The organism is Streptomyces sp. NPDC058525 (assembly GCF_042719495.1).
Lineage (GTDB): Bacteria > Actinomycetota > Actinomycetes > Streptomycetales > Streptomycetaceae > Streptomyces.
Genome location: NZ_JBHXNP010000006.1, coordinates 110838 through 165117 on the forward strand (window position 1 = coordinate 110838; position 54280 = coordinate 165117).

Annotated in this window: 56 protein-coding genes and 2 pseudogenes (2 of these 58 only partly in view); 24 read left to right on the plus strand and 34 right to left on the minus strand. The window is 72.0% G+C overall.

Annotated elements, in window-relative coordinates:
• From ACFWP3_RS05260 to ACFWP3_RS05275, 4 genes are all read left to right on the plus strand, one after another.
• Window positions 1–9: the final stretch of an ABC transporter permease gene (locus ACFWP3_RS05260; RefSeq protein ID WP_384216363.1), read on the plus strand. Its footprint begins 801 nt before the window's first position; 9 of the gene's 810 nt are visible here — the last part of the coding sequence; its start codon lies beyond the left edge, outside the window; the stop codon is at window positions 7–9.
• A 133-nt stretch (window positions 10–142) separates the two neighbouring features.
• Window positions 143–1900, plus strand: a complete 1758-nt coding sequence (locus ACFWP3_RS05265; protein WP_384216365.1) for a sensor histidine kinase — start codon at window positions 143–145, stop codon at window positions 1898–1900.
• Window positions 1901–2024: 124 nt separating this feature from the next.
• On the plus strand, window positions 2025–2984 hold the full coding sequence (gene ppk2, locus ACFWP3_RS05270; protein WP_384216367.1) for a polyphosphate kinase 2: 960 nt from the start codon (window positions 2025–2027) through the stop codon (window positions 2982–2984).
• A 93-nt stretch (window positions 2985–3077) separates the two neighbouring features.
• Window positions 3078–3503, plus strand: coding sequence for a pyridoxamine 5'-phosphate oxidase family protein (locus ACFWP3_RS05275; protein ID WP_384216369.1), 426 nt, complete (start codon window positions 3078–3080; stop codon window positions 3501–3503).
• 64 nt (window positions 3504–3567) lie between these two features.
• Here the strand turns inward: ACFWP3_RS05275 and ACFWP3_RS05280 are convergent, their stop codons facing one another.
• The 6 genes and pseudogenes from ACFWP3_RS05280 to ACFWP3_RS05305 all read right to left on the minus strand — a co-directional run bounded on the left by ACFWP3_RS05280 (window position 3568) and on the right by ACFWP3_RS05305 (window position 7176).
• The gene (locus ACFWP3_RS05280) at window positions 3568–4392 is read right to left on the minus strand and encodes a phosphatase PAP2 family protein (RefSeq protein WP_384216466.1); all 825 of its coding nucleotides are present in this window, start codon (window positions 4390–4392) and stop codon (window positions 3568–3570) included.
• A 96-nt stretch (window positions 4393–4488) separates the two neighbouring features.
• Window positions 4489–5115 (minus strand): annotated as a pseudogene (locus ACFWP3_RS05285) (phosphatase PAP2 family protein); the annotation flags it as partial.
• 129 nt (window positions 5116–5244) lie between these two features.
• Window positions 5245–5400: a hypothetical protein gene (locus tag ACFWP3_RS05290; protein WP_384216371.1), complete on the minus strand. Its 156-nt coding sequence runs from the start codon at window positions 5398–5400 to the stop codon at window positions 5245–5247.
• Between the two features lie 84 nt (window positions 5401–5484).
• Window positions 5485–5853, minus strand: a complete 369-nt coding sequence (locus tag ACFWP3_RS05295) for a PRC-barrel domain containing protein (RefSeq protein ID WP_384216373.1) — start codon at window positions 5851–5853, stop codon at window positions 5485–5487.
• Window positions 5854–5991: 138 nt separating this feature from the next.
• On the minus strand, window positions 5992–6153 hold the full coding sequence (locus ACFWP3_RS05300; protein WP_283450316.1) for a hydrophobic protein: 162 nt from the start codon (window positions 6151–6153) through the stop codon (window positions 5992–5994).
• A 72-nt stretch (window positions 6154–6225) separates the two neighbouring features.
• Entirely contained in the window at window positions 6226–7176 is a 951-nt protein-coding gene (locus ACFWP3_RS05305) for an alpha/beta hydrolase family protein (RefSeq protein WP_384216375.1), read from the minus strand.
• 231 nt (window positions 7177–7407) lie between these two features.
• On the opposite strand from ACFWP3_RS05305, the gene ACFWP3_RS05310 reads away from it, so the two are divergent.
• Window positions 7408–8028, plus strand: a complete 621-nt coding sequence (locus tag ACFWP3_RS05310) for a TetR/AcrR family transcriptional regulator (RefSeq protein ID WP_384216468.1) — start codon at window positions 7408–7410, stop codon at window positions 8026–8028.
• A 43-nt stretch (window positions 8029–8071) separates the two neighbouring features.
• Here ACFWP3_RS05310 and ACFWP3_RS05315 read toward each other — a convergent pair whose 3' ends face one another.
• Window positions 8072–9508: a DUF4157 domain-containing protein gene (locus ACFWP3_RS05315; RefSeq protein ID WP_384216377.1), complete on the minus strand. Its 1437-nt coding sequence runs from the start codon at window positions 9506–9508 to the stop codon at window positions 8072–8074.
• Here ACFWP3_RS05315 and ACFWP3_RS05320 point away from each other — a divergent pair.
• Window positions 9488–9781: a hypothetical protein gene (locus tag ACFWP3_RS05320; protein WP_384216379.1), complete on the plus strand. Its 294-nt coding sequence runs from the start codon at window positions 9488–9490 to the stop codon at window positions 9779–9781. The two genes, ACFWP3_RS05315 and ACFWP3_RS05320, sit on opposite strands and share 21 nt — an antisense overlap.
• Window positions 9782–9836: 55 nt before the next feature.
• Here ACFWP3_RS05320 and ACFWP3_RS05325 read toward each other — a convergent pair whose 3' ends face one another.
• The 3 genes and pseudogenes from ACFWP3_RS05325 to ACFWP3_RS05335 form a co-directional block, all read right to left on the minus strand.
• The gene (locus ACFWP3_RS05325) at window positions 9837–10217 is read right to left on the minus strand and encodes a nuclear transport factor 2 family protein (RefSeq protein WP_384216381.1); all 381 of its coding nucleotides are present in this window, start codon (window positions 10215–10217) and stop codon (window positions 9837–9839) included.
• 90 nt (window positions 10218–10307) lie between these two features.
• A complete protein-coding gene (locus ACFWP3_RS05330; RefSeq protein WP_384216383.1) occupies window positions 10308–10562 on the minus strand; it encodes a hypothetical protein in 255 nt (84 codons plus the stop codon).
• Between the two features lie 167 nt (window positions 10563–10729).
• A pseudogene (locus tag ACFWP3_RS05335) lies at window positions 10730–10969 on the minus strand (response regulator transcription factor); the annotation flags it as partial.
• Between the two features lie 385 nt (window positions 10970–11354).
• Here ACFWP3_RS05335 and ACFWP3_RS05340 point away from each other — a divergent pair.
• Window positions 11355–12056 (plus strand): TetR/AcrR family transcriptional regulator C-terminal domain-containing protein, encoded by a 702-nt coding sequence (locus tag ACFWP3_RS05340; protein WP_384216385.1) that lies wholly within the window; start codon window positions 11355–11357, stop codon window positions 12054–12056.
• 32 nt (window positions 12057–12088) lie between these two features.
• Here the strand turns inward: ACFWP3_RS05340 and ACFWP3_RS05345 are convergent, their stop codons facing one another.
• Both ACFWP3_RS05345 and ACFWP3_RS05350 read right to left on the minus strand, forming a co-directional pair.
• Window positions 12089–13471 (minus strand): S1 RNA-binding domain-containing protein, encoded by a 1383-nt coding sequence (locus ACFWP3_RS05345; protein ID WP_384216387.1) that lies wholly within the window; start codon window positions 13469–13471, stop codon window positions 12089–12091.
• Between the two features lie 52 nt (window positions 13472–13523).
• Window positions 13524–13997 (minus strand): NUDIX hydrolase, encoded by a 474-nt coding sequence (locus ACFWP3_RS05350; RefSeq protein WP_384216389.1) that lies wholly within the window; start codon window positions 13995–13997, stop codon window positions 13524–13526.
• A 292-nt stretch (window positions 13998–14289) separates the two neighbouring features.
• Here ACFWP3_RS05350 and ACFWP3_RS05355 point away from each other — a divergent pair, with 292 nt between their 5' ends.
• Window positions 14290–15948 carry an Imm49 family immunity protein gene (locus ACFWP3_RS05355; RefSeq protein ID WP_384216392.1) on the plus strand — a complete coding sequence of 553 codons (1659 nt, stop codon included), beginning with the start codon at window positions 14290–14292 and terminating at the stop codon, window positions 15946–15948.
• 57 nt (window positions 15949–16005) lie between these two features.
• Here ACFWP3_RS05355 and ACFWP3_RS05360 read toward each other — a convergent pair whose 3' ends face one another.
• A complete protein-coding gene (locus ACFWP3_RS05360) occupies window positions 16006–16578 on the minus strand; it encodes a hypothetical protein (protein WP_384216394.1) in 573 nt (190 codons plus the stop codon).
• Between the two features lie 180 nt (window positions 16579–16758).
• Here ACFWP3_RS05360 and ACFWP3_RS05365 point away from each other — a divergent pair, with 180 nt between their 5' ends.
• Window positions 16759–17448: a GNAT family N-acetyltransferase gene (locus tag ACFWP3_RS05365; protein ID WP_384216396.1), complete on the plus strand. Its 690-nt coding sequence runs from the start codon at window positions 16759–16761 to the stop codon at window positions 17446–17448.
• A gap of 12 nt (window positions 17449–17460) precedes the next feature.
• Here ACFWP3_RS05365 and ACFWP3_RS05370 read toward each other — a convergent pair whose 3' ends face one another.
• Window positions 17461–17787, minus strand: coding sequence for a hypothetical protein (locus tag ACFWP3_RS05370; RefSeq protein WP_384216470.1), 327 nt, complete (start codon window positions 17785–17787; stop codon window positions 17461–17463).
• A gap of 259 nt (window positions 17788–18046) precedes the next feature.
• Here ACFWP3_RS05370 and ACFWP3_RS05375 point away from each other — a divergent pair, with 259 nt between their 5' ends.
• Window positions 18047–18508, plus strand: coding sequence for a pyridoxamine 5'-phosphate oxidase family protein (locus ACFWP3_RS05375; protein WP_384216398.1), 462 nt, complete (start codon window positions 18047–18049; stop codon window positions 18506–18508).
• 39 nt (window positions 18509–18547) lie between these two features.
• On the opposite strand, the gene sigJ is transcribed toward ACFWP3_RS05375, so the two are convergent.
• On the minus strand, window positions 18548–19504 hold the full coding sequence (gene sigJ / locus ACFWP3_RS05380; RefSeq protein WP_384216472.1) for an RNA polymerase sigma factor SigJ: 957 nt from the start codon (window positions 19502–19504) through the stop codon (window positions 18548–18550).
• A gap of 194 nt (window positions 19505–19698) precedes the next feature.
• On the opposite strand from sigJ, the gene ACFWP3_RS05385 reads away from it, so the two are divergent.
• Window positions 19699–20145 (plus strand): hypothetical protein, encoded by a 447-nt coding sequence (locus tag ACFWP3_RS05385; RefSeq protein ID WP_384216400.1) that lies wholly within the window; start codon window positions 19699–19701, stop codon window positions 20143–20145.
• Here the strand turns inward: ACFWP3_RS05385 and ACFWP3_RS05390 are convergent.
• Window positions 20133–21245 carry an ABC transporter substrate-binding protein gene (locus tag ACFWP3_RS05390; protein ID WP_384216402.1) on the minus strand — a complete coding sequence of 371 codons (1113 nt, stop codon included), beginning with the start codon at window positions 21243–21245 and terminating at the stop codon, window positions 20133–20135. The two genes, ACFWP3_RS05385 and ACFWP3_RS05390, sit on opposite strands and share 13 nt — an antisense overlap.
• A 261-nt stretch (window positions 21246–21506) precedes the next feature.
• On the opposite strand from ACFWP3_RS05390, the gene ACFWP3_RS05395 reads away from it, so the two are divergent.
• Window positions 21507–21977, plus strand: coding sequence for a hypothetical protein (locus ACFWP3_RS05395; RefSeq protein ID WP_384216404.1), 471 nt, complete (start codon window positions 21507–21509; stop codon window positions 21975–21977).
• 8 nt (window positions 21978–21985) lie between these two features.
• Here ACFWP3_RS05395 and ACFWP3_RS05400 read toward each other — a convergent pair whose 3' ends face one another.
• Complete coding sequence (locus ACFWP3_RS05400) at window positions 21986–22642, minus strand: TetR/AcrR family transcriptional regulator (RefSeq protein WP_384216406.1); 657 nt, start codon at window positions 22640–22642, stop codon at window positions 21986–21988.
• 366 nt (window positions 22643–23008) lie between these two features.
• Between ACFWP3_RS05400 and ACFWP3_RS05405 the strand changes: the two genes are divergently transcribed.
• A complete protein-coding gene (locus tag ACFWP3_RS05405) occupies window positions 23009–24181 on the plus strand; it encodes an agmatine deiminase family protein (RefSeq protein WP_384216408.1) in 1173 nt (390 codons plus the stop codon).
• Window positions 24182–24204: 23 nt separating this feature from the next.
• On the opposite strand, the gene ACFWP3_RS05410 is transcribed toward ACFWP3_RS05405, so the two are convergent.
• Complete coding sequence (locus ACFWP3_RS05410; protein WP_384216410.1) at window positions 24205–24966, minus strand: TetR/AcrR family transcriptional regulator; 762 nt, start codon at window positions 24964–24966, stop codon at window positions 24205–24207.
• Between the two features lie 167 nt (window positions 24967–25133).
• Here ACFWP3_RS05410 and ACFWP3_RS05415 point away from each other — a divergent pair, with 167 nt between their 5' ends.
• The gene (locus ACFWP3_RS05415; RefSeq protein ID WP_384216412.1) at window positions 25134–26573 is read left to right on the plus strand and encodes a M6 family metalloprotease domain-containing protein; all 1440 of its coding nucleotides are present in this window, start codon (window positions 25134–25136) and stop codon (window positions 26571–26573) included.
• Window positions 26574–26654: 81 nt separating this feature from the next.
• Window positions 26655–27365 carry a hypothetical protein gene (locus ACFWP3_RS05420; RefSeq protein ID WP_384216414.1) on the plus strand — a complete coding sequence of 237 codons (711 nt, stop codon included), beginning with the start codon at window positions 26655–26657 and terminating at the stop codon, window positions 27363–27365.
• A 21-nt stretch (window positions 27366–27386) separates the two neighbouring features.
• Here the strand turns inward: ACFWP3_RS05420 and ACFWP3_RS05425 are convergent, their stop codons facing one another.
• The 5 genes from ACFWP3_RS05425 to ACFWP3_RS05445 all read right to left on the minus strand — a co-directional run bounded on the left by ACFWP3_RS05425 (window position 27387) and on the right by ACFWP3_RS05445 (window position 31365).
• Entirely contained in the window at window positions 27387–28802 is a 1416-nt protein-coding gene (locus ACFWP3_RS05425) for an SMI1/KNR4 family protein (protein ID WP_384216416.1), read from the minus strand.
• A gap of 42 nt (window positions 28803–28844) precedes the next feature.
• A complete protein-coding gene (locus tag ACFWP3_RS05430) occupies window positions 28845–29447 on the minus strand; it encodes an HD domain-containing protein (protein ID WP_384216418.1) in 603 nt (200 codons plus the stop codon).
• A gap of 85 nt (window positions 29448–29532) precedes the next feature.
• On the minus strand, window positions 29533–29727 hold the full coding sequence (locus ACFWP3_RS05435; RefSeq protein ID WP_384216474.1) for a DUF4253 domain-containing protein: 195 nt from the start codon (window positions 29725–29727) through the stop codon (window positions 29533–29535).
• A gap of 13 nt (window positions 29728–29740) precedes the next feature.
• Window positions 29741–30406, minus strand: coding sequence for a response regulator (locus ACFWP3_RS05440; RefSeq protein WP_384216420.1), 666 nt, complete (start codon window positions 30404–30406; stop codon window positions 29741–29743).
• Entirely contained in the window at window positions 30403–31365 is a 963-nt protein-coding gene (locus ACFWP3_RS05445; protein ID WP_384216476.1) for a HAMP domain-containing sensor histidine kinase, read from the minus strand. The genes ACFWP3_RS05440 and ACFWP3_RS05445 overlap by 4 nt, the downstream gene beginning before the upstream one ends.
• Before the next feature lie 280 nt (window positions 31366–31645).
• Between ACFWP3_RS05445 and ACFWP3_RS05450 the strand changes: the two genes are divergently transcribed.
• The 3 genes from ACFWP3_RS05450 (at window position 31646) to ACFWP3_RS05460 (ending at window position 34167) form a co-directional block, all read left to right on the plus strand.
• On the plus strand, window positions 31646–32116 hold the full coding sequence (locus ACFWP3_RS05450) for a cation:proton antiporter regulatory subunit (protein WP_384216422.1): 471 nt from the start codon (window positions 31646–31648) through the stop codon (window positions 32114–32116).
• 7 nt (window positions 32117–32123) lie between these two features.
• Window positions 32124–33368, plus strand: coding sequence for a cation:proton antiporter (locus ACFWP3_RS05455; RefSeq protein ID WP_384216424.1), 1245 nt, complete (start codon window positions 32124–32126; stop codon window positions 33366–33368).
• Between the two features lie 70 nt (window positions 33369–33438).
• Window positions 33439–34167, plus strand: coding sequence for a carbonic anhydrase (locus ACFWP3_RS05460; RefSeq protein WP_384216426.1), 729 nt, complete (start codon window positions 33439–33441; stop codon window positions 34165–34167).
• Between the two features lie 77 nt (window positions 34168–34244).
• Here ACFWP3_RS05460 and ACFWP3_RS05465 read toward each other — a convergent pair whose 3' ends face one another.
• Together ACFWP3_RS05465 and ACFWP3_RS05470 are read right to left on the minus strand one after the other, a co-directional pair.
• Complete coding sequence (locus tag ACFWP3_RS05465) at window positions 34245–35108, minus strand: hypothetical protein (protein WP_384216428.1); 864 nt, start codon at window positions 35106–35108, stop codon at window positions 34245–34247.
• Window positions 35109–35275: 167 nt separating this feature from the next.
• Entirely contained in the window at window positions 35276–36559 is a 1284-nt protein-coding gene (locus ACFWP3_RS05470) for an extracellular solute-binding protein (protein WP_384216430.1), read from the minus strand.
• A gap of 301 nt (window positions 36560–36860) precedes the next feature.
• On the opposite strand from ACFWP3_RS05470, the gene ACFWP3_RS05475 reads away from it, so the two are divergent.
• On the plus strand, window positions 36861–38096 hold the full coding sequence (locus tag ACFWP3_RS05475) for a M20 family metallopeptidase (RefSeq protein WP_384216432.1): 1236 nt from the start codon (window positions 36861–36863) through the stop codon (window positions 38094–38096).
• Window positions 38097–38123: 27 nt separating this feature from the next.
• On the opposite strand, the gene ACFWP3_RS05480 is transcribed toward ACFWP3_RS05475, so the two are convergent.
• From ACFWP3_RS05480 to ACFWP3_RS05500, 5 genes are all read right to left on the minus strand, one after another.
• Entirely contained in the window at window positions 38124–39056 is a 933-nt protein-coding gene (locus tag ACFWP3_RS05480; RefSeq protein WP_384216434.1) for a carbohydrate ABC transporter permease, read from the minus strand.
• Entirely contained in the window at window positions 39053–40384 is a 1332-nt protein-coding gene (locus ACFWP3_RS05485) for an ABC transporter permease subunit (RefSeq protein WP_384216436.1), read from the minus strand. The genes ACFWP3_RS05480 and ACFWP3_RS05485 overlap by 4 nt, the downstream gene beginning before the upstream one ends.
• Window positions 40385–40394: 10 nt before the next feature.
• Window positions 40395–41726: an ABC transporter substrate-binding protein gene (locus tag ACFWP3_RS05490; RefSeq protein ID WP_384216438.1), complete on the minus strand. Its 1332-nt coding sequence runs from the start codon at window positions 41724–41726 to the stop codon at window positions 40395–40397.
• An 81-nt stretch (window positions 41727–41807) separates the two neighbouring features.
• Window positions 41808–43490: a glycoside hydrolase family 13 protein gene (locus ACFWP3_RS05495; RefSeq protein WP_384216440.1), complete on the minus strand. Its 1683-nt coding sequence runs from the start codon at window positions 43488–43490 to the stop codon at window positions 41808–41810.
• A gap of 215 nt (window positions 43491–43705) precedes the next feature.
• The gene (locus ACFWP3_RS05500) at window positions 43706–44980 is read right to left on the minus strand and encodes an ABC transporter substrate-binding protein (RefSeq protein WP_384216442.1); all 1275 of its coding nucleotides are present in this window, start codon (window positions 44978–44980) and stop codon (window positions 43706–43708) included.
• A 168-nt stretch (window positions 44981–45148) separates the two neighbouring features.
• Here ACFWP3_RS05500 and ACFWP3_RS05505 point away from each other — a divergent pair, with 168 nt between their 5' ends.
• The 5 genes from ACFWP3_RS05505 (at window position 45149) to ACFWP3_RS05525 (ending at window position 50428) form a co-directional block, all read left to right on the plus strand.
• Window positions 45149–45655 (plus strand): PadR family transcriptional regulator, encoded by a 507-nt coding sequence (locus ACFWP3_RS05505; protein ID WP_266939536.1) that lies wholly within the window; start codon window positions 45149–45151, stop codon window positions 45653–45655.
• Window positions 45652–46419 carry an ABC transporter ATP-binding protein gene (locus ACFWP3_RS05510; protein ID WP_384216444.1) on the plus strand — a complete coding sequence of 256 codons (768 nt, stop codon included), beginning with the start codon at window positions 45652–45654 and terminating at the stop codon, window positions 46417–46419. The genes ACFWP3_RS05505 and ACFWP3_RS05510 overlap by 4 nt, the downstream gene beginning before the upstream one ends.
• Before the next feature lie 2 nt (window positions 46420–46421).
• Window positions 46422–48749, plus strand: a complete 2328-nt coding sequence (locus ACFWP3_RS05515) for an FtsX-like permease family protein (RefSeq protein WP_384216446.1) — start codon at window positions 46422–46424, stop codon at window positions 48747–48749.
• Window positions 48750–48836: 87 nt separating this feature from the next.
• The gene (locus tag ACFWP3_RS05520; RefSeq protein WP_384216448.1) at window positions 48837–49220 is read left to right on the plus strand and encodes a VOC family protein; all 384 of its coding nucleotides are present in this window, start codon (window positions 48837–48839) and stop codon (window positions 49218–49220) included.
• A gap of 167 nt (window positions 49221–49387) precedes the next feature.
• Window positions 49388–50428, plus strand: a complete 1041-nt coding sequence (locus ACFWP3_RS05525; protein ID WP_384216450.1) for a vWA domain-containing protein — start codon at window positions 49388–49390, stop codon at window positions 50426–50428.
• A 122-nt stretch (window positions 50429–50550) separates the two neighbouring features.
• Here the strand turns inward: ACFWP3_RS05525 and ACFWP3_RS05530 are convergent, their stop codons facing one another.
• From ACFWP3_RS05530 to ACFWP3_RS05545, 4 genes are all read right to left on the minus strand, one after another.
• Window positions 50551–51912 carry a carotenoid oxygenase family protein gene (locus ACFWP3_RS05530; RefSeq protein ID WP_384216452.1) on the minus strand — a complete coding sequence of 454 codons (1362 nt, stop codon included), beginning with the start codon at window positions 51910–51912 and terminating at the stop codon, window positions 50551–50553.
• 73 nt (window positions 51913–51985) lie between these two features.
• Window positions 51986–52426 carry an SRPBCC family protein gene (locus ACFWP3_RS05535; protein WP_384216454.1) on the minus strand — a complete coding sequence of 147 codons (441 nt, stop codon included), beginning with the start codon at window positions 52424–52426 and terminating at the stop codon, window positions 51986–51988.
• A 45-nt stretch (window positions 52427–52471) separates the two neighbouring features.
• A complete protein-coding gene (locus tag ACFWP3_RS05540) occupies window positions 52472–53935 on the minus strand; it encodes a DHA2 family efflux MFS transporter permease subunit (protein ID WP_384216456.1) in 1464 nt (487 codons plus the stop codon).
• An 89-nt stretch (window positions 53936–54024) separates the two neighbouring features.
• On the minus strand, window positions 54025–54280 hold the 3' portion of the coding sequence (locus ACFWP3_RS05545) for a TetR/AcrR family transcriptional regulator (protein ID WP_384216457.1). It continues 311 nt past the right edge of the window; the window shows 256 of its 567 coding nt (coding positions 312–567); its start codon lies beyond the right edge, outside the window; its stop codon occupies window positions 54025–54027.

Genomic DNA, 54280 nt, shown 5'->3' on the forward strand with positions numbered 1-54280 from the left:
GACGCCTGACGCCGCGTCGGCCGCGAGCCGGGCGCCGGGCGCCGGGCGCCGGGCGCCGTCGCGGACAATCGACGGAGTGAGCGGGGTCGGCAGAGGCGACCTGAGCACGTCACGGCATCGATCGGAAGGGCAGCAACGCACCATGCGGCACCCGCGCATCCCCCAGGCCGGATCGCTCCTCGGCGACGGGGCGCTGTGGGCCGTGCTCGCCGCCGCCACCTGGTACGGGTTCCGGGACGCGGGCGGGGCCTCGCCGGTCACGGACCTGCTGCTCCCGCTGGCCGTGCTGGCGGTGGCCGTGCCGCTGTCCCGAACCCGGCCGGGGGCCGCGGTGCTGCTGGTCAACGGGCTGTGTGCGCTGGGCCTGGCCGACACCGCGACCCCCGCCAACGCCCATGTCCTGTCGCTGGCCGTGCTGAGCTGTCTGCTCGGTGTCCGGGTCGCCCGTGCCGGGGGCCCGCTGGTGGTGCTCGCCGTGTGCTTCGCGGTCGACATCGCGGCCTGCGCCGTACTGCGGGTGCCTGCCGTGTGGTGGTTCTACACCCTTGCCGCGGTGCCCACCGCCCTCCTGCTGCCGTGGCTGGCGGGACGGCACTGGCGCGGCCGGCGGGAACTCGTACGGGAGGGATGGCGGCTGGCCCGGAGCCTGGAGGAGCGGCAGCACCTCGTCGCGGAGCGGGCCCGGCTGACCGAACGCGCGGACATCGCGGCCGATATGCACGACTCGCTCGGGCATGTCCTGAGCCTGGTCGCGCTGCGCGCCGGCGCCCTGGAGCTCTCCCCCGACCTCACCGACCGCGACCGCGCCGACCTCGCCGAGCTGCGCGGGACGATCGCGGACGCCGTCGAGCAACTCCGCGAGACCGTCGCCGTGCTGCACGAACCGCGCGGTGCGGGGACGGATGCGGGGGCGGGCCACGGCGGGCTGCCCGTGCGGGACACGGTCGAGGACCTCCTCGCCCAGGCGGTGGCCTCCGGGGTGCCGGTGCGCTGGGAGCGGCGTGGGGCCGTGCCCGTGCTGCCGCCGCTGGTGGAGCGCGGGATGTACCGGGTGGTGCAGGAGGCCCTCACAAACGCCGTGAAGCACGCCCCGGGCGGCAAGGTCAGGGTGGGGATCGACCACGAGGCCGACCGCACCCGCGTGAGCGTCGTGAACACCGCCGCCCCGCGCGGCAGCGGGCGGCCCGGGACTGCCGGACGCGGGGCGGCCGGACACAAGGCGGCCGGACACGAGGCGGCCGGACGCGGGGCGGCCGACGCCGGGGGGCGGGGGCTGACAGGGCTGCGCGAGCGGGTGGCGGTGCTCGGCGGGACCCTGCGCACCGGACCGCACCAGGGCGGCTTCCGTGTCACCGCCGTCCTCCCCCACCAGGCCCCGGCCCGCGCCACGGCGCGAGCAGCGAGCCCCGGCTCCGGCCCCGGCTTCGGCCCCGGCCCCGGCTTCGGCCCCGGCCCCGGCTTCGGCAGCGGCAGCGGCAGCGGCAGCGGCAGCGGTACGGGGCTCGGGAACGCCCCCGAGTCTTCCGGGCGGCTCGCGGAGGTGCGGCGTGCCGCGCGCCGGCGCTCCTTCGCCGCCTACGCGGCACCCGTCGCCGCAGCGGCGTTCTTCGTCCCGGCCGCCGTCTACCTGGCCTGGCAGCTGACGACGGGCGTGCTGCCACCGTCCCGGTACGACGCCCTGGAGCCGGGGCGGTCCCGTACCGAACTCGCGGGGCTGCTCCCGGTCCGCGCCTTTCCGTATCCGTCCGACCACGCCGTCTCCGCACCCCGGCCGCCGGGCAGCACCTGCGCGTTCTACCGCTCCGGCCGCGACCTGTTCGATGAAGTCGACCTCTACCGCCTCTGCTGGGCCGACGGCCGTCTCGTGGCCAAGGACACCCTGGCGGCGAACCAGCCCTGACCAGGCCGGCGGCCACGCGCGCGACGACGCCGTGCGACCATCCCGGCACGTTCCGCCGGGTCGACGGGTCGACGGGTCGCCTCGGCCGGTGGTGCTTCGGGTGGGTGAGGGGTATGTATCAAAAATGGAAGAAAACCGGCCGAAGAGCGATGCCGAGGACCTGCTCGCAGGGCTGAGCGTGGACGTGAGCCGTCCGGAGCAGCCCGTCCTGCTCGACGCGGACGGCGCTCCGATCCGCACCTGGCGCGAGAACTACCCTTACGACCGCAAGATCCGGCGGGGGGAGTACGAGCGGGCCAAGCGCATCCTGCAGATCGAGCTGCTGAAGATGCAGAGCTGGGTGCGCACGACCGGTGCCCGCGTCGTGGTGATCTGCGAGGGCCGGGACGCCGCGGGCAAGGGCGGCACGATCCAGCGGTTCACGGAGCGGCTCAACCCCCGCGGCGCGCGCATCGTGGCCCTGGACAAGCCCAGCGACCGCGAGGCGGGCCAGTGGTACTTCCAGCGCTACATCGCCCATCTCCCGTCCGCCGGTGAGATCGTCTTCTTCGACCGGTCCTGGTACAACCGGGCCGGCGTCGAGAAGGTGATGGGCTTCTGCTCCGATGGCGAATACAAGCTCTTCCTCCGCCAGTGCCCGGCCTTCGAGGCGATGCTCGTCGAGGACGGCATCCTCCTGATCAAGTTCTGGTTCTCCGTCTCGCGTTCCGAGCAGCGCACGCGCTTCGCGATCCGGCAGGTCGACCCCGTGCGCCAGTGGAAGCTCTCGCCGACCGACCTGGCGTCCGTGGACCTCTGGGACGCCTACACCCGCGCGAAGGTCGCCATGTTCCGGGCGACCGACACCGCGCACGCCCCGTGGACGGTGGTGAAGAGCAACGACAAGAGGCGCGGTCGGCTGGAAGCCATGCGCAGCCTGCTCTGGCAGACCCCGTACGACCGCAAGGACGAGGGCGCGGTCGGGAAACCCGATCCCCTGATCGTGGGCAGCGCCGCCACCCTCCTGGAGCCCGGAGAGGAGCCTGCGGACCTGTCCCCCACCCCCTTCGCCGGACCGCCGTCCGGACCCGGACGCCACCCCTGAAACGCGCGGGGCGCGGCGGGTGACGCTCCGGGAATGGTCATGGGCGGGACGGTGTTGCCGAAACGAATGCTTTCCGCCCTCAAGGAGGATGCCATGGCACTGTCCCGGACCGAGCGTGAGCAGTTCCTCGCCGAACCCCACATCGCAGCCCTCGCCGTGAGCGCGGGCGATGACCGCGCGCCGCTGACGGTACCGATCTGGTACGACTACTCCCCCGGCGGCGATATCTGGATCATGACCGGCCGCGACTCCCGCAAGGCCGAACTGATCGCGTCCGCGGGCCGGTTCAGCCTGCTGGTGGACCAGGTGGAGCCGACGATCCGGTACGTGTCGGTCGAGGGCCCGGTGGTGTCGACCGAACCGGCCGTGCGCGAGCAACTGGTGTCGATCTCCTCGCGGTACCTGCCGGCCGAGAAGGTGGAGGGCTACGTCGACTTCGCGTGGAAGAACCACGGCGAGCAGATCGTGATCCACATGCGTCCGTCGCGGTGGGTGAGTTCGGACCTCGGCCAGGTGTAGCCGGGCCGCCGGCTGACGCGCGGCCCCCGACTGCCCCTTCTTGCGGCCCGCCTCGCCCTGCACATCACCGGCCTTCGGCCGAGGAGGCCCGTACGTCGCGTACGTCACGCCCATCGGGTACATCGCGTACGTCCAGGGGCGGTTCGGGGGCGGCCGTCGAGAGCTCCGGCTCCAGGCCCTCGCGCGTCACGGTCGTCCGGCGCCGCCCCGTGTCCGCCCGCCAGGCCTCGAAGACCAGCGTCGTCGCGGTGACCACGGCGAGGCCGAGCAGCCAGCCGCCGACCACGTCGCTCACCCAGTGCACGCCCAGCGCGACGCGCGTGTAGCCGACGCCCACCGCGGAGACCACCGCGAACGCCCACGCGAGCGGCCGCCAGGCGCGGGGTACGAGCGGCAGCAGGACCAGGAGGAGGACGGCGCACGAGGTGACGGCCGTCATCGCGTGGCCGGACGGGAACGAGTACCCGGGCGCGTGGGCGACCGGATCGGGCAGTCGGGGCCGTGCGCGCTCCACCAGCACCTTGACGAGCACCCCGGTCAGGGCGCCGGCCACCGCGGTCACGGACGCCCAGGCCGCGAGCCGCCAGGCGCGGCGGGTCAGCAGCCAGAGCGCGAGCAGGGCCACCAGCAGACGGAGCGTCACGGGGTCCCACACGAAGTCGGTGAGGACGCCGAGGACGCGCACCCAGCCGGGATGGCCGAGGGCCGCTTCGTGCAGCCACTCGGCCGCGGCCCGGTCGAGGCGGTGCAGCGGTGGCCACCGGGACTCCACCAGGACCAGGGCGAGGGCGAAGGGCACGGATGCCACGGCCGTCACGGCGGCGGTGAGGACCAGTCGCGCCGCGAAGGTGGCATCGGGCCCGGAGAAACGTACCGGCAGGTCCCGCAGGGTCGTTCGCGTTCGCCGGGGCGGGACCGAACGCGCCGTGGCGGGTGGCGGTGCTTCGCGTCGGCCGGACAGCACGACGGACCCGACGATCAGCAGCGTCGCCGCGCCGTTGAGCAGGCCGCCCGCCACGTCGGTGGGGTGGTGCATGCCGCGGTACACGCGGGACAGCGCGACGGCGGCCGGTACGAACAGCGCGGCCGCCATCGCCGCGTACCGCCATCGGCCGCGGCCGCGTGTCCTCAGCAGCACGATGACGGCCAGTCCCGCGTACAGGGCGACGGAGGCGCCGACGTGCCCGGAGGGGAAGCTCGATGTCGGTGGTGCGCCGTCCAGCTGTGGGACGTCGGGACGCGGCCGTCGTACGAGTGCGGTGACCAGCAGGAACACACCCGACTGCACGGCGACCGACGCGGCGAGGAACAAGGCCTCGGCGCGCCACGGGACGCGCGGCAGCACGAGCAGCGCCACGACGCAGACCAGGGTCACGCCGATGACGCTGTGCGTGTCGGCCAGTACGGAGAACCAGCGCGTGACGGCGGTGAGCGGTGCGGTGCGTTCCGCGGCGAGGTACCGACTGGCCCGGTCCTCCCACGGCAGCAGCCCCTGGTCCGCGGCCGGTGCGGTGAGCAGCATCCCCAAGCCCGTCATCAGGGCTGCCTGGACCGGCAGGAGCAGCAGCGGCCAGGTCCGGTGGCGGGCGGCGGGACCGTGTTCTCGCGTCATGAGGATCTTGTTGCCGGGGCGGGCCCGATGATGCGCCGGTCCGGCCCCTCCGGATCCGGATTTCTATCGGACGTGTGTCCTGACCTCGTCGTAGACGGTCCGGTCGGTCCTCAGCTGACTGTGGTCGAGTCAGGCTGTCGTGCTGTTGAGGGCACCGGAGAGGGCAACGCTGCTGCTCGGGTTGATGACGAGGTCGCAGGGTGAGCCCCACGTGGCGTAGCGCGGGGTGCCGGGGGTTTCGTCACCGGCGTTGAGGGCGTTCAGGAACCGGGATCCCGGTCGCATCGTCTCACCCGACCGGAGGCACGGACGGCTCGGGCCTCGGCGCCCATGGAGGGTGCCGAGGCCCGAGCCGGATCGAGAAGGGGGTCAGGCGGGGCGGCCGCCGAAGGGGGCACCGGTGCTGTAGTAGGTGCCCAGCTCATCGCGGTAGCCGGCGTCGCCGAGGTGCTTGTCGCGGTGGAACTCGGGGGCGTCCTTGATCTGCCCCCTGGTCCGGTCGACGAAGACCTTCCTCTCCTCCGGGTCGATGCTGACGACGGTGCTCGCCGGCATCAGGACCTCCTTGCCGAAGATCCACGCACCCGTGTCCACGACCAGATAGGCGTCACCGACCTCGTCGGAGTGCTTGTCGACCTTGCCGACGCTCCCGTCTGTCGCCTCGACCTTGAAGCCAGTCAGGTCGGTGCCCTGCAGGTAGCCCGAGGTCGCCTTGTAACTCCACACATGCTCAGTCACGCGAAAACAACTCCTCCGGTAAATCGGGGACTGCGCGGATGCCAATCCCGCGTCATTCCCCGCTTGTTCCGTGCGTCGTGCGTCGTGCGTCGTACGTCGTGCGTCACGGCGGGTTGTGCGTTTGCTCTTGCCGCTCCACTACCACCGGTACCACCGACCGCTACCGCCCTTCGGCCGGGCGACGAAACCGATCAGCCACAGCACCAGAACCGCGATCGCGACCCACCAGAGAATCTTCAGCGCGAAACCGGCACCGAAGAGAATCAGGACGAGCAGAAGAACGAGAAGCAGGGGAACCATGGTTATCAACCTCCAGAGAGGCGAATTCCCCCGCATCCCCCGACCATGCGCGGAAATCCGAACTGCTCCCCGCTACTTGCTCTGGAGTTCCCCCAGCGGGCTGGGCGCTTCCTCCAGCGCCGCGACCGCCGCCTTCCAGCCGGTGTCCTCGGGGTAGAGGGCGCTGCGCAGGTAGGCGGAGGTGAGGTGTTGGATCAGGGCGACGCGCGCCGGGCTCTCGTCGGTCGTCTCGGCGACCTCGTAGCCGGGGATCCCTCCGAGCGAGTGCTCGGCCCCGAAGAGGGTGAGCAGGCTCTTGCTCCCCGGGCTGTAGGTGTACGGGTCGGTGAACCAGTCTGGTCCGCGAGTGGACAGGTGGGAGCGGTCGTTGTCCCCGGCCACGATGAGGGCCGGTGTGGCCATCGTGTCGAAGGACGGCTTGAGGAAGGGGAAGTTCTCGGCGGCGAACGGGGTCAGGGCGTCGCCCAGGCCGGTCAGGGCGAGCAGTACACCCGCCTTGACGCGCGGGTCGGACAGGTCCTCGCCGGGTACGCCGTCGGCGTCGAGGACGCGTGCGCCCAGCAGCGTGCTCGCCGTCTGGGCTCCCCAGGAGTGGCCGGCCACGGCGATGCGGTCGCGGTCGATGCGCCCGGCGAGCCCCGGTACTGCGGTTTCCAGAACGTCGAGTCCGTCCAGTACGCGCGTGAGGTCCTCGACGCGCAAGCGCCAGATGAGCGGCGTACGGGGGTCCTCGGCGGGGAGGGCGAGCGTCCTGGAGTCGAGGTGGGTGGGCTGGGCGACCACGAAACCGTGGGCGGCCCAGAAGTCCGCCAGCGGGGCGTAGCCGTTCATCGACCAGCCGAAGCCGTGCGAGAAGACGATGACGGGCAGTTCGCCGCCGGTCGCGGGGGCGGAGACGCGGACCTGGAGGTCCTCGCCGCGGCCCGGGGCGGGCAGGACGACCGGCTTGGCGGATACGACCGTGGCCGGCGCACCCCCCGCGGGCTTCTGTGCGTTGGTGATGGTGGCGTTCGAGTCGGACATGGCGATGCCTTCCGTTCGATTCTTCGCAGTCTTGGTGCGGCACTTCCGCCCGGCCTGGCCGACCGCCCTCCGGTCTGCCATCATGAACGAAACGGAACCTTGTTCCACTTACGATACGGAACACTGTTCCGTTTTGCAAGATCACGGAAGGAAGTCGCGGTGAACGGGAACGGCAAGACCGGCGAGACGGGCGAGACGGGCGAAACCGGCGAGAAGGACACGACGGGCGAGATGGGAGAGAGGGGAGAGAGGGGCGAGGCCGGGGTCAGCGGCGGGAGCGCGGGAAGCTCGGCCAGGTCAAAGCGCAAGGACGCCCGCCGCAACCAGCAGACCCTGCTGGACGCCGCCGCCGCGGTGTTCGTCACCTCGGGCGTGGACGCGCCGGTGCGCGACATCGCGGCCGAGGCGGGCGTCGGGACGGGCACGATCTACCGCCACTTCCCCACGCGGGCGGACCTCGTCATCGCCGTCTACCGCCACCAGGTCGACGCCTGCGCCGAGGCCGGCCCGGCCCTGCTGGCGACCAGCCCGACACCGCACGCCGCCCTCGGGCTGTGGGTCGACCTCTTCGTGGACTTCCTGATCACCAAGCACGGCCTGGCCGCCGCGATGCAGGGGGACAGCGCGGGCTTCGAGACGCTGCACGCCTATTTCCTCGAGCGCCTCCTGCCGGTGTGCACCCGGCTCCTCGACGCGGCGGCCGCCTCCGGCGAGATCCGCTCCGACCTCGAGGCCTACCAACTCATGCGCGGCATCGGGAACCTCTGCATCGGCGCCGAGAGCGACCCCCGCTACGACGCGCGCCGACTCGTCGCGCTCCTCGTCGCCGGGCTGCGCCAACCGCTCCCCTGACCGGCCGCGAACCGACCCGCCCGGTCGTCCGCGGCCGGGTCCATCACAGACTGGAGATCTTCAGGATGTGCGTGGCGATCACCTTGAACTGCTGCAACTGGCTCTGGATCTCGGAACCGTAGTCCGGGGCCTCGACGGTGACGGGCCAGTCATTGCCCTTGGCCCGGTAGTGGGCGGTGATCTGCTTGGTTCCGGCGAACCGCAGGGCGACCCCGTCCGGCCACTTCTGGGTCATCAGCAGCGGACCGTACGGTTCGAACCACGCGGGCAGCACCAGCGAGGTGAACCCGCCGTCGCCCGGCTGGATCTTGTCGGAGGGCACGTCGGACTCGTACGACTTCACGCCGGGCGAGAGGGCCGCGACATCGTCACCGGGCCTGTTGATGATCGCCATGGCCGTGTTCTGAGTCCGCTCCTGAAGCAGCGACACGTACCGGGCCACTGTTGTGCCCTGGGCGTCGGAGAGCCGCTCGCGCTTCATGGCCGACGCCAGCACCCGGGTCAGGGTCTCGTCGCCCTGTGCCGCCTCGCGAATGTTGGCGAGGTCCTTCTCGGGCAGGGTGATGGCGTCGAGATCCCCGGGCATGTCGTCCAGGATCATGTCGTCGTCCTGGGGGCGTTCCATGGCGACGCTGAAGCTGCCGTTGTTGGGCTCCGTCAGCGACTTCGTCACGACCTCCTGGATCCGGGCGAGGTCGGGGTTCTCCGTCCCTCTCGTGTCGAGGACGTTCACGGCCAAGGCGGTGGCATCGCCCCGGTCGTTCGAGCCGGTGTGGGCGATGCCCTGCTCGACGAGAGTCCTGCGGCCCAGGATTCCGCTGGTGTTGATGGAGTGGACCAAGTCGATCATCGCGGCGATCCGGCCGACCTCGATGACGAGCTGCTCGGGGTCCTTCGCCCCCAGCACGGCGCCGAAGCTCGGGCGCTTGAGGTACTCCAGCACGGTCCGGCCCGTGGGTACGAGGAGGTAGTCCAGGTCGTTCTCCTGGATCAGGCGGGCGGGGTCGGCCACCTGCGCGCCGCCGACCGTCACCGCTCGCTGCACCGCCTCCGACGGGGAGGCTGGCATCGCATGCCCCTCGGCCGGAGCGGGGGCTGCGGTCTGGAGGGGGGCCGGTCCGGCCGTCACCCGCCTCGCGGTGGCCTCCGCTTCGCGTTCGAAGCGGTCGGAGGGGTCCGATACGCGCAGCCCGTCGCCGTTGTCGGTACCGGCGACCGGGCCGCGACGCTGCTGGATGACGTGGGTCAGCTCGTGCGCGAGGGTGTGCCGGTCCGCCCCGCCGTCGCCGATGACGACATGGCTGCCGGAGGTGTAGGCGCGGGCGCCCACCGAGGCGGCGGACGCCCGCGCGGCAGCGTTGTCGTGGACGCGCACGTCCGAGAAGTCAGCGCCGAACCGGGCTTCCATGTCCGTGCGGGTGGTGTCGTCCAGGGGGCGACCGCCGCTGCGGAGCACGTCGTGGACCGCCGAGCGCTGCACCGTGGCCTGTTCTTGCTGCTCGTGACCGCAGCCGAGACGGTGCTGGTGTTCCTGCTGGGCGCCGGGATGACCGGACCGGCGCAAGAGCTGCACGACGCCGGCGTTCCCCAACCCGCCCTGCATGGCCAGCAGGCGCTGCTGCGGCAGCCCTCCTCCGGCGGGCTCACGTTTCGCCCTGTGAGCCGACTTGGCCTCGGCGGTTTCGTTGTTCTCGCGCTCGCGCATCCGGTTCCGTCTCTTCTGCGATCATGCACCGGTTCCCTGACTACCTGATAACAGCAGGGAAGCGGAAGGTACTTCCCGGTCGGACGCGAGCACGCCCGCGCGCTCAGTTCTGATCGAAGTAGGCCTTGGCGACGGCGTAGGTGTCCTCGTACAGGTGATAGCGGGTGATCCGCCCGTCGCGGACCGTGGTGTGCAGGGCGAACGCGGTGTCGATCTCCCGGCCCGTCTTCTTGACGTCGGAGACCATGCGCCCGATGAGCACCACGTCCTCGCCCTCGGCGATGACCTGCCGGAGGTCGAAGGCCTTGGCTTGGACATGGGTCCGCAGCAGCTCGAAGAACGTCCGCATGCCCTCGGCCGAGTCGACCTCCGGTACCCACGGAATGCCCGGCGGGTGCGGGATCGAGAACGACACCGAGTCGGCGAACAGCGCGGCCGCCTCCGCGCTCTTCCCCTCGGCGAGCAGCGGGAACAGACGTTGCACCGTCTGCGCCGGTGATTCGGGTGGCTCCGGTGGCTGTGGTGGCTGTGGTGACTCCGGTGACTGCGGCGACCCTGCTGTCATGGGTGACCGCTAGATCACGTTGTGCGAGAAGAAGCCGTGCGGGCAATTGGCGCAGGTGCCGTCATCGCCTTCGGACCATCCGTCGCACCCGATGCAAGCCAGGCAGTTGAGCGTGTCTATGCCCATCGGCAGACCCGCGTCCTCCAGGCGGGACCGGGCCGTTCTGCGCACCTCATCCAGTTGATTCTGCAACCTCTCCAGGTCGTCCGAGTTCTCCTTGAGCGCACGCTTCTGCGCATCGGTCAGGTCAGTGTTGAGGCCCACTGTCTTCCCTCATTTCGCAGTCGAGGCTCCGCTTCTACCCCCATTGTCATCCGGGCGAGGTGGGCGAGCATCTCGTATCGAACCGCTCCTCCCGGCCGAGAGCGGCTCGGGGAACCCGGGGCTGCACGAGCAGACGACCCGCCGCGACAAGTCCGTTGTGCTCGCTCTCAGATGTAGCCCTCCCGCAGGGCGTAGGCCACGGCGTGGGCCCGGTTGCGCAGGTACAGGCGGGTGGTCAGCGCGTGCATGACGTTCTTGACGGTGCGTTCGGAGTAGGAGAGCTTCCCAGCGATCTCCCCGGTGTCCAGCCCCTCCGCGACCAGCCTCAGGACGTCCACCTCGCGCGCCGTCAGCCCCGCCACGGGCGCACCGGCGCCGCCGGCGGCGGATCGCTGGAGCGTGCCGACCGGGCGAGGCGCGCGCAGGGAGAACAGCCAGGGGATGGCCACCATCGCACTCGACGCCTCGGCGGCACTCTGATGCGTACGCTGTTCTCAGGTTGGAGTACAGTGTTCGCATGCCTCCGGGCAGGCGCTCCGTCGCGATGAAACGGCGGGTGCGTGGAGCAACCCGGCCCGCCACGGGGGTCGGGCCGGGTCGCTCTGTGCATCCGCGCCAAGGGCCGAGCTCTGAGGAGCTCTGCGGGTCTCTCGGCTCGGCAACTCATCTTCGTGGGCTGCCGAGTTGGCCTCGCCTGAGGTGGGCACGGTGCTGGTGGGCGTACAGGGTGCGCGAGGGGGCAGCCTGTACCCTTGACGCGAACACCGTACGCATTACAGGGGGATCCGCATCATGGCAGCAAAGGCGAACACCAAGTCCATCCCGTCCGTGTGGGCCCGCCCCCAGGCGGCGCCGAGTCAGCCCGCGCTCAGTCGTGCGGTGATCGTCCGCGAGGCGATCGCGATGCTCGACGAGGAGGGCATCGAGGCGCTGAGCATGCGCAAGCTCGGCGCCCGGCTGAACGCCGGCGCGACCTCCCTCTACCGTCATGTCGCCCTCAAGGACGAGCTGATGGAACTCGCGGTGGACGAGGTGCTCGCGGAGATCGTCCGCTCTCCGGCCGACGGCCCGGACTGGCGCGCGGCCGTCACCCAGCTCGCCGTGACCTTCCGCGCGACGGCCCTGCGCCACCCGTGGATGTGCGCGGTACTGGGCCAGGCGGGCCTCGCGTACATGGGACCCAATCTGACGGCGATCTCCGAGCGGCTGGGTGCCCTGTTCGCCGCCGCCGGATTCCCGGAGCCGCACGGCGCGATCGACGTCGTGTACTCGTACGTCATCGGCGTGGCCACGACCGAGTCGGCGTGGCTGACCACCGTCGTCCGCTCCGGGCAGACCGAGGCCGAGTTCATCGCCCACCTCGCCCGTGCCTCGCAGCCGGCGGGCGAGCCCGAGGGCGCGGAAGCAGTGAATCCCGGCTCGTTCCGCGACGAGAAGTTCGCGTACGGCCTTGAGGTGGTCCTCGACGGCCTGGCCCTGCGGCTGACCCGCTGACGGACCGGGCGGGCGCCCTCGGGTAGGCGGCGTCAGCGCTGTCGCGGTGTCAGGGCCTTCAGGTGGGAGAGCCCGATCCGGCGCCGCGACGGGTCGACGTCCATGATCTTCACGGCGAGGGTGGCGCCGACCCGGGTCACGTCCTCGGGCCGGTGCGTGTCGCCTTCGGCCAGCTCCGTCAGGTGCACGAACCCCTCGAGGCCGTCCGCCCTGTCTTCGATGCGGACGCAGGCGCCGAACGGGACGAGTCTGGTCACGACCCCGGTCGTGATCTGCCCGATCTGCTGCACGAACGCCGGCATGGGGTCGTGTTGCAAGGCCTTGAGGGACAGCGGCACTCTCTCGCTCTTCATGTCGACGTCGAGGATTTCGGCCGAGATCCTCTGGCCGACGGTGACGATGTCGGAGGGGTGATCGAACGGCCGCCAGGACAGCTCGGGAAGGTTGATCATCGCGGTGAAGCCTCCGATGTCCACGAAGGTCACACCGAAGTCCGCGATCTCCGTGACCGTGCCCGTGCAGATCTCTCCCGGGCGGATGGTCCTCAGAAAGGCCCAGTCCCGGTCGCTCTGCGTCGGCTCGGTCCTCCACCGCGCGCGCAGGACGCCGTCGCTGTCGGGCAGGACCGCGGTGAACAGGGGATGAGGTTCGTCGGTGGACGGGTCCGGCCAGACGGTCAGCCGGGCACGGGGGGTGATTCGGGCTCGTACCTCGTCGAGGGTGTCTTCGGTGAGGCGGTGCCGGCGGGAGGCGCCGTCGACGTACTCCTCCTCCAACACCGCTGCCTCCCGCATGGCGACGGACCAGCGCAGACGGTCCCAGAAGTCCCCGTCGGCGGGCCGCTGTACGCCCTGGTCCTCGGCGTCCGCGTCGTCCGGGTCGTTCGCGCCGTCCGCGTCGTTCGCGTCGTAGGGCGAACGCTCCAGCCGCTCCGGGAACAGCCCGAGCGCCCGGGTGCGGGCGAGGGCGCCGAGGCAGGGCTCCTCGCTGATGACGTAGACGTACTGGTCCCACCCGACGCGCACCGTGAACCCGCCCGCTGCCTCCAGGCAGCACCGGGCACCGTCGTCGCGGAGCATGACCCGGACCAACTCCAGCCCGACGGACAGGGGTACTTCGGCACCGTCGTGGAATCCGCTCAGGTCCGGCGGGAAGGGCCCGGCGAGGCCGTGGCCGTCGTCGATGGCCGGCTCCAGGCCGGAGTGGGCGTGGCGGCCGACGCCCGGCTCGCGTACGGCCAGGCGGTCGACGCCCGTGTCCTCGGCGAACGCGGCGATCGCCTGCAAGTAGGCCGCCTCGACCGGGCCGTGGTCGCTGGTCGTGTCCTCAGCGCCGGTGTGGCTGCCGTGCCGGTCGCGGTCGCGGTCGCGGTCTTCAGGGTCGCATTCGGTGATCCGGTAGACGAAAGGCGGCACATTGCTCCCGTGGCGGTCCAGGTGGGTGGTTGTCTCGACGGCCTTCGTGGCCTCAGTGCTGGATCAGGCCGCCGACCGGGACCGTGGCGACGTGGCCCGTCGCCGGGAGGGTCTGCGCGAGGGCGAGGCCGATGTCGACCAGCGATGAGCGGCGCAAGCCGGCGACATCGGGGATCGGGGTCCACACGCACTCGGTGATCTCGTCGTCCGGCTCGGGCCGGAGGGGGCCGCCGGTGATGCGGAGCCGGTAGAAGATGCCGACGTTCTGGTGGTCCGGCCCGCCGGGGACGGTGCGTTCGGCTGCGGGGATCACCCGCGAGTCCACGCCCAGCAGCGCTTCGACCACCGCGTCGCAGCCGGTCTCCTCGGCAACCTCCCGGATCACCGCATCGAACGGGTCCTCGCCCTGCTCGACCCTGCCGCCCGGAAGAGTCCAGGTGGCCTCGCCCTTCGGCGAGACGTGACTGGCGAGCAGCACCCGCCCGTCCTCGATGCACACGGCGTACGCCGCCAGCCGAAGACTCACTCCCGTACCCCCCTTCCCCCGCTGGATGTTAGCCGAACGGCAAGATCCGCACGGGTCACGAGGACTCCAGGGGCACGTCGAGGTCGAGCCGTTGAGCGCGCCCCCGCCTCCGGTGACGTACCGAGCCGTGCTGTCAGTTGTCGCGCCTAGGCTGGTCGTACCAGCGACAACGAGGAGCAGCGCAGTGCGGATAGAGCGTCATCAGGTGGGCGAGGCAGTCGTTTCGGCGGCGCGGGCGGACTTCGCGCATCGCATCGGGGGGCAAGTGCGGTCCATGTCGAGGGCCGGGCGGATGGCGACGTACGAATGGCAGGCGGTCGCCGACGAGTTCCTCGACTACCTGGGCGCCCTCTCCGTCGAAACGCCCGGCCTCCACACCCCGGAGGCCAAGGCCGTGCTCAAGGACGCCACCGAGGCCGCGGTCGGGGCCGTCTCGTATGCGGCGTACTACCCGTACGCCGACTTCCGGGTCTTCCTCGACTATGTGAACTTCGGCATCGGCTACGACGCGGGCGAGGAGGACGCCGGCCCCCCGGAGACGGTGACCCCCGGCGACTGGATCGACGCGTTCTGCCTCGCGCTCCTCAGGGACAAGGCGACGTGGCACGGCGAGGCGTTCCACTTCGCGCGCAAGCACTTCGCCGGGGCCGCGGAGCAGGGGATCCCCCTGCGGGAGCTAGCCACGGGCTTCATGGCCCAGGTCCTCGACGACACCGGGAACGAGCAGGAGTATCCGCCGAGCGCACGGGCGAAGGTCGCCGCGCTCGACGCCGCTCTGGCCCGTGTCCGCGACCGGGCCGAGGAGACCGGCGAAGCGCTCCTCGACCATCCGGCGAGCGTGGCGCTGAGGACGCTGCGCGCGCTGGCCGCCGAGGACCGGGAGGGCTTCGACTCCGGACTGAGCGCCTTGCTGCTCGCGCACAGCACCCTGCACGGCCGCACGGCGTCGCCGAGCAGTCTCCTTCCGCTCCTGCCGCTCGGCCTGGCCGCTCTCGGGTACCGGACGCTGGGCTGGGCGCCGGCCGTGCACACCGACTACCTCCCGCACGCCCTGGTCACCGGCTTCGAGACCCGCGCGCCCCGGGTCGCGGCGTTCGGCCGGGACCGGCGTCCCGACGCGGTCGCCGCGCTGGCCGCGGGGCCGCTGGTGGTCGAACGGCCGGCGTGTGACCGGGAGGTGCTTGCGGAGAGCGAGGCCCTGTTCGACCGGTACACCCGGGAGGCGTTCACCCCGGCGGACGGAGAACCCCTCGCCGTATGGCGGCTCGGGAGCGCCATGCGCTACCAGGAGCTGCTCTTCAAGTGGCGGGCCGGGAACTCCGCCGATGTCACGGACGCCCAGCTCGCGAACCTGCGGCTGGCCTCCCAGGTGGGTGCGGCCCTGTTCCGCACCGCCCTGGCGGAGCCGGGCACCGAGGCCGAGGTGACGGTCGACGGCCGCAAGCTGCGCTATCCGGCCTCGCGGGGCGAGGACGCGGGCGCCGGCAACTGGCAGAACGCCACCGCCTTCGCGCTGATCACCGGCGTACGCGAGGACCTCGCTCCGCTGGTCCTGGCGGGCCCTGCGATCGCCGGCAAGGACGGCTCGGCCTTCGCCGCGTACCGGGAGGCCCTCCACGCCTACCTGAAGGGCGGGGATCCCGGGCCGGTGGCCGAGCGGGCGCTGCGGGAGGTCGAGCAGGCCAGGGAGTGGGGCTTCTTCCCGCCGCCGGCCGTACTGCTGTCGCAGCTCGTGGAGGGAGACGAGGAGAGCTTCAACCTGGCTCTGGCCGATGCCCTCGAAGCCCACCGCGACCACCACCAGGTCGCCGACCGCGCCGACGACGCGAACGCCACGATCGACCTCGACGTCCTCGCCCTAGCCTGCCACGCCCGCCGCCGCGGCTGGAACATCCGGGTCGCGTCCCCTTATCTGCCCCTGCGGCTCGTCGAAGCAGCCGAACCCTTCTGAGTCCGGCTGGGTCGTGCGCAGTTCGGTTCGCGATGCAGGGGGCCGACCTGTGCCCGTTCACAACGCCTGGTCTGCCGCCTTGTCCATGAACTCCTGCAACGAGGCCAGTTGGCGCTTGGTCGCCTCGTCGAACTCCGCCTCCACCTTCCGCAAGTCGACGCCCTCGGGGCCCTTGCCGTACCAGTTGGACGCGAGCTCGCCCACGCGGGCGGACCGGGCTTCGAGTTCCTCGAGGTCCCTCCTGGCGTCCTTCGGCGCGACGAGGCGCACGGTCGTGATGGCCCGCGAGAGGTCCGTGTTGGCCGGTGCGTACTTGTCCTCGAACTGGCGCCGCTCTTCCTCCGCGGTCCTGGCCGGGTCGAGGCTGACGTTCAACAGCTGGGTGGCCTGCTGCTCGTACTTGCTGATGCTCGCCGCGAGCTCGACGTACGCGGTGCGCCGGATGTCCGCCCGTCGTGCGTCGGCCTCGCTGCGGTGGGTGTCCTTGGCCTCGAGGTAGCCGAGCAGGCTTCCGGTGAGACCGGCGACGGCGCCGATCAGGGTGCCCGCGAGCGCGGCGAAGACGGTCCCCCGCCCGCCTGTCCGCTCCCGCGCCGCCCCGTCACCCGCGTCGTCCCGCCTCTGCGCCATGCAGTACCCGTACCGCGGCAGGACGGTCCCGGCACACCGAACCACCTGTTCGAACGAACGCGGCGACGCGGACGGCCTGCGGCCGGGTGGCCCGTACCCCGTACGGCGGCCGGTGGCCCGTACGGCGTGTCCACCGCCGGACGGCAGGGGCGGGCCGGTCCCGCTGCCTACCGTGGGCTCATGAGCACACGTCCACCCATGCCACTGCCGTCGGACGGGTACGGGATCCGGTGCGCCCGACCCGCCGAGTCCGGGGCGATCGCCGCGCTCCTGGCCCGCGCCTTCGCCGACGACCCGGTCATGGCGTGGATGATCCCCGGCGCCGCCGGCCGGGAGCTCCGGATCGCCCGCTACTTCAAGCTGGCCCAGCGGCAGCAGCGGCCGCGCGCGGGAGCCGTACGGGTCGCCGCGACCGGCGAAGGGCGGCTGCTGGCGGCCGCGCTGTGGTCGGGGCCCGGCCGCTGGGACACCTCCCCGATGCGGGAGCTGGCGGCGCTCCCCCACTACGCCCGAGTCTTCGGCGTCGGCGGGCTGCAACGGGCCGCGCAGGTCCAGAACGCCCTGCACGAGGCCCATCCGGACACACCCCACTGGTACCTGCCGACCGTCGGAACGGACCCGGGGCTCCAGGGGACGGGAGTCGGCTCGGCGCTGCTGCGCCAGCAGCTGACCGACTGCGACCGGCTCGGACAGCCCGCCTACCTGGAGTCCAGCAAGGCCGCCAACATCCCCTTCTACGAAAAGCTGGGCTTCCGCGTCACCGGTGAGCTCCCGCTCCCGGAGGGCGGTCCGGCCATCTGGCCCATGTGGCGCGAGCCCGCGCCCGCGGCCGGACCCGCGCCCCACCAGGAGCCGGCAGCGGGCCGCTGAGGCCGGCCGGCCTCAGCGGAACTCGTGGACCACCTCGATCCGGCCGACGATGTGCGCGTTGAAGTCCTCCAGCTCCTCGGCCGGAACCCACAGCTCGAGGATCGTCCGCCCGCCGGCCTGCTGGACGGGATAGCGGCCGAGGAAGTCCGAGTCGACCTCGAACCGGGTGACGAAGCCGACGCCGCTGTGCTTCACGTTCCAGTCCCTCGCGATCCTGATCGCGTAGTCCTCGTTGAGGACCGGGTAGAAGATCGGCTGCTCGGGCAGCCGAGGGGGCCAAGCGCGCCAGTCCAGCTCGCGGACCAGGTCGAGCTCCTCGGGGCCGGTGGGGCGCCACAGGGTCGTCGTCGCTCGCTACCTGGTCATGTGAATCGCTTTCCGAAGGGGTTCGGCCGCTGGTGGGGCCGGTCTGATGACGGAGCGTACGGCGCCGCGAACCGGTAGCCACGCGGTTTCCGGGCCGGGTGACGCGTGGTCGAGCCGAGCGCCTCGACTGGCCGGGGCGGGGCGTGGCGCAGGCTGAAGGGCTGGTCGGTCTTGGGGAGTAGGGCCGACGGCCGTTGTGCGGCCCCACGACCGCTGGTTAGGGTCGGCGATCATGCAGAACACTGAATTCGTACGTCGCCCGGTGGCGGAACGCCGGCGCGACACTCTGGAACGGCTGGCCTCGGAGCGGGACGTCTGGGTGTCGACAGCACACCCTGATCACGGGCCGCACCAGGTGCCGTTGTGGTTCGCGTGGGACGGCCGCGCGGTGTGGATGTGCACCGGCGCGGCGTCGGCGACCGCGCGGAACGTCCTCGCGGAGCCGCGGGTGCGCCTGGCCCTGCCGGACACCTTCGATGTGGTGCTCCTGCAGGGCGAGGCGGAGTGCTTCGGCGACCGGGACGTGCCCGGAGACGCGGCGGACGCGTTCACCGGCAAGTTCGGCTGGGACCCGCGCACGGAGGACCGGCCCTACCTGTACCTGCGCGTGGTGCCGAGGACCGTGCGCGCCTGGCGGGGCGAGGCGGAGCTGCGGGGCAGGGTCATCATGCGCGACGGAGCCTGGCTGGCCTGACTTCCGTACCCCGGTCCGCCGGGCTGGGCCGGCCGTGGGTCAGAGCGGGCCGTCCTCGGTCCAGGCCCGGAGCTTCTCCGGGTTGCGGACCGCCCAGATGTGGGTGATGCGGCCGTCGCGGATGTCGAAGGCGGCCACGGTCGCGGGGGCGCCGTTGAGCTGGGCGACGAGCCCGGGGCGGCCGTTGACCGTCCGTTCCACGAGCGTCAGCCCGGGGGCCTTGTCGGCGATGTGGATCAGGTACTGGGCGATGTTCCTGCCGCCTTCGACCGGGCGCAGGACGGTGCCGACCATGCCGCCGCCGTCGGCGGTCATCAGGGCGTCGGGGTCGAGGATGCCGACGAGGGCCTCGACGTCCTTGGATTCCCAGGCCTCCTTCAGGTTCCGTACGAGACCGGCGTGCCGGGCTGCCGGAGCGGCCTGCGTACGGGCGGAGCCGACGCGTCGGCGGGCCGAGGAGGCCAGTTGGCGGCAGGCCGCGGGCGTCCGGCCGACGATCTCGGCGACCTCGGTGAAGGGGTAGCGGAAGACGTCGTGGAGGATGAACGCCACGCGTTCGGCCGGTGTCATCGACTCCAGTACGACGAGGAAGGCCATGTTGACCGACTCGTCGAGGGTGACCTGGTCGGCGGGGTCGGCCGGTCTGTTCTCGGCCGCGGCGGGCCGCCCGCTGATCCACTCCGTACGGTCGGGCAGCGGTTCGGGGATCCATGCGCCGACGTAGCGCTCGCGCCGGACCCGTGCCGAGCCGAGCACGTCCAGGCAGACGCGGCCGGCGACGGTCGTCAGCCAGGCGCCGGGCGAGGCGATGGCCTCCTGCTGCTGCCGTGACATCGCGTACCAGCGGGTGTAGGTCTCCTGGACGGCGTCCTCGGCCTCGGCGAGCGAGCCGAGCAGCCGGTAGGCGAGGTTGATCAGCTGCCGCCGCTCGGCGACGACCGCACCCAGGTCAGGCTCGGACCGATCGTCGGGTCTCGGCTCGGACGGGGTGTTCATGCTCGTGGCCACTGCCTGGTTCTCCTCGTACGACGTCGGTCTCGGTCTCGGTCTCGTTCTCGTTCTCGATCCTTCGACGAAACAAGGGGCCGGGTTGTGAGGTCGGTGTTCGCCTGACATTTCGCGGGCCTGCGTCGTCGGATGGGCAGGACCCGAACGATCCACCGCCGCGAGGCAGAAGAGAGGCACACGTCATGGCCGTGCGAACGACCACAGCGCCGGGCAGGCTCACGTTCCCGCACGTCGCGCTCGCCCTGCAAACCCTGGCCCTCCTCTTCCAGTCGGTCACGGCCGGACTGCTGCTGACCTCGTCGTACGGGGCGATGCTGCATGACGTCGGATCGCGGGTGATGTACGGCGCGTCCATGCTGTACGTGCTCGCCGCGGTCCTGGCCTGGCGGCCGGGCGGCGGTTCGCCCCGCCCCGTCTTGTACGCGACCGGGTTCCTCGTCCTCGCCTCGGTTCAGGTGGTGTTGGGCATAACGCACCAGCCGACGCTCCATGTCCCGCTGGGGGTGGTCATGTTCGGCCTGAGCCTGGTCGCCCTGGCGCTGGCCCCGGCCCGGCACCGGACCTTGGCCCGGGCCGAGGCCGAGGCCCCGCCCCGGACCCGCGGTGTGGCTTCGCGTCAGCCGGCGTGAAGGACCCGGAAGCGGTCGGGGTCGGCCGGGTCCCGGTCGACGACCTGGACCGGCGGCCAGGCCCACTGCCGGACTCCGATGCCCGGCGGGCGGGAGAAGCGGATCTGCCCGCGGGTGCCTTCGACCGCGACCTGCGGCCAGGATCCCGCGATGCGCGCCCGGTCCGTGCCGTGGGAGCGCAGTACTTCGGCGAGGACGGCGATCGTGTCGTAGCCCTCGAAGGCGACGAACGAGGGCGCTTCGGCGAGCCGCTCGCGCAGGGCCGCCGCGACGCGCGCGCCGAGCGGGCCGAGGTGCTCGGGCAGGTAGCGCAGGAACGGGATCGCGGCGCCGTCCTCGCCCAGCAGCGCCGCCCATTCGGCGAACTCCGGCTGCCCGGCGGGAGCACCGATCGTGATGTCGGCGAGGCGCTCGTCGCGGCGGACGGCCCGGACGATCGGCACGGCCGGCTCCGGGTGGCCGACCAGGAGGAGGAGGGCCGTCGCGCGATGGCCGACGAGTTCGTCGCACAGGGCGGCCGGGGTGAGCGCGCTCGCGTCGAGTTCGATGAGGGTGCCGCCGCGGGGAGCGAGGTGGTCGCGCAGGATGCGGGTTCCGGAGGCCCAGTAGACGCTCGGCTGGGCGGCCACGGCGATGCGGCTGTGGCCCGCGCCCAGGAGGTGGTCCGCGTAGATCCGCCAGCCGTGGGACTGCGCCGGGGCGAGGCGCGCGACCCACTCCGTCGGCTGTTCGGTGAGTGCGTCGAGCACCGCTGACGAGCAGAGGAACGGCAGGCCGAGGGCGTCGGCCCGGGCGGCGGCGGCGCGGGCGACGACGCTGTGGTACTCCCCCGCCAGCGCGGCCACGCCCAGGCCGGCCAGTTCGTCCACGGCCGCCGCGGCCCGCTGCGGATCCGCCGCGGTGTCGCGGACCACCAGCTCCAGCGGCCGTCCGTCGATCCCGCCGGCGTCATTGACCTCGCGAGCGGCCAGTTCGAGGCCGGCGAGCAAGTGCCGGCCGGCCTCGACCCAGCCGGGGCGAGTCAGCGGAACGAGAGCGCCGATCCGGACGGACGATCCGTCAATGCGCTCCGTACCGGGCGGTGATGGGGGTGCGTTCATACCGGCGTCTCCCGTGTGTTCGTTCGCCGAGTACGTCACGGTACCTGGCGTACGCGACGGATGATCGCCGCAGGGGGCCGGCTACTGCATCAGGCAGGAAGGCACCTCCGGGTGCCGACTACGGTGCGTGGCGATGCGGTCACGATGGCAGCCGACGGGGTCGGGGCTTGACGAGTCACCCCGACAATATGACACTCGGAGTGCAAGTTGTTTTGTTGCAATTTGCTCCTATTGCACACTTTCCGTCACGGAAGGCGAGAGATGTCCGTCTACAGCGCCCCAGTGTGTTCCCGGCCGAGCCGCACCGAGCCGCGTACGTCGTCACCCAGGCGCGCGCCCCGGCTCGCGCGCACGCTCGCCTACGCCGCCGTGGGTGCGGCCGTGGGCGGCGTCTGGGCCTTCGGCGGGGAGACGCCCGCGTGGGAGCACGCACTGCGCGTCCTCGTGGTGGTGCTCTGCGTCAGCGTGACGGTGCGCTTCGTCGGCCGCCGTCTCGTGCGCATCGGAAGGCCCCCGGTGGACCGGAGCCTGTTCTTCGGTCTGGTGGCGGCGAAGGTGCTGCTCGTGGCCGTGGCGCTGCTCGTGGACTGGATCGCGGGCCTGTGGTTCTCCGAACCGGCTCTGATCACCGCCGGGTTCCTGTTCGTCCTGGTGACCGTGGGCGGTCCCGCCGTGCACGGCCGGTTGGCGCACGGGACCGGCCGCCGGGCGGAGCGGGCCGGGCGCGCGTAATCGGGGGGTCAGCTGGGTGCCGACCGGCCGGAGCGGGGGTGGTCGGTGGTGGCGAGCAGAGCGTGCACGGCCGTCTCCATCGTGCCGGCCGCCGCTTCGGCGCTCAGGCCGCTGCTGCGCCAGTGGTACCAGGCGCCCCAGGTCGTCACGGCGTCCAGTCCGTGGAGCACCTCGGCCCGGCGTGCGGCGGGAAGGCGTCCGAGTTCCTCGGCGAAGATCTCGGCCAGTCGCGCCCGGGCGAGGTCCAGCACCTCCCGGGTGACCTCGGCGACGCGGCCCGCCGGGGCTTCCAGGCGCATCAGGGCCAGCTGGGCCGGCGTGATCCACTCCAGGATCCGGGCCCGCTGTTCCGTCAGGGCCGCCACCCGAGTGTCGCGCGGACCGGCGGTCGGGAGCGGCCTGATCTGCTCGATCAGTTGCTCCAGGCGGCGGGTGATGGCCGTCTCCACCAGCTCGGACATGTCGGCGAAGTGGTGGAACACGAGGCGTCGGGACACGCCCGCGCGCTCGGCGACCCGCTCGGCGGGGAAGCTGGACTCCCCGTCGTCGAGCAGGGACAGGACGGCTTCGGCGATCTTCACCCGGGACTGGCGGCCGCGCTCGGCGCGACCGTCCGCGGCACGGTCCTCAGGCCGCGGCCCTCGGCCTCGGGCCGGCTGGTTCACGACGCCCCTCCCCCTTCGCTGGGTGCCATTGTCGCAAACGAACCTCCTGCTTCCGCCTGATGCGAGGCGTGCGTGGCGCGTCGGCTTCCCCCTGGGTGACCCTGCGTTCCGGACGTTCCTGGACATCGCCGGCACGGGCGGCGCCGGCCACGGGGCGGGCCGTCACGCCTAGCGGTTTGACTAAATTTTCAGTCAGTGTCAGGGTGGCGACACGAAGGCCGTACCCGCCGTCGCGGTACCAGCGATTCACGGGGCAGTGCGCGCACCCTGTTCACACCGGGCACGCGCCGCGATCCACTCCTCGCCCCACACGGCGGTCATCGCCGCCGGATCCCTGGTCCCGCAAGCCCAAGATCGGAGACCCCCATGTCCGAACTTCTCCCCTCCCGTCGCACGGCCCTGCGCGCGTTCGCCGGAGTCGGCGCGCTCGCCCTCGGCGCATCGGCGTGCGGGCCCGGCAGCTCCGGCCGGGCCGCCTCGCCCGCCTCGTCCACCTCCGCCAGCCCGGTCGCCCGTACGGACGCGGACCGGCGGCTGGGGGCCGAGTGGGAGAGCCACACCCGCACGTTCATGTCGTGGCCCGCGCTGGAGTCGGTCTGGGAGCAGGACCTGCGGTACGTACGCGAGGACATCGCCCGGGTGGCGCGGGCCATCGCGGAGTACGAGTACGTCGTCGTGATGGCCAGGCCGGACCAGCAGGCCGCGGCCCAGCGGGCGTGCGGCTCGCAGGTGGAGGTGATCCCGCTGGCCGTCGACGACCTGTGGGCCCGCGACACCGTCCCCGTGTTCGTGGAGGAGTCCGGCAAGGTCGTCGGTGTCGACTTCAACTTCAACGGCTGGGGCAACAAGCAGGAGCACAAGAACGACGCCCTGGTCGGGCGCACGCTGTTGCAGAAGTACGCGGTCCCCCGCGTCCAGGCCCCGCTGGTCTCCGAAGGCGGCTCCTTCGAGACCGACGGCGAGGGGACCCTGCTGATCACCGAGAGCTCGATCGTCAACGCCAACCGCAACCCGGGCAAGAGCCGCGACCAGATCGAGGCCGAGCTCAAGACGCTCCTGGGCGTCGAGAAGGTGATCTGGCTGGCCGGAGTGCGCGGCGAGGACATCACCGACGCGCACGTCGACAGCCTCGTACGGTTCACCGCGCCCGGCGTGATCCTCCTGGACCGGGCGTTCCCCGGAACCCCCGCCGATTCCTGGTCACGCTCGTCCGACCAGGCGAAGTCGGTGCTGAGCAAGGCGACGGACGCGCGGGGCCGCGGCTTCGAGGTCATCGACCTCCCGCAGCCCGACCCCGCCCGGATCACCGGCTACAGCGACGAATTCCTGTCCACCTACGCCAACTTCTACATCGCCAACGACTCCGTGTTCATGCCCCAGTTCGGCGACAAGAAGGGCGACGACCGGGCGCGCGGGATCCTGCGGGAGCACTTCCCCAAGCGGGACATCGTGCCCGTCAGGATCGACACGATCGCCACCGGCGGTGGCGGGATCCACTGTGCCACCCACGACCAGCCCGGCAAGCCGGCCGCCGAGTAGCCGCACGCCGCGCGGTCGGGTCGTCAGCGGTCGGGCAGGTAGCGGCCGAGCAGTGCGTCGAGGCCGGCGGCGAGCTGCTCCTCCCCGCCGCGGACGGCCAGGGCCGGGCCCAGCGACCGGAGCAGGGGGAAGTCCTTGACCGGGAGACGGTGCAGACCGAGCCGGAAGGCCGGATCTGGTTCGTCGGGGTTGTCCACGACCTCGCGCAGCTCGATGACGATGTAGCCCAGCACCCAGGAGATGAACGCCCGGTACATCTTGAGCGTGGTCTCCTCGTCCAGCCCTGCCGTGCCCAGGAGGGCCAGCAGGCGCTCGTGGGCGCGCAGCACCGCCGCGGGCCTGCGGGCCAGGGGGACCGTGAAGGGCCGTACGGCCACCAGCGGTATGACGTGCGGGTGGGCGAGGGCCACCCGGTACATGGCCCTCGCGATGCCCAGGAGCGCCTCGCGCCAGGGCGGCGCGGCCTCGTCGCGCGGGTCGGCGACGGCGTCCGCGGAGGCGGCGTCCGCGGAGGCGGAGGCGGCGGAGGCGGAGGCGGCGGAGGCGGAGGCGGCGGAGGCGGAGGCGGCGCTGTCCAGTGCCTGCTCCAGCTCGATGAACAGGCTCTCGACGAGGCCGTCCAGCAGGTCGTTCTTGCTGGGCGTGTACCGGTAGAGGGCCATCGTCTCCACGCCGAGTTCGGTGGCCACCCGGCGCATGCTCAGGCCGTCGAGCCCCTCCTCGTCCACCACGCGCAGCGCTGCCTCGAGGACGCGCCGGCGGCTGAGCGGGCTGCGGACGGCCATGGCCGCACCTCCGGAATTTCCGGCTCCGGCTCTGCCTTGACGACGGCATGGCGCAGGTGGAGCCTGTATACGTACAGCATAAACGGATGGCGTCCGTATACGCCCTAAACGCGGTCATTTCCCTCCTGGCCGTGCTCTGTGATCGTCCGAGCAAGTGAGTGGTCGCCATGCGACGCACGAATGCATCCCCCTCGTCACCGCACTGTTCCCGCACGCACCCCTGCCTGGCCCCGCTGGCCCCCGAGGCGCTGGCCCAGCTCTACGCCGAATACCTGGACCTGCTGGATTCGGGCCGGCTGCCGCGCTACACCACCTTCGAGGACTACTACTACACCTGGCGCTCCACCCGGCGCGCCGAACGGCTCATCGGCCTCGACGACGGCGCCGTGCGCGTCGAACCGAGCGCGGAGCGACAACTGATCACCAGGCCCGACAAGCAGCTCAGGGGCGTCGTGAACACGCTCGTCCTGCTCGTCGACTTCCCCGACAAGCCGCACCAGCCGGGCCACCGCCCCGGCCACTACGACAAGCTCCTGTTCAGCACGAACTCGCTGCCGACCGGCAGCATGCGGGAGTTCTACCGCACCATCAGCGACTTCGACGCCTTCGGGAGCAACGGCATCGACATCCAGGGCGAGGTGCACGGCTGGTTCCGGCTGCCACAGCCGCATTCCTTCTACGCCGACGGCAACTCGGGCATGGGCGACTTCCCGCGCAACGCGCAGGGCATGGCCCGGGACGCGGTGAAGCTGGCCAAGGCGGAAGGCATCGACTTCCGGCCGTACGACGCGCTGGAGGAGAACACGGTCACCGCGCTGTTCATCGTGCACGCGGGATCCGGTGCCGAGCGGACCAGGAGCCGCCACGACATCTGGAGCCTCAAGTGGGGCGTGCCGGGAGGCGTCGCCGTCGGCTCCGGCCTGACCGTGGAGACGTTCCTCACCGTGCCGGAGGATTGCGCGATGGGCCTGTGCGCCCACGAGTGGGGCCATCTGGCGGCGCGGTGGGCCGACTACTACGACACGGGCCGGCTGGACGCGACCAAGTCCAGCGGCCTGGGCAACTACTGCCTGATGGCGGCGGGCAACTGGGGCAACTCCGGCCTCACGCCGGTGTTCCCCAACGGAATGCTGCGCATGTTCCACGGCTGGGCCTCGCCGAAGCGCATCACGAGGACCACCAAGGACGTGGTGCTGCGGCCGGCCGCGGAGGGCGGTGACATGCTCTTCGTCCAGAACGCGGACACGATGGCGGAGGAGCAGTACATCCTCGTCGAGTACCGGCGCCGCCGGGGGCAGGACGCGTTCCTGCCGGACGCGGGCATCTCGGTCTACACGGTCGACGAAGCGATCGAGAACGTGAACAACGAGGACAACCTGGCGATCGAGCTGCTGCAGGCCGACGGCCGGCGCGACCTGGGCACGATCTTCGGCCGGGGCAACCGGGGCGACTCCTCGGACCTGTACCCCTCCCTGGGCAACAGGACCATCGGCAAGTCGACGAGCCCGGCGCTCAACCTGCCGGACGGCAGCTGGTCGGGCGTCACCATCGAGGTCGAGGGCAACCCCAACGACGACGAGATGGCCGTCGACATCCACATGGAGTGAGAGGAAGCGCTCGCCGGAGCCCCGCCGGAGCCTCCCCGACGCACCGTCGGACCTTGATCACCGTGCGGCTACCGTTGCCGTATGGAACGGTTCAGAATCCTCAGCAACCTCGCGGCCGACGGAACCGACGTCAACCCGGGGCGACTTGGCGAACTCGCCGCCGAACTCGACATACCGGTGGCCGACTTGCTCGTCGTCGCAGGCCGACCGGTACCGGTGGAGCTCCTTCCCCCGGAGCGCGACCCCGACGCCACGAAACGGTTCGCCTTCCGCACCAGCCACTGCGACCACGCGCAACTGGCCCTGCTGGAGGGCTTCGTCCGCTCGCTGCCGCGCCTCGCCGCCCCGGGGCCCTTCGTACCGCCGGTCTCGCCCTACCACCGTCCCGCCGAGACCGGCTCCGCCGCCGTGTTCAACGGGCTGATCCGCAACCGGGGCTTCGGCGTCGGCGAACTGCCCTTCCTGGGCCTGTCCCGCAGCACGCTGCTCGGGATGACGGCGGGCTGGGAGCCGAGTCCGCACCGGCAGCACCAGCTCTGCTCCGTCGCCGGTGCGCTGGGCTGGACCCTGCCCGACCTGTTCGCGGTCGTCGGCCAGCCGTACTCGGAGGAGCGCCGCCCGATCACGCTCTGCCGCCACGTCGGGCGGGTGTTCACGGCCGCCGCCCACTTGACCACCGCCCAGCTGGTCGCGGCCGCCGAGGAGGCGGACCGGCTGAGCGCACGTGAGGACGAGGGCGTGTGGCAGTCCGTCTCGCAGGGCTTCGTCGCGGAGTGCCCGGACTTCGCCTGACCTGCGCGTGGCGTTGCGGCGTTACGGCGTCGTCGTCGGCCGCTGTGCCACGGGTCCGAGGTCTCCTTCGAGCAGGGCCTGGACGATCCGGGGCCGGTCCCAGAGGGCGAGGAGTTCGTTGGCGATCTCCACGACGGACGCCGGGTCCTCGTCGCCGTACGGCGTGACGGCGGCGGCCGACAGGGTGCGGGGGACGGCGCCGGCGTCCAGCAGCGCACGCCATTCCCGCGGGCCGAGCTCCAGGTACTCCAGTCCGGTGAGCCCGGCGAGCTCCAGGGGGTCGGCCAGAGTGCCGGGGCGGGCGGTGAGGGTGCGCAGCCGGGGCAGTCCGGTGAGCGGGGCGAGGCTGAACCGCGTGCCGTCGCAGTCGCCGTCGCCGTCGCCGTCGCCGAGGGACAGGACTTCCAGGGCGGGGTGGGCAGCGTCCCGCACGGTCGCGAAGGCCCCGCTCCCGCCGCCCACCGCGGCCACGGCCACGGCCGGCGTCGGCAGCCGATCCGCGGGCGGGTCGGGGTGTTCCTTCCTGAGCCTGCCCAGAGCCAGGTCGGTGAGGGAGTCGGCCACGAGTTCGGCGCCGAAACTCTTCTCGTGGTCGATCAGGATGATCTGCCCCGAGTGGCCGCTCGGGCCGGGCGTCAGATCGACCGCGAGCCGGTCTCCCCCGCCGTTGTCGCCGAACGCGATCCATCCGGGTGAGCCGGCCAGTGCCTGCACCGCGGCATCGGGCCGGGTGACGGCCGTCTGCGTCGCGGCGAACGCCCAGCGGGGACTACGGCTCGCCCCGTCGACGACGTAGAGCTGGTCCAGGGTGAAGAGGTCGCAGCCCACCGGCCCGTACGCGTCCCTCCATTCACCCTTGTGTCCTGGTGCCATCCGGTAGAGCACTGCGAGCTCTTCGGGCAGCGCGACGCCGAGGCGCGCTCCGGCGGCGGCGATCTGCTCGTCCGTCGCCCCGGCGGTGGCGTCGGGCAGCCGCTCGCGCAGCGTGCGTTCCAGCAGCTCCGGATCGGCCGAGGGGGCCGGCCCCGCACCGGCCCTCGGATCCGGAAGGCGGCGCCAGGGCTCGGGCAGGGCGCCGTCGACCAGGAGGAGCACGCCGAGATCGGGTCTGCCGAAGGCGGTTTCCACGGCCGGGCCGTACCGGGTCAGGCGGAGCGTGGTCCTCCCGGTCGGCCGGATCTCCGCCGCGAAGACGACCTCGTCGACTCCCGCACGCGCGAGTGCCTTCCGTACCTGGTCCACGGCCCGCCGACAGGCCGGCGAGACCCGTCCCCGCAGGGGCAGGCTCCAGCCGTTCCGGCCCACACGGCCCGCTCCCCGGACTGACCCTGCCGCGGTATGCGCCTCCCTGCCGCCGGCCCGCAGGAGCCGCAGCACGGGCTCCCACAGGGCGACATCGCCTATCGAAGAAGGCAAGGAGGGGCTTTGGTCGACCATGAGCAGACCGTACTGGCCGTGCGGCCGGCCGACGGGGCCGGGTCAGCCGTGGACCGGGAACTGCGCCTGGAACGCCAGGCGACGGCCCGCGTCCGAACCGAGTCGGGTGAGCAGGTCGTCGAGCGCGAGGTACTCCTCCCACGGCTCCCGCCCGGAAGCCGCGGACAGCGCCTTGACGAGCCTGTCCTCCAGGTCGGGGACGCGCTTGTCCTTCCAGACCTTGTCGGCCGTGCTGACCAGGAGCTCCTCGACGGTCACGGCGGGGTCGTCCCAGCCGGCGTGGGTGGCGGCGTACCGGGCCAGGGCGGGCGGGAACCCGTGGCTCAGCAGCAGATCGCGACCGGCTTCCTCGTGTGCCGAGCCGGGCCCGGCGAGTTCGTCGGGGTGCAAGGTCTTGCCCACGTCGTGGGTCGCCGCACCGAAGAGGACGCCGTCGCGGTCGACGGCCAGAGCGGGATGGTGATCCCGTACCCAGTCGACGAGCTCGACCGCGACGTCGTGGACGGCGCGCAGGTGCGCCGCCAACCTGGGCGAGGCGTCGAGGGAACGCAGGAGTTCGGCCACCACGGGCGGCAGCGGCCGCAGAGGCGGCTCGCCCGAGGCGTCGAGCGCACGGGACAGCAGGTCCGAAGGCGTCGCGGTCATCCGGCAGACCCTACTCGTCGCGTCGCCCGGGCGGGCGGGTGCGCGTCCTGCGATGCCCCACCAGGTCGGGCCCACGTCGGCGGGCTCAGTCCCACCACAGCGACCACACGGTGGACCGGGCCATCGCGTCGCCGGCAATCTGCGGGTCCTGCACCGTATCGCTGCAGAAGCCGGTGAGTTCCGTGGCGGCCTGGGCCGCCGCCCTCGGCGTCAGGGGCGGCCTGTCGACGACCAGTTCCAGGTACGCCCCGCGCGCGAAGTGCGGAGACGAGCTGGTCAGCGGTCAGGTGCGGTCAGGGTTCGATGAGACCCACGCGGATGGCGTAGCGGGTGAGTTCGAGGCGGTCGCGCAGGCCGAGTTTCTGCAGCAGGTTGGCGCGGTGGCGCTCCACGGTCTTGGGGCTGATGACGAGAATCTCGCCGATCTCCTTGGAGCTGTGGCCTTCGGCGACGAGTTTGAGGATCTCCTCCTCGCGTTCGGTGATGGGCCGGTCCGGGAGCGGGCCGCCGCTGCGGGCCCGGTCCAGGTAGGTGCGGATGAGGGTGGTCTCGGCACCGGGGTAGATGAACGGTTCGTCCCGCAGCACGGCGCGGCAGGCTTCGACGAGGTCGCGATCGGCTACGGATTTCAGGACGTAGCCGGAGGCTCCGGCGCGCAGGGCCTCGAAGAAGTACTGCTCGTTGTCGTACATGGTGAGCATCAGGATCCGCAGGCCGGGCCGGATGCGGGCGAGTTCGCGGGCGGCCTGCAGGCCGGTCTGGCGGGGCATGGCGATGTCGAGGACGGCCAGGTCGATGTCGAGGCTGCGGGCCTGGGCGACGGCTTCGGCTCCGTCGGCGGCCTCGGCGACCACGGTCAGGTCGGGTTCGGAGTCGAGGATGAGGCGTACGCCGCGCCGGACGAGGGTGTGGTCGTCGGCGAGCAGGATGCGGGCGGGCCGGGCGGCGGGCTGGGTCATCGTGCGGCCCTCGTGGTGTCGGTGGTCTCGGTGATGTCGAGCCGGACCTGGGTGCCGCCGCGCGCGTCGGCCTCGACGCGGAGTTCGGCGCCGATCAGCAGGGCGCGCTCGCGCATCCCCCGGATGCCCGCGCCCTCCGGTGCCTCGCCCAGCCCGTGCCCGTTGTCCCGTACCAGCAGGGCGACGCCGCCGCGGGGCAGGGGCCGGAGGTGGACCTCGACGCGGGTGGCGCCCGAATGCCGGGCGGCGTTGGTCAGGCCTTCCTGGGCGACGCGGTAGAGGACGAGTTCGGTGGCCGGGTCCAGGTGGGGCAGGCCGGGGGTGATGTGGGCGGTTACGCCCAGGCGCGGGGTGGTGAACTCGGCGGCCAGGGAGCGGATCGCGCTGTGCAGGCCGAGTTCCTCCAGGACGCCGGGGCGCAGCCGGCGGGCGATGCGGCGGATCTCGTCGAGGCTGGCGCGGGTGGTCTCCTGGGCCTGGTGGAGGTCGGTGCGGACCGGTTCGGGCGCGTGGTCGGCGGCGTGCTTGAGCTGGAGGAGGACGGCGGTGAGGGTCTGGCCGATCTCGTCGTGGAGCTCCTGGGCGATGCGTTTCCGCTCGGCTTCGAGCGCGGTCAGCACCCGGCCGCTGCTCGTGGCCCGCTCGGCTTCGAGCCGCTCCAGCATGGCGTTGAAGGTCTGCGTGAGTGCGGCGATCTCCCCGTCGCCGGTGACCGTCTGGCGGGCTCCGGGTTTGAGCAGGTCGGCGTGGGCCATGGCGCGGTTCAGCCGGGCCAGCGGGGCCAGGCCGACCTTGAGGAGCACTGCGTTGATGACGAGCATCGCGGCGAGCCCGGCCAGCAGGACGAGCGCCTCGCCGAACAGGACCGGCGTGGAGACGGTGACCGGGCCGAGCAGCAAACCCACCGCGACGGCCAGGACCCCGGCGTTCAGGAGGAAGATCCGCCAGTACAACGACACGGCCACACGCCTTTCCAGCCGGTCCCCCAGCATCCGTCACGGCCCCGCGACCATCCCGCACTCCGGCGCGCTGACCTGCGGCAGAGCCTACTTCCCCGGCCCATCCTCACGCTGGTGGAACGCTGCCGTCCATCCGTGGCGGCACCCATATTCCGGCCCGGCGGAAAGTGGCACGATGGGTCCGCCGAGCGGCCGGCTCCTGCCCGAGATCGCGCTGCCGCACACCGGCGTTCACGTACGGAAACGAACACGAGGGGGGACAGCTGTGCCTGCTCCACGGATGAGCACTACACCACTGCCCGGCATCGGGGTCCAGTACGACCTCACCACCCGCGAGCACCGCCACCTGTCGGTGATCGCGCACCGCGACGGCACCCGGACCGTGAACGTCTACCGGGCCGACGACCCCGACGCCTGCGCCCAGTCGCTGCACCTGACCGCGCCGGAGACCACGTCCCTGATCGACGCCCTGATGCCCGCCCACCACAGCCCGAGCGTCCTGCACACGACCGGTCTGGGCCTGGTGGCCGAACGGATCGAGCTGTCGGCGCACTCGTACTGGAACGGGCGGGTGCTGGGCGAGACCAGGATGCGCACCGAGACCGGCGTCTCGATCGTGGCCGTGCTGCGCCGGGCGGAGGCCCGTCCCTCGCCCGCGCCCGACTTCCGCCTGGCGGGCGGGGACACCCTCATCGTGATCGGCACCCGCGAGGGCGTCGACGCGGCCGCATCCATACTCGGACGGGAGTGAGACGCCTGTGCATTCCGCTCTCTTCCTGATCGAGTTCGGCGCGATCATCCTCGGCCTGGGCCTGCTCGGCCGGGTCGCCGGCCGCCTGAAGTTCTCCCCCATCCCCCTCTACCTCCTGGCCGGCCTCGCCTTCGGCACCGGCGGACTGCTGCCCATGGGCGCGAGCGAGGAGTTCGTGGCGATCGGCGCCGAGATCGGCGTCATCCTGCTGCTGCTGATGCTCGGCCTGGAATACACGGCCAGCGACCTGGTCTCCAACCTCAAGACCCAGTACCCGGCCGGTCTGGTCGACTTCGGCCTCAATGCGGTGCCCGGCGCCGTGGCCGCGCTCTTGATGGGCTGGGGCCCCGTCGCCGCCGTGGTCCTGGCAGGGGTCACCTGGATCTCCTCCTCCGGGGTCATCGCCAAGGTCATGGGGGACCTCGGCCGGCTCGGCAACCGCGAGACCCCGGTCATCCTCAGCATCCTGGTCCTCGAAGACCTGGCCATGGCCGTCTACCTGCCGATCATTACCGCCCTCCTGGCCGGTGTGAGCCTGGCCGCGGGCAGCGCGACCCTGGCCATCGCCCTCGGAGTCGCAGGAGCGGTCCTGTTCATCGCCGTGCGCTACGGGCGCCACATCTCGCGCTTCGTCTCCAGCGACGACCCGGAGAAGCTCCTTCTCGTGGTGCTGGGGCTGACGCTGCTCGTCGCGGGCATCGCCCAGCAGCTCCAAGTGTCGGCCGCCGTCGGTGCGTTCCTCGTCGGCATCGCCCTGTCGGGCGAGGTGGCCGAGGGCACGCACACCCTGCTCAGCCCGCTGCGGGACCTGTTCGCCGCCGTGTTCTTCGTCTTCTTCGGGCTGCACACCGACCCCGCGAGCATCCCGCCGGTCCTGCTGCCGGCCCTCGCGCTGGCGCTGGTCACCGCGGGTACGAAGATCGCGACCGGCTACTGGGCGGCCAAGCGGGCCGGTGTCGGGGTCAAGGGACGGTGGCGGGCGGGTGGAACGCTGGTCGCCCGCGGCGAGTTCTCCATCGTCATCGCGGGTCTCGCGGTCACCGCCGGGATCGAACCGGCCCTGGGCCCGCTCGCGACCGCGTACGTCCTGATCCTGGTGGTGGTCGGGCCGCTCACCGCCCGCTACACCGAACCCGCCGCGGCCTGGATCGGCCGTCGGCGCACTCCGTCCGGGCCGGTCCTGACCGGTGTGCCCGCCCAGCCGGCATCCCCGGAAGCCGTCCCGGACCAGGACCCGGTCGGCCGTACCTGAACGACGCCGTCGGGCCGTGCCGGGAGCGGCGGCCCGCACACCGGACCTAATACGTCTAGTTTGCCCCGATATGGTAGGCAATTCTGAACGTCATGCACCCTTCGGGCGTCGTCGGCTCGTCCGGGCCGGGCTGGCCGGAGCGGTGGCGGTGGCCGCCGGGCTGATGGCCGATTCACCTTCCACGGCCACCCGCACCGCGAGCAACACCGCTCGGCCCGGCACTCCCGAGTCCGCGCTGCGGGAACTCGCCGCGGGCAATGCCCGTTGGCGGACGTTCCACGAGCGGCATCCGGACCAGACCCGGGCCGTGCGGCAGACCCTGATCTCCGGTCAGCACCCGTTCGCCGCCGTCCTGGGGTGCGTGGACTCCCGCGTCCCGCCGGAGCTGGTCTTCGACCAGGGGCTGGGCGATCTGCTGACCGTGCGCTCGGCGGGCCCCGTACTCGACGAGGCGGTTCTCGCCAGCATCACCTACGGGGTCCTGGAGTTGGGCATCCCGCTCGTCGTGGTGCTGGGGCACCAGTCGTGCGGCGCGGTCACGGCCGCCGTGCAGGCCGCCCGGACCGGGGAGCGGCTGCCCGGGCACATGCAGTACCTGGCCGACCAGATCCGTCCGGTGATCGACCCCACCGTCCAGGGGGCGGCGCGCGTGGACGCGGCCATCACGGCGAACGTGCGGCTGGTGCGCTCCCGCCTGGTCGCCGAACCCGGCATCGCGGCGAAGGTCACCGCGGGCGAGCTGGCCGTGGTCGGGGCTCGGTACGAACTGACCAGCCAGCGGGTCCACCAGACCCGCTGACCCCGTACGGCGGCGCGGCCGCCGAGCCGGGAGGCCCGGGCCCCCGGCCCCCGGCCCCGGCCCCGGCCCCGGGCCCGTCATCGACTCTTCCGCAGCGCATACCGGTCCCCGGCGTCCGGATCGCCGACGTACCGGTACAGCTCCAGGCGCCCGGCCCTGCCCGCCACACCCCATTCCGGGAGCGAGCATCCGGCGACGTCGGCGTCGACCCGCTGGTCCCAGGTGGTGCGTCCGGTTCGGAAGGTCCACCTGCCCGGGCCGGAGCACGTGTGGCCCATGTCGTCGGAGCTGTCGCCGGGACCGAACAGGCCGATGCCCTGGGCCGTCACGCGGCCGTCCGCCTCGAAGGTCAGGTGCCCGCCCCGCCCGTCGGACCACGTGCCGACCACGGCCGCCGGGGTGATGGCGGGAGGGCGGTACGTCGGCACGATGTCCGTCCAGAGCACGAAGGCGCCCAGCAGGCCGACGCCCACCACCAGCGCCGTCCCGCGCGCCGCCACCATGCCGAGCAGCCCCGCCCGCCGCGGCCGGCCGAGCAGGGCGGCCACGGACAGGGCGGCGGTGGCGATCGCCCAGGTCCACAGCACGGTCGACCCGGTCCAGCCGCCGGCCAGGGCCGCGCCGGCGAGGGGTGCGAGCAGCGCCCCGACCGTCGCCGGCACCCAGCCCCACGCGTCCGGACCGCCGACCAGTCGCCCGAGGAGGTCGCTCAGGGCCACCGCCGGCAGCACCAGGCCCAGCGACAGCACCAGGCCCAGCACCACGAAGAGCCCGGTGAGGGACAGGAAGGACCCCACGGCCTCGGCGTAGTGCCCGCTGAACTCCGGTGGCTCCCGTGTCATGGCGTACAGCAGGCCGATCACCGCGGCGAGAAGCACCTCCAGGCACAACACCAGAGTCGAGACCACCAGCACCCGGCCGTAGGACCGCTTCGTTTCCACGGTCGCCCCCCTCCCGGCACGCCGAACGGGCACCGCTCCCGGTTCGGAGGGCGCCGCGCACCTCATACTGCCACTCGTCCTGAACGTGTTCAATTCATTGAGGGCATCGAGGGCGGTCCGGTCGGCCGGTCCGGTCGCCAGGGCAGGTCCGGCGGCCTGTCGGACCGTCAGCTCCCTTGGCCGGCCCGGTCCGCCCTGTCGGCGATGTCCTGCAGGACGGCCTTCGGGTCGGCGTTCGGCTCCACCGCGCGTCCGATGTTGCGCTTGATGGTGTCGCTGACCGCCATCCAGGACGGGTCGTTCACCGGGTAGAGCTGGGCGCCGCGCAGTGCGGCCAGGAACTGCTCGTCGTTCTTGTCGAGTCCGCCGCCGGCCGGGGTGCGCGAGGCGGTGACGGTGGACGGCAGCAGGTGGTAGCGGTTCGCGAAGTCCGAGAGGTTCTTGTCCTGGTAGACGAAGTCGAGGAACTTGCCGATCTCGGCGCGCTTGCCGTTCTGCTTGAAGGCCATCATCCAGTCGGCCACCCCGACCACCGGCGGACTGACGTCCGCGCCGAGCGTGTCCGACACGGGCATCGAGACGGTACCCACGCCGATGCCCTTGGCCGCCGCTTCGTGGGCGAGCGACGGATAGCCGTTGAGCATGCCGACCTCGCCCCGCAGGAACGCGGCGAAGGCGTCGGCTCGGTTCAGCTTGGCGGGCGGGACGGGGCCGGTGAGCCCGGGGGCCACCAGGCTGTCCTTGACCCAGCGCCAGGTCTCGATGTTCGCGTCGGAGGCCAGGCTGTAGTTGCCGCTGCTGTCGGCGTACCCGCCGCCGTTGCTCAGCTCCCAGATCATCGCCTCGGCGTGCGCCTCCTCCGGGCCCAGCGGCAGGGCGTACGGGAACTTCACGCCCTTGTCCTTGAGCGCCTTGGCGGCGGACCTGAGCTGGGACCAGGTCTTGGGCGGCTGGGCGATCCCGGCCTTGGCGAACAGGGCCTCGTTGTAGAAGAGCAGACGGCTGCTCGCCACGAACGGCAGTCCGTACAGTCTGGTGCCGACCGTGCCCGCCTCGGCCAGCGGCTGGAGGAAGTTGGCCTCGGAGGCGACGGGCAGGAGCTCGTCCGCGGAGTAGAGCCTGTCCTGGGCCGCGAAGTCCGAGTAGGAGCCCATCAGCGCCATGTCGGGGGCCTTGCCGGCCTTGACCATCTCGGATACCTGACGGTCGATGTCGGCCCACGGCAGGAGCTTGACCTCGACCTTGATCCCGGGGTTCGCGGCGGTGAAATCCGCCGTCACCTTGTCCCAGAAGGCCTTGGAGCTGGTGGCCGGGGTGTCGCCGTACTCGGCGGCCACCAGGCGCAGCGTGCCGCCGTCCGCCCCGTCCGCGGAACTCCCGCATCCGGACAGCGGTATCAACAGACCGAGCACGGCCGCGGTGGCGGACGTGCCGAGAATCCTTCGTCGCACGGGTGTCTTCCCCTGATCTTCGTTCTGGATTCCGAATACAGCTCATGTCGCTGCGGGCCGGGGGTGTCCCGCCTAGGCCCGTGGGCCGGAATTCTCTCCCGATCATGGCGGGATTGATTCCGCTTAGGAGAGATGTGTGGCCGATGGTCCCATCACGGACCTCCGCATCCGTAGCTTCCGACATGCGCGCACCGCATCGGACGCGCGTAGAAGTACCCAAGGCTCGGCTTCCACCCGGTTCGACTCGTTCGTGCCGACATGTGAGGCGTGGCGGCCCGGGATGCGGGGCAGTGATCGCCGTATGACCCGTTCTCACGGCCCCGCGCCCCCGGCGGCGTTCGGGGGGCTGCTCGCCGAGGCACAGGCCGCACTGCCGGACATCGTGGCCCTGCGGCGGAGCATCCACCGCTTCCCCGAGCTGGGCACGCATCTGCCCCGCACCCAGCAGGCCGTTCTGGAGGCGCTGGCCGGACTCGGGCTGGACCTGGCCACCGGCTCCCGCCTGAGCTCCGTCACCGCCACCCTCGAAGGCGCCCGGCCCGGCCCGGCGATGCTGCTGCGCGCCGACATGGACGCACTGCCCGTGGACGAGGAGAGCGGTCTGGACTTCGCCTCCGAGGTGCCGGGCGCCATGCACGCCTGCGGACACGACACCCACACCGCCATGCTGGTCGGGGCGGCCCGGCTGCTCGCGGCCCGCCGCTCGGAACTGGCCGGTCGCGTCGTCTTCATGTTCCAGCCCGCCGAGGAGTCCGGCGGCGGCGCCCGGCACATGATCGACGAGGGAGTGCTGGAGACCGCCGACGGCGGCGAGGTCACCGCCGCGTTCGCGCTGCACGTCACCACGCGCTTCGAATGCGGCACCTTCCACCTGCGGCCGGGCGCGACCTTCGCCGCCTCGGACGGACTGCGGGTGACCGTACACGGCCGCGGCGGGCACGCCTCGGCACCTCACCGGGCCCTCGACCCCGTCCCCGTCGCCTGCGAGATCGTGCAGGCCCTGCAGTCCATGGTGACGCGGACCGTCGACATCTTCGATCCGGCGGTGGTCACCGTCGCCTCGGTGCACGCCGGCACGGCGGGCAACGTCATCCCCGAGACGGCCGAGATCCGCGGCACCTTCCGCACCCTGTCCCCCGCCGCCCGGCAGCTGGTGCGCGACAACATCACCCGCGTCGCCCACCACGTCGCCGCCGCGCACGGAGCCCGTGCCGAGATCACCCTGACCGAGGGGTACCCGCCCGTCGTCAACGACCCGGCCGGCACGGCGGCCCTGCACGACACCGCGGCCCTGCTCCTCGGTCCCGACCGGGTCCACCACCTGGCCGAGCCCTTCATGGGCGCCGAGGACTTCTCGTACGTCCTGCAGCGGGTGCCGGGCACGATGGGCTTCCTCGGGACCCGCCCGCCCGGCGTCCCGCCCGAGGAGGCCCCCGACTGCCACTCCAACCGCGTCGTCTTCGACGAGGCCGCCCTGGCCACCGGGGCCGCCCTGCACGCGGCCGCGGCCCTGCGGGTGTGCCGGCCGGCCGGGTGACGGCACCCCTCGCGCCGGCCCGGCCGGCTATTTCACCGAGCCCGCCATCACGCCCTGGACGAAGTGCCGCTGGAAGGCGAAGAAGACGACCAGCGGAACCACCAGCGACAGGAACGCCCCGGGCGCGAGGACGCCGATGTTGCTCCCGAACTGCCGCATCTGGGACTGCAGCGCGACCGTCAGCGGCTGGGAGCCGCTGTCCGCGAAGAGCAGCGCCACGAGCATGTCGTTCCACACCCAGAGGAACTGGAAGATCGCCAGGCTCGCGATGGCCGGACGGCCGAGCGGCAGCACGAGGCGGGAGAAGATCCGCCACTCGCTGCCGCCGTCCATCCGCGCGGCTTCCAGCATTTCGCGCGGGATCTCGGCGAAGTAGTTGCGCAGCAGGAAGATCGCGAACGGCAGTCCGTAGGCGACGTGGAACAGGACGACGCCCGCGATCGTGCCGAACAGCCCCACGGCTCCGAAGAGTTTGGCCACGGGCAGCAGCCCGATCTGTACGGGTACGACCAGCAGCCCGACGACCACCAGGAAGACGCCGTCCCGGCCGGGGAAGTCCAGCCAGGCGAAGGCGTATCCGGCGAGCGCTGCGAGGGCGACCACCAGGACGGTGGTGGGTACGGATATCAGCAGGGTGTTGCCGAAGGCCTCGGCGATGCCGGAATCGGCCAGCAGGGCGCTGTAGTTGTCCAGGGACAGCTGCGACGGGTCGGTCAGGGCGGTCCACCAGCCGTCGGAGGCGTTGTCCCGCTCGGAGCGCAGCGACGACAGGAACAGGCCCGCCAGCGGGGTGATCCACACGAGGGCGACGAGGATCAGCACGCCCTGGACCAGGGAGTTGCCCAGCAGGCGCGACAGCCGGCTCCCGCGCCGCGGCCCGGGCGCGGACGGCACGGTGAGGGGCCGGACTGCTGCCGCCGGCGGGGCCGGTCGGCGCTCGATGGTGTGGTGGCCGCTCATGCTCCGCTCCTTCGGAATCGCCGGATGTTGAAGACCATCGCCGGGACGACCAGGAGGAGCAGGACCACGCTGAGCGCGCTGCCGAGCCCCTGGTCGTTGCCGCCGCCGAAGGAGACCAGCCACATGCGGGTGGCGAGTACGTTCGCCTCTTCCAGGACGGGTCCGGGCGCGATGATGTAGACGAGGTCGAAGACCTTCATCACGTTGATCACCAGGGTCACGAAGACGACGGTGAGCACCGGTGACAGCAGCGGAACGGTGATCTTGCGGAAGATCTGGCCCTCGGTGGCTCCGTCCATCCGCGCGGCCTCGAGCGCGTCGCGCGGGATGGCCGCGAGGCCGGCGCCGATCAGGACCATGGCGAAGCCGGTCCACACCCACAGGTAGGCGCCGATGATGGCCGGGGTCACGAGGGCCGGTCCGAGCCAGTTCACCCCCTGGTACGGGGGCTCGAAGTTGGCCGCGGGCAGCGAGAGGGTGTACGAGCCGTCGGGCAGCCCGGCGAAGCGGAAGGTCCCGTCTTCGGCCGTGGTGGCGGTCGCGGCCACCCGGCCGTCCCGTACGGCCTCGACGGTGATGCCGGGCAGTGCCTTCTCGCCCGGGTCGACCGTGCCCGGTGTGCCGGAGCCGCCGGGGGCGAAGTCGAGGTAGACGACTCCTCCGATGCCCGGTGCGCCGGGGGCCGGCGCGGCCGCGGCCTTGGCGCCGGCGGGCAGCGCGTCGGCCGCCACCCCGACGAAGCCGAGGCTGACCGGGTGGCCGGGGCGTACGGTCTCCGCGGTGCGGTACGGGCCGCCCGCCGTGCCGGTCAGTCCATGGCCCTCCCGGGCACGGGCCGTCGGGTAGGCGGCGGCGTCGTCGAAGGTGTCGTGGACGCCGACGACGGCGGCGTTGAGCACGCCCCGGCCCGGGTCCTGTTCGTAGGCGAGCCGGAAGATGATGCCCGCGGCGAGGAAGGACACGGCCATCGGCAGGAAGAGCACCAGCTTGAAGGCGGTCGCCCAGCGCACCTTCTCGGTGAGCACGGCGAGGAGCAGCCCGAGGCCGGTCAGCAGGGTCGGGGCGACGACGACCCAGATGGTGCTGTTGCGGATCGCCTTGAGGGTGGCGGGGTCCTGGATGATCGCCGCGTAGTTCCCGGCTCCGACGAAGCGGTCGCCGCTCGCGTCGAAGAGGCTGCGGCCGAGGGAGAAGAGGACCGGGTAGACGACCAGCGCGCCGAGGAGCAGCAGGGCCGGCAGGACGAAGACGACCGCGAGGCGGCGCTTCCTTCGCTGGGCCCGGCGCCGCCCGTCGGCGGGGGCGCGGGCGGTCACGGTGTCAGCCATGGGAGCGGCCTCAGTTCCCGTAGGCCTTGGCGGCTTCGGCTTCGAGCTTCGCGGCCGTCGCCCGGGGGTCGGACGGGTCGCGCAGGAAGTCCTGGAGGAGCTTCCACTCGCCGGCGCCCTTGGTGCCGCCGAACGCGGCCGGGGCCTGGTCCGACATGTCGAAGCGGATCGAGTCGCCGGCCGCGATGAGCGATTCGGCGGTGCTGCGGGTGACGGGGTCGCCGTACGCGGCCATGTCCACCCGGATGCTCGGGGACAGGAAGCCGCCCTCGCCGGCCCAGATCTCGGCCGCCTCGGGGCCGGCCAGGTACTCGACGAGCTTCATGCCGGCCTTGGCGTTCTTGCCCTGCTTGAGGACGACGGCCGCGTCACCGCCGCTGACGACGGGCGCCTTGCCGCCGTCGACCGCGGGGAACGGGAGGAACTTGGCGTCCTTGCCGGGCTGCTTGCCGAACTGGTCCTTGGCGATGCCTCCGACGAAGTCTCCCTCGTAGACCATGGCCGCCTTGGGCGCGGGGCCGAAGACCTGCTCGACGGACGTGGGGAAGTCGGTGCCCAGCGCGCTCTGGGCGCCGCCGGCGACGAGCCGGTTGTCCTTGAAGAGCTCCCCGAGGGTGGTCAGTGCCGTGACGACGCTTTCGTCGGTCCACTTGAGCGTGTGCCGGGCGAGCTGGTCGTACTTCTCCGGCCCGGCCTGGGAGAGGTAGATGTTCTCGAACCAGTCGGTGAGGGTCCAGCCGTCCTCGCCGGCTATGGCGAAGGCGGGGCGGCCGGAGTCGGCGAGGGTGCGGCCGGTCTTCAGCAGGTCGGCGTACGTCTTGGGCTCGCCGACGCCGGCCTGGGCGAAGGTTTCGGGGGCGTACCAGATGGTGGACTTGTGGGCGGCCTTGAAGTAGAGGCCGTAGTACGTGCCGTCGACGGTGCCGTAGTTCTTCCACACCGGGGCGAGGGAGGAGTCGGCCGTGCCGGCGGTCTGCTCGGACAGGGGCTGGAGCCAGCCCTCCTTGGCGAACTGCTGGAGCACGCCCACCTGGGGGACCATCACCACGTCGGGCGCGTTGCCGCCCTCGATCTTGCTTCCGACGAAGGTGGACACGTTGTCGCCGGAGGGGACGAAGACCGTCGTGGCGCCGGTCTTCTGGCCGAAGGCGTCGAGGACCTTCTTGAAGTTCTTCTGCTCGGTGCCGGTCCAGACGCCGGCCACGGTCACGGTCTGGCCCGCCAGTTCACCGCCGCTCGCGGGTCCGGTGGTGCCGCCGCAGGCGGTGGCGCCGAGGGTGAGGGCCAGGGCCGCGGTGGCGGTGGCCGCGGTGCGCAGGGGCTTCGTGCCGGTTCGTCGCATGATGGGGTCCTTTTCGCGGAAGACGGGGAGACGGGTCAGGAGGAGGGCTGGGCGGGCGTCGGGTGTGCGGGGGTCACGGGGTCACGGGGCTGGGCACTCGGCCGTCCACCAGGCGGCCGTGGCCGGGGGGAGCACGCCGTCGGGGCAGGGGCCGCTGGCGAGCAGCGGAGTCCCGGGGACCGGAGCGGGTACCGGCCGTGTACCGAAGTTGACCGCGCAGACCAGGCCGTCGCCGCGGGCGATGGCGAGCACCTGCGCGGGCGCGTCCAGCCAGCGCAGGGTGCCGTCGCCGAGCTGCGGCAGGGTGCGCCGCAGCTGGAGGCCGTCGCGGTAGAGGTGCCAGAAGGAGCGGGTGTCGGCGAGGGCGCGGTCGGTGGCGTGCTCGGCGAACCATTCGGGCTGCGGCAGCCACGGTTTGGCTTCGGCCGTCTCCTGGCTGAAGCCGAACGGTGAGGCGTGCCCGGACCAGGGCAGGGGCACCCGGCAGCCGTCGCGCACGTGCTTGCGGCTGCCGGTGCGGTGGAAGATCGGGTCGGTGAGGACCTCGTCCGGCAGGTCGAGGACCTCGGGAAGGCCGAGCTCCTCGCCCTGGTAGACGTAGGCGGCGCCGGGGAGGGCGAGCATGAGGAGGGCGGCGGCGCGGGCGCGGGCGGCTCCCAGTCCGCTGCCTTCCACGCCGGGCTCGCCCGCGTAGCGGGTGACCGTGCGGACCTGGTCGTGGTTGTTGAGGACCCAGGTGACGGTGGAGCCGGTGCCGGCGATGTCGCGCATGGCCTCGGTGATCGTCGCGCGGAAGGCGTCGGCGTCCCAGGGTGCGCTGAGCAGGTCGAAGAAGAAGGCCTGGTGCAGTTCGTCGGGGCGGACGTACTCGGCGTGCTGGCGTGCGGTCGGCACGGACACCTCGCCGACGAGCAGCCGGTCGCGGCCGTCCCGGGCGGTGTACTCCTCGCACACCGAGCGCCATCGGCGCCACACGCCGTGCACCTCGGGCTGGTTCCAGGCGAGCTGGTTGACGGCGTCGCGGGCCCGTTCGTCAGCCGCGGGATCGTCCGAGTCGGGCAGTTCGGGGTGCTTGAACAGTCCGGCGGCCACGTCGATGCGGAAGCCGTCGACGCCGCGGTCCAGCCAGAAGCGCAGCACGCGCTCGAAATCGTCGCCCACGGCCGGGTCGCGCCAGTTCAGGTCGGGCTGCTCGGGCGTGAAGAGGTGCAGGTACCACTCTCCGGGGGTGCCGTCGGGGTCGGTGGTCCGGCTCCAGGCGGGCCCGCCGAACATGGCGTGCCAGTTGTTGGGCGGCTGCGCGCCGTCCGGGCCGCGGCCGGGTGCGAAGTGGAAGCGGGAGCGCGGGGCGCCGCCCGGTGCGCCGGCGAGCGCCGCGCGGAACCACGGGTGCTCGCTGGAGCAGTGGTTGGGGACGATGTCGAGCAGCAGCCTGAGCCCGAGCCGGCGGGCGTCGGAGACCAGCCGGTCGAACTCGGCGAGGTCGCCGTAGACGGGGTCGACACCGCAGTAGTCGGCGACGTCGTAGCCGTGGTCGTGCTGCGGCGACGGGTAGAAGGGGCTGAGCCAGATGCCGTCGACACCGAGCTTCCTGAGGTAGGGAAGCCCAGCCCGTACGCCGGCCAGATCGCCGACGCCGTCCCCGGTGCTGTCGAGGAAGCTGCGGACGTAGACCTGGTAGATCACCGCGTCGCGCCACCAGGAGTCCGGTGCGGCGGCGGTGCGGGAGGGGTGGCCGATCTCGGCCGGAAGGGTGCTGAGCATCTCGCGTCGACCTGTTCTGCTGAATGCGAGAGCGCCCTGGATCAGGTGCGCTGTTATGCATGCATGTTAAGTAGGTGCGACGGAGAGGTGTCAACGATGCATCCGGAAACCGTCAAAAGTTGGGGTGGTTTGTGCCGGAGTATCCGCATGCACGACTGAGGGCATCTACTTAACATGTAAGTAGATGCCCTCAGGGGAGGCGGATGACAGTGAGGTCAGTCGGCGCGGGAGATGGCCCCGAGTTCGCGCGCGAGCCGCGCCACCGCCTCCTCGGGCGTCTGGCGCAGCGCCATCACGTCCTGCGCCACGGCCTGCACGGCGAGGCTCACCTGGTCGTAGCGCGGGCTCTTGGGGCGCGGGGCCGCCGACAGCAGGCTCTCGCGGAGCGTGGGCAGGTACGGATGCGCGCGGATCAGCTCGGGGTCCTCGTACAGCGCGGCGCGCACCGGTGGCAGCGAGCCCTCGGTCAGCACCTTGCGCTGGACCGGCTCGCTGGTGAGGTACGAGATGAGATCGGCAGCCGAGGCCGGATGCCGCGAGTTGCTGCTGACGGCCAGGTTGGAGCCGCCCAGCACGCTGGTGCCGGGCCCGTCGGGGCCGGGCAGCGGCACGGCGCCGAACCTGCCCGCGATCTTCGACCCGTCCGCGCTCGCGTCCGCGTACACGTACGGCCAGTTCCGCAGGAAGAGCAGCCGGCCGTCCTGGAACGCCCGGCGGGACTCCTCCTCCTTGTAGCCGAGCGCGTCACGGGACATCCAGCCCTCCCGCACGCCGTCGCCGAGGAACCGCAGCCCGGCGCGCGCGGCCTCGGAGTCGACGCTCACCCGCGCCCCGTCGTCGCGCAGGATCGAACCGCCCCCGGAGTGCACGGCCTCGGTGACGTTGACGGTGAGCCCCTCGTAGGGGAGGAACTGGCCGGCATAGCCGTCCAGCCCGTACTCCGGGGCGATCGTGCGGGCCTGCCGGGCCAGTTCGGCCCAGGTGCGCGGCGGTTCCTCGCCCTCGCGGTCGAGGATGTCCTTGCGGTAGTAGAGCAGTCCGGCGTTCGTGACGTACGGGACCGCGTACAGCCGGCCGTCGAAGGTCGCGGTGTCGACGACCGGCCGGAGGAAGGCGTCCAGCGGGAAGCGGTCGCGTTCGAGCGGGGCGATCCATCCGGCGGCCGCGAACTCGGGCGTCCAGGCCACGTCGATGTTCAGCACGTCGAACCGGCCGCGGCCCGACCGCAGCTCGCTGATCATCTGGGCCCGCGTCTCGTCGGCCGAGTCGGGCAGTTCGACGAGCGTGACGCGCTCGCCGGGGTGGCTCTCGTTCCAGTCCTCGAGCAGCGGGGAGAGGTAGCCGGTCAGATCGCCCGCCGTCACGAGCGTCAGCGGGCCGCGCCCCCCGGAGGCCGCACCCGCGTCGGCGCGGACGCCGAAACCGGCGTAGCCCGCCAGCACCACCGCCACGACCAGGAGAGCTCTACCCGCGGCACGCGTCCACCGCATAGATTCCTCCCAGTGCACGATCCGGCTGCGCCGCCGACCATCGCGGCCTATATATACCCGTTAGGCATGGGCGATACTAGACGTCCAGGCAGACGAGCCGGATGCGGACGCGAACCCGTCCGGAACCGGGTGAACCGTTGACTACGGAGCGGGAAGGAGGGGGAGCCGGTGCGGCTGGCGCTCCTTGCGCTCCTCACCCGTAGCCCCGCGCACGGATACGAGCTGAAGCAGGACCTTGAGAAGCTCCTGGGCGCCGCGTACCCTCAGCCCAACGTCGGCCAGATCTACGTCACCCTCGGCCGGCTGGAGAAGAGCGGCCTGATCGAGGGCGAGGACGTCGAGCAGTCGGGCCGGCCCAACAAGCGCACGTACAGACTGACGGACGCCGGGCGCGAGGCCGTGCTGGCCTGGTTCGAGGACACCGCCGAGGAACCCCGCGTACGGGACGAGTTCTTCATGAAGCTCGCCCTCGCACCGCGGTCGGGTCTCGCCGACCCCGTCGCACTGATCAACAAGCAGCGGCGGCAGTACCTCAACACCATGCGGGACCTGTCCAAGCTGGCCGCGGCCGAGGACCGCGACAACAAGATCTCCCAACTGCTGATCGAAGGCGCCATGCTGCACCTGCAGGCCGACCTCGACTGGCTGGAACGCTGTCAGGAGGAGCTGGAATGAGCCTCGACTCCACCACCGCTCCTGCCGTGCCCATCGTGCGCGCCGAGGGCCTCACCAAGACGCACCACGGCGAGGGCGTGCCGGTGCATGCCGTGCGCGGGGTGGACCTGTCCGTCCGGCCGGGCGAGTTCGTCGCGGTCACCGGGCCGTCGGGAGCCGGGAAGTCCACGCTGCTCCATCTGATCGGCGGCCTCCAGCAGCCCGACAGCGGGAAGCTGTGGCTCGGCGGAGAACGCGTCGACCAGTACCGGGAGGCCCGCTGGGCCGTCCTCAGGCGCCGCAGCATCGGCGTCGTCTTCCAGTTCTTCAACCTGGTCTCGAACCTGACCGTCGCCGACAACGTCGAACTGCCCGCCCTGCTCGCCGGCGCCTCCCCGAAGGCCGCCCGCGCATCCCGCGCCGAACTGCTCGCCGAACTCGGCCTCGAAGGCCGGGAACGGTCGATGCCCGGCGAGCTGTCCGGCGGCGAGCAGCAGCGGGTCGCGCTCGCCCGCGCACTGGTCAACAACCCGGCGCTGCTGCTCGCGGACGAGCCGGCCGGCAGCCTCGACAGCAAGGGCACCCGCGAGGTACTGCGGCTGCTCTCCCGGTTCCACCAGCGCGGCCAGACGATCGTGATGGTCACCCACGACGCCCGGATGGCCAGCGCCGCCGACCGCGTCATCAGCTTCTTCGACGGACGCATAGCCGACGACGCGCAGCTCGGCGACGGACACCGCGAGCCGGCCGGCGGCGTCCGCGGCGTACTCGAACTGAAGGAGTGACCGTGCGGGCCACCCTGCGCTGGGCGCACGCCGACCTCCGCGCACGCCGCGGCGAAGCCCTCTTCGTCGTACTGGCCAGCGCCGGGATCATCGCCTCGCTCCTGCTGGCCGGCGCACTGTTCGGCTACGCCGCCAACCCCTGGCAGCGGATCTTCAACCAGTCGCAGGGCGCGCACATCTGGCTGCACACCCGCGCCGGGGCCGACACGGAGGCCCTGTCCCGTGTGGACGGGGTCGCCGCCCTCTCCGGGCCCTTCCGCACGGCGGCGACGACCGTCGAAGCGCGCGGCGCACGGGCCGGGGTCACGCTGCGCGCGGCCGGGGCGGCGCCGCCCGAGACGGGGCGGCCGCTCGTCACCGCGGGCAGCTGGCCGGCCCCGCCGGACGACGAGGCCCCGGCCGGAGCCTCCGTCGTACTGGAGGCCTCGGTCGCGCAGGCGCTGTGGGCGGAGCCCGGCGACACGGTGAAGGTCACCGGGCCGGACGGTGCCGCACACGCGCTGCGGGTGAGCGGGATCGCCGAGGTGGCCGAACCCCGCTACCGGCCCGGCGGCGGACCCGGCATCGGCTGGGTGCTCCCCCGCACGCTGGACGAGATCGCGCCGGCGGACACCGGACAGAGCGTGGGGCTGCGCCTGGAGGATCCGGACGACACCGACTTCATGGTCCAGCGCGCCGTGACGGTCCTCGGCGCCGACCGGGTGGCCGGTGTCACCAAGTGGCAGCAGGCCCGGGCCGAGGCGGGCGGCGACGACCGGCTCCTCGGGCAGTTGTTCGCCGTGTTCGGGCTCGGCGCGCTGCTCACGGCGGCGCTGGCCGCGGCGGGCGCGATCGGCGCGCGGGTCCGCGGGCAGCTGCGGGACATCGCGGTCCTCAAGGCCGTCGGTTTCACTCCCGGCCAGGTGACCCGCGGGTTCCTCGTACAGCACCTGGTCTTCGCGCTCCTCGGCGTGGCCCTCGGCACGGCCGCGATCGCCCTGCTGGGAGCCCGGATACCGGGGCGGATCGGGGAGGCGGCCGCGGTCTGGGAGGACCTGCCCGGCCACACCGCGCTGATGATCGGAATCCCCTGCGGCGCGGTGCTGCTGATCGCCGCGGCCACCGGGCTCTCGGCCTGGCGGGCCGGACGGGTGCCACCGGTGCCGGTGGCCCGGGCGGCGCTCCCGTCCGCCGCACCGATGACCGCGCTCGGCAGGCGGGCCCTCGGGATACGGGTTCCCCCGGCGCTCGTCCTGGGGTGGCGCGCGGCGTTCCCGCGGCGCGGCCGGACGCTCGTGTCGGTGGCCCGGCTGGCGCTGCCGCTGACGCTCATCACGGTGGCGCTCGTCGCCTGGTCGACGCTGGACCAGTTCCGCGGCCGGCCCGCGCAGATGGGCCTGCCCGCGGCGCTGACCGTACGGGCCGGACAGGGCGCCGGGGCATCCGACGCGGAGCCGACGAGGACCCTCGGGGCGGTCCCGGGCGTCGCAGCGGTCCATCCGGGCGCGGAGATGGCGGCCCTCGTACCGGGGCAGACCGGCACCATCACGCTCCGCGGGCTGGGCACCACCGAGCAGCCGTACCCCTCCGCCGTGGTCGAAGGGCGCGCGGTCCGCGGTCCGGACGAGGCGGTGGCCGGCCAGGGGCTGCTGGATCTCCTCGGGGTGCGGGTCGGCGACTGGGTGCGGATGACCGTCGAGGGACGGCCGCAGATCCTGCACCTGGTCGGCCGGACCATCGAACCCGAGTCCGGCGGCCGGGTCGTCACCACGACCATCGACGCGCTGCGGGAGCGCGATCCCCGGCTGCGGCCCGAGTTCCACGCCCTGGTGCTGCGCGAAGGGGCGGACCCGCAGGCGGTGAGCGGGGCGCTCGCCACGGCGGCGGGCGGAACCCTGGAGATCCGCGAGACGCCCAACCCGGCCGACCGGCTGGAACCGGCCCGCGGAGTCATCGCCTCGCTGATCGCGGTGCTGGCACTGATCGGCCTGACCGAGCTGCTGACGCTGATCGGCACGGGCGTACGCGACCGGGGCCGCGACCTGCTCGCGCTGAAGGCGATCGGGCTGACGCCGCGGCAGATCGGGGCGATGATCGTGACCTCCGCCGGGCTGACCGCGCTCGTCGCCGCGCTGGTCGGGACGACGGCGGGGGCGCTGTCCGGCCGCTGGCTGGTGGACGCCCAGGGCGCGTCGAGCGGGATCGGCGCGGGGATCGCCCACCTCCCGCCGCTGCCGGTGCTGTTGACAGTGGTCGTCGGGGCGGTACTGGGCGCGGTGGCGGCGGCGACGCTCCCGGCAGCCCGGGCGGCACGACGGCGGCTGGCGGACTCGCTGAGCGAGACGCTCTGAGCCTCGGGCCATTACTCCGTCGGGGCAGCGGAGGATCGTTCCGCGCCGATCGGGCCCGGGGAGGGCCGGGGTGCCTATCCTCGCCGTATGGCATGCCGAATCAGCGAACTCGTCATCGACGCGGAAGACCCTGACCGACTGGCCGCCTTCTGGTGCGACGCCCTCGGCTACGTGGAGCTGGCCCGAGAGGGTGACGGCAGCATCGAGATCGGCCCGCCCGGTGTGGGGTTCGGCGGAGCGCAGCCGACCCTCGTCCTCAGCCCGGGCCGTGCCCAGCGGGCGGGGAAGCTCCCCCTGCACATCGACGTCAACGCCACCGACCGCGACCAGGACGCCGAGCTGGCCAGACTGCTCGCGCTGGGCGCCGTACGCGCCGACATCGGCCAGACCGGAGAGGAGAGCTGGCACGTCCTCGCCGACCCCGAGGGCAACGAGTTCTGCCTCTTGCGCACGCGGCTGAAGCCCCTCTGACGCACCGCCACACCGAACCGGACTCTGCGGGGGCCCGGCCGACTCCCCGGCCGGGCCCGACCGTCATCCTCCCGTCCCTTCCCTCTCCCCTCCCCTCCCGGACTCCAGGGCCGATTGTCAGTGGTGGGTGAGACGATCTATTCATCGCTTGGGAAAAGGGGGAGCTCATGTCCGGAAACCAGAACTACATCAACCACGTTGCTCTTGTGCTCGATGCCAGTTCGTCGATGTCGCACCTGAGCGGCAAGGTCGTCGAAGTCGCCGATCAGCAGATCGCCTATCTGGCCCGCCGCTCGCAGGAACTGGATCAGGAAACCCGCGTCACGGTGTACGTATTCGCCGACAAGGTGGAATGCGTCATCTACGACAAGGACGTGCTGCGCATGCCGTCCCTGAAGCAGCTGTACCGGGTCGGCGGAATGACCGCCCTGATGGCGGCGACGCTGAAGTCGCAGCGGGAGCTGGCGCAGACGGCCCAACTGTACGGCGACCACAGCTTCCTGACGTTCGTACTGACCGACGGCCAGGAGAACGCCAGCCACCGCTGCCCGGATGCCCCTGCCAGGGACCCGCGCGAGCTGGTACAGGCCGTGGCCACGATGATCGAGACGCAGCAGGACAACTGGACTCTGGCCGTCCTGGTGCCGGACCAGATGGGCAAGCGCGAAGCCATGCAGTGCGGCTTCCCGAAGGACAACATCGCCATCTGGGACGCCACGAGCACGCAGGGTCTGGAGGAAGCCGGAAAGGTCATCCTCCAGGCCACCGAGAAATTCATGGTGGGCCGCTCGAAGGGCATCCGTGGATCGCGGGCGGTGTTCTCCACGGGCGGGGAGGCGGTCAACAAGAAGTCCATCCAGGCGGCCGGTCTCACGCCGGTGAATCCGTCGGAATACCAGCTGATTCCGGTGGCTCGTGACGTCGCGATCCGGGAATGGGTCACCGAATCCGGCCACACCTACCGCACGGGCTGTGCGTTCTATCAGCTGAGCAAGACGGAGAAGATCCAGGCGCGGAAGCAGATCGCGGTGCTGGAGAAGAAGACGGACCAGGTCTACACGGGCCCGGAGGCCCGAGCCCTGCTCGGCCTGCCGGACGCGGAAGCCCGCGTCAAGCCGGACCACAACGACGAGTTCACCATCTTCGTGCAGAGCACCAGCGTGAACCGCAAGCTGGTGCCGAGCACGCGCCTCCTGCTGATGAACTGACACCACGGAAGCCCCGCCGGTCCGCCGGACGGGGCTTCCTCCGCCTTCACACCCGCGCCGCCGCCGGCGTGCCGGTCACCGGGAGAGACGGGGCGCGCTTGTCTCTCCCGGGGTCCGGGGTGTCAGTTCCGGCTGCCGTCCAGGGCGGTGTCGGGGATCCAGGAGCCATGGCTTCCGGCGGTGACGCGGCGCGGCAGGTGGACGGCCGCTATCCGGTCGAGGCCGGCGGCGTCGAGGACCAGCAGCTGTGAGGCGTCCTGTTTGAGGTCGGAGATCACGGTGAGGAGGTAGCCGTCGTCTTCGCTGGTGGCGGCCTCCGCGGGGACGAAGACGGCCTCGCTGGGCAGGCGTGCGTCGCCGACCTGGTGGATGCGGCGGGCGCCGGTGGTGCGGTCGTACTTGACGATGCCGTAGCCGCCGAAGCCGTTCTGGTCGGGGAAGGAGACGGCGTACTGGTAGCGGTTCTCGGCGCCGAGGTAGTCCTCGTTGAGGGTGGGGAACTCGACGGCCAGGTCGTCGATGATCTCCTCGTGGACCGTGCCGGCCGCCATGTCGATCAGCCAGCGGCGGGTGTAGGAGCGGGTGGTGGGTTCGGTTCCGCGGCCGGGGGCGCCGACCCACCAGTTCCAGGACAGCTGGAAGCCCTCGCGGTCGACGGTGGGGCCTTCCAGGACGATGCGGCCCCGGCTGTCCTCGTAGGCGTTGCCGACGTGCAGCATGCTGCCCGGCTCGATCGGGAACCAGCGCACCTGGCGGGCGCCCTCGGGACCGCGGGGCATCACCCCAATGCGGGCGGGCTGGGCGTCACTCCAGCTGTACGGGATCCCGGAGTGCTCGGTGGGGTCGAAGGTGACCGCGCCCTCGACGAAGACGACGTGGTGACGGGTGAGGGCGAAGTCGTGCTTGAGGGAGGCCGTGGCGCCCGGGATTTCGGCGCTGTGGGTGATCGCGCCCTTGGCGTCGGCGACGTAGTAGGTCAGGAAGGGCGGGAAGGGGGAGGAGCCGAAGAAGTGGAGCTCGCCGGTGACCGGGTCGGTCTTGGGGTGGGCGGTCATCGCGGTGCGGAGCTTGCCGTCGAAGTCGTGGGCGCCGACGGTCGCCAGGTCCGGGGTGAGTTCGAAGGGGAGGTTGGCCTCGCAGAGGGCGAGGAGGCGTCCGGCGTGTTCGATGACGTGCGTGCCGGCGGTGCTCGCGGTCAGGTCGGGGCCGCGGTCGGTCATGTACGGGGCGCCGTCCAGGGCGGGGGTGTGCACCCAGCGGTTGCGGTACCACTCGGCACGGCCTTCGCGGAGCCGGATCCCGTGGACCATGCCGCTGCCCTTGAACCAGTGGGTGGGCGTGACACCGGGCTTGGGGTTGTGCCCGTTGCGGAGCAGCCGCCCGGTCAGCTCCGGGGGCAGGGAGCCCTCCACAGCCAGTTCGGCGGCGGTGATCTCGTCGACCGCGGGCTCGTAGTGACCGGTCAGGAACGGCATGCGGGTCATGGCAGGAACCTCACTTCTCGATGTACGGAGCGTTGGCTGATCGGTGGTGACCGGTGTGCGGCAGGCGTGCATGTCACATGCCGTGCTCGGCCTGGGACTTCAGGGCGGCGAGCCAGTTCTCCAGGGACTGGTGCAGCGCCCGGCCGAGTTCCTCGGGCGCCGCGTCGACGGGGGCTCCGCTCCAGGACTCCTCGGTGTGCACGGTGACCTGGTCGCCGGTCTGCTCGAAGGTCCACACGTGGATGCCGGTGATACCGCCGGCGGGGCCACCCCACACGATCCGCTCCCCCGGGATCAGTTCGTGGACCGTGGAGGTGATGTCCAGGCCGTGGGTCTTCCAGGTGAACGAGGTGCCGGGCGTCAGCGGGCCGTCGAGGACGGACTGGTCCACGTCCGTGTTCCAGGTCGCCCAGGCGCCGATGTCGGTGTGGAGCTGCCACACGGTCTTGAGCGGGGCGTTGATCACGGTGGAGAGGCGGGCGATGACGGGGGCGTTCTCGTCGATGGCGTACATGGCGGGTCTCCTTCTCAGGGGTGATGGGTGATACGGCGGTCGGTTTCAGGACATGTGGGTGAGCGCGGCCGGCTGCTGTGGGGCAGCGGGGTCGGCGGTCCGGCCGCGGGGGCGGTCACGTCGGGCGAGGACGAGAGCGAGGAGGGCGGTTGCGGTGAGGACCGCGGCCGAGACGGCGAACGCGGTGCGGTAGCCGGCGGTGAGGGCGTCCAGGGGCGGCTGGTGGGTCGCGGCGTGGGCGGTGACGGAACCGGCGAGAGTGGCCAGTACGGCGAGGCCGATCGCGCCGCCGACCTGGCGGGTGGTGTTCACCAGCCCGCCGGCCAGGCCCGCGTCCTCTCGCGGTACCCCCTCGACGGAGACCGCGGTGAGCTGGACGAAGGCGATGCTCAGGCCCAGGCCGATCAGGACGCTCGGCCCGAGTACACCCGTCAGGTAGCTGCCGTCGGCGGTGATCCGCGACAGCCACAGGAGCCCGCCGGCCTCGGCGAGCAGGGCCGCCGTCACGGTCGCCGTGACTCCGATGCGGCGGGAGATCCGCGGCGCGAGGGTGGAGCCGAGCATGTTGGCTCCGGCGAGCGGAAGCTGGCCCAGGCCTGTCACCAGCGGGCTGGAGCCGAGCACCTGCTGCTGGTAGAGCGGGAGGAAGAAGAAGAGGGCGATCCACACCGACCCGAGCAGCGCCATGAGCACGTTCCCCGCCGCGACCCGGCCCTTGGCGAACAGGCGCGGCGGGAGGAGCGGATGCGAGTGGCGCCGCTCCACCAGGACGAACACCGCGAGGAGCGCTGCCGCGAGGGCGGAGGCGGTGAGCACCCGGGTGTCCGTCCAGCCGGAACGGCGTGCGGTCGTCAGGCCCCAGACGAGGGCGGTCAGCGCGAGGGACACGGCGGCGGTGCCGAGCAGGTCGAAGCGTCCTCGTTCGGTGACGGAGGCCCGTGGTACGAAGGCCGTCGTGGCGATCAGGACGAGGATCGCCCCGATGGCGACGGCGTGGAAGATCCAGGGCCAGCCCCACGCCTGCGTGAGGACCCCGCCGAGGAGCACTCCGGCCGCGGCGCCCGCCCCGGATACCGCGCCCCACACCCCCAGCGCCCTGCCGCGGGAAGGGCCGGGCGGGAAGAGGAGCATCACCAGTGCGAGGGCGCTCGGCGCGATCGCGGCGGCTCCCAGGCCCTGCACGGTGCGGGCCGCGATCAGAGCCGTGGGCGTGGTCGCCAGGCCGGCCGCCAGGGACGCGGTCGCGAAGAGCCCGAGGCCGGCGAGCAGGACCCGGCGACGGCCGAGCAGGTCGGCCGCCCGGCCCCCGGCCAGCAGCAGCGCCCCGAACGCCAGACCGTAGGCATTGACCACCCACGTGGTGCCACCGTCCGACAGGCCCACCCCGGCCCGGATCTGAGGCAGCGCCACGTTCACGATCGAAGTGGCCAGCATGACGGTGAACTGCGCCGCGGCCAGCGCCGCGAGCGCGGCCCCGGGGCGGGCGGTGGTTCCTAAGGACTTCTGCACGACAAGCTCCATTGTGTGGTCAACCACTCACAAGGTGGGCCGAAGAAGAGGCGGGGCGGCACACACGCCCCGCCGGCCAGACTGCGGCCTCAGTAGTGCCTGATGCCGGCGGACAGGGTCCGGCTCCACGGCGCGTCGACCTGGTCCGCCCCCATCGAGACGATCAGGTGGCACAGCATGCCGCGGGCGAAGAACTCCTGGACCTGCTGCTCGCTGCCGCCCGAGGCGCCGCGCACGTACTCGACCAGGCGGGCGTAGCCCTGGCGGACCACCTCGCGCACGGCCGGCTCCGAGGCCGCGGCCGCCTGCGCCTGGAGCTGGATCAGCATCAGGTCGTTGTCGGCG

What these genes read in the sequence shown, in the direction of transcription:
- ACFWP3_RS05440 (WP_384216420.1), bottom strand. Translation starts at nt 30,406, where the DNA reads ATGACCCAGCCCGCCGCCCGGCCCGCCCGCATCCTGCTCGCCGACGAC.
- ACFWP3_RS05385 (WP_384216400.1), top strand. Translation starts at nt 19,699, where the DNA reads ATGGCCGTGCGAACGACCACAGCGCCGGGCAGGCTCACGTTCCCGCAC.
- ACFWP3_RS05360 (WP_384216394.1), bottom strand. Translation starts at nt 16,578, where the DNA reads ATGGCGCAGAGGCGGGACGACGCGGGTGACGGGGCGGCGCGGGAGCGG.
- ACFWP3_RS05460 (WP_384216426.1), top strand. Translation starts at nt 33,439, where the DNA reads ATGGTAGGCAATTCTGAACGTCATGCACCCTTCGGGCGTCGTCGGCTC.
- ACFWP3_RS05265 (WP_384216365.1), top strand. Translation starts at nt 143, where the DNA reads ATGCGGCACCCGCGCATCCCCCAGGCCGGATCGCTCCTCGGCGACGGG.
- ACFWP3_RS05430 (WP_384216418.1), bottom strand. Translation starts at nt 29,447, where the DNA reads ATGACCGCGACGCCTTCGGACCTGCTGTCCCGTGCGCTCGACGCCTCG.
- sigJ (WP_384216472.1), bottom strand. Translation starts at nt 19,504, where the DNA reads ATGAACACCCCGTCCGAGCCGAGACCCGACGATCGGTCCGAGCCTGAC.
- ACFWP3_RS05520 (WP_384216448.1), top strand. Translation starts at nt 48,837, where the DNA reads ATGGCATGCCGAATCAGCGAACTCGTCATCGACGCGGAAGACCCTGAC.
- ACFWP3_RS05450 (WP_384216422.1), top strand. Translation starts at nt 31,646, where the DNA reads ATGAGCACTACACCACTGCCCGGCATCGGGGTCCAGTACGACCTCACC.
- ACFWP3_RS05415 (WP_384216412.1), top strand. Translation starts at nt 25,134, where the DNA reads ATGCGACGCACGAATGCATCCCCCTCGTCACCGCACTGTTCCCGCACG.
- ACFWP3_RS05420 (WP_384216414.1), top strand. Translation starts at nt 26,655, where the DNA reads ATGGAACGGTTCAGAATCCTCAGCAACCTCGCGGCCGACGGAACCGAC.
- ACFWP3_RS05510 (WP_384216444.1), top strand. Translation starts at nt 45,652, where the DNA reads ATGAGCCTCGACTCCACCACCGCTCCTGCCGTGCCCATCGTGCGCGCC.
- ACFWP3_RS05535 (WP_384216454.1), bottom strand. Translation starts at nt 52,426, where the DNA reads ATGTACGCCATCGACGAGAACGCCCCCGTCATCGCCCGCCTCTCCACC.
- ACFWP3_RS05500 (WP_384216442.1), bottom strand. Translation starts at nt 44,980, where the DNA reads ATGCGGTGGACGCGTGCCGCGGGTAGAGCTCTCCTGGTCGTGGCGGTG.
- ACFWP3_RS05425 (WP_384216416.1), bottom strand. Translation starts at nt 28,802, where the DNA reads ATGGTCGACCAAAGCCCCTCCTTGCCTTCTTCGATAGGCGATGTCGCC.
- ACFWP3_RS05410 (WP_384216410.1), bottom strand. Translation starts at nt 24,966, where the DNA reads ATGGCCGTCCGCAGCCCGCTCAGCCGCCGGCGCGTCCTCGAGGCAGCG.
- ACFWP3_RS05310 (WP_384216468.1), top strand. Translation starts at nt 7,408, where the DNA reads ATGGGAGAGAGGGGAGAGAGGGGCGAGGCCGGGGTCAGCGGCGGGAGC.
- ACFWP3_RS05405 (WP_384216408.1), top strand. Translation starts at nt 23,009, where the DNA reads ATGTCCGAACTTCTCCCCTCCCGTCGCACGGCCCTGCGCGCGTTCGCC.
- ACFWP3_RS05525 (WP_384216450.1), top strand. Translation starts at nt 49,388, where the DNA reads ATGTCCGGAAACCAGAACTACATCAACCACGTTGCTCTTGTGCTCGAT.
- ACFWP3_RS05375 (WP_384216398.1), top strand. Translation starts at nt 18,047, where the DNA reads ATGCAGAACACTGAATTCGTACGTCGCCCGGTGGCGGAACGCCGGCGC.
- ppk2 (WP_384216367.1), top strand. Translation starts at nt 2,025, where the DNA reads ATGGAAGAAAACCGGCCGAAGAGCGATGCCGAGGACCTGCTCGCAGGG.
- ACFWP3_RS05395 (WP_384216404.1), top strand. Translation starts at nt 21,507, where the DNA reads ATGTCCGTCTACAGCGCCCCAGTGTGTTCCCGGCCGAGCCGCACCGAG.
- ACFWP3_RS05485 (WP_384216436.1), bottom strand. Translation starts at nt 40,384, where the DNA reads ATGGCTGACACCGTGACCGCCCGCGCCCCCGCCGACGGGCGGCGCCGG.
- ACFWP3_RS05530 (WP_384216452.1), bottom strand. Translation starts at nt 51,912, where the DNA reads ATGACCCGCATGCCGTTCCTGACCGGTCACTACGAGCCCGCGGTCGAC.
- ACFWP3_RS05390 (WP_384216402.1), bottom strand. Translation starts at nt 21,245, where the DNA reads ATGAACGCACCCCCATCACCGCCCGGTACGGAGCGCATTGACGGATCG.
- ACFWP3_RS05305 (WP_384216375.1), bottom strand. Translation starts at nt 7,176, where the DNA reads ATGTCCGACTCGAACGCCACCATCACCAACGCACAGAAGCCCGCGGGG.
- ACFWP3_RS05300 (WP_283450316.1), bottom strand. Translation starts at nt 6,153, where the DNA reads ATGGTTCCCCTGCTTCTCGTTCTTCTGCTCGTCCTGATTCTCTTCGGT.
- ACFWP3_RS05365 (WP_384216396.1), top strand. Translation starts at nt 16,759, where the DNA reads ATGAGCACACGTCCACCCATGCCACTGCCGTCGGACGGGTACGGGATC.
- ACFWP3_RS05490 (WP_384216438.1), bottom strand. Translation starts at nt 41,726, where the DNA reads ATGCGACGAACCGGCACGAAGCCCCTGCGCACCGCGGCCACCGCCACC.
- ACFWP3_RS05480 (WP_384216434.1), bottom strand. Translation starts at nt 39,056, where the DNA reads ATGAGCGGCCACCACACCATCGAGCGCCGACCGGCCCCGCCGGCGGCA.
- ACFWP3_RS05355 (WP_384216392.1), top strand. Translation starts at nt 14,290, where the DNA reads ATGGCGACGTACGAATGGCAGGCGGTCGCCGACGAGTTCCTCGACTAC.
- ACFWP3_RS05495 (WP_384216440.1), bottom strand. Translation starts at nt 43,490, where the DNA reads ATGCTCAGCACCCTTCCGGCCGAGATCGGCCACCCCTCCCGCACCGCC.
- ACFWP3_RS05290 (WP_384216371.1), bottom strand. Translation starts at nt 5,400, where the DNA reads ATGCGACCGGGATCCCGGTTCCTGAACGCCCTCAACGCCGGTGACGAA.
- ACFWP3_RS05475 (WP_384216432.1), top strand. Translation starts at nt 36,861, where the DNA reads ATGACCCGTTCTCACGGCCCCGCGCCCCCGGCGGCGTTCGGGGGGCTG.
- ACFWP3_RS05275 (WP_384216369.1), top strand. Translation starts at nt 3,078, where the DNA reads ATGGCACTGTCCCGGACCGAGCGTGAGCAGTTCCTCGCCGAACCCCAC.
- ACFWP3_RS05340 (WP_384216385.1), top strand. Translation starts at nt 11,355, where the DNA reads ATGGCAGCAAAGGCGAACACCAAGTCCATCCCGTCCGTGTGGGCCCGC.